The sequence below is a fragment of the Streptomyces sp. NPDC088553 genome (assembly GCF_044752965.1).
Lineage (GTDB): Bacteria > Actinomycetota > Actinomycetes > Streptomycetales > Streptomycetaceae > Streptomyces.
Genome location: NZ_JBIVMG010000004.1, coordinates 616439 through 674109, shown reverse-complemented (window position 1 = coordinate 674109; position 57671 = coordinate 616439). Strand labels below are relative to the sequence as shown.

General features: G+C 72.1%; 46 protein-coding genes, 1 tRNA gene and 2 pseudogenes (1 of these 49 cut by a window edge). 34 read left to right on the top strand and 15 right to left on the bottom strand.

What is annotated here, in order from left to right; translation table 11 throughout:
- Nucleotides 1-24: 24 nt before the first annotated feature.
- From ACIP8Z_RS16065 to ACIP8Z_RS16050, 4 genes and pseudogenes are all read left to right on the top strand, one after another.
- Nucleotides 25-825 (top strand): ABC transporter permease, encoded by an 801-nt coding sequence (locus tag ACIP8Z_RS16065; protein WP_402083870.1) that lies wholly within the window; start codon nt 25-27, stop codon nt 823-825.
- Between the two features lie 148 nt (nt 826-973).
- Nucleotides 974-1750: an ABC transporter permease gene (locus ACIP8Z_RS16060; protein ID WP_402083868.1), complete on the top strand. Its 777-nt coding sequence runs from the start codon at nt 974-976 to the stop codon at nt 1748-1750.
- A 9-nt stretch (nt 1751-1759) separates the two neighbouring features.
- Entirely contained in the window at nt 1760-2782 is a 1023-nt protein-coding gene (locus tag ACIP8Z_RS16055) for an ATP-binding cassette domain-containing protein (RefSeq protein ID WP_402083609.1), read from the top strand.
- Between the two features lie 12 nt (nt 2783-2794).
- A pseudogene (locus ACIP8Z_RS16050) lies at nt 2795-4063 on the top strand (DUF445 domain-containing protein); the annotation flags it as partial.
- Nucleotides 4064-4219: 156 nt separating this feature from the next.
- Here ACIP8Z_RS16050 and ACIP8Z_RS16045 read toward each other — a convergent pair.
- The 6 genes from ACIP8Z_RS16045 to ACIP8Z_RS16020 form a co-directional block, all read right to left on the bottom strand.
- A complete protein-coding gene (locus ACIP8Z_RS16045; protein ID WP_402083606.1) occupies nt 4220-4522 on the bottom strand; it encodes a hypothetical protein in 303 nt (100 codons plus the stop codon).
- 142 nt (nt 4523-4664) lie between these two features.
- Nucleotides 4665-6524, bottom strand: coding sequence for a DrmB family protein (drmB, locus tag ACIP8Z_RS16040; RefSeq protein ID WP_402083604.1), 1860 nt, complete (start codon nt 6522-6524; stop codon nt 4665-4667).
- Nucleotides 6521-9778 (bottom strand): helicase-related protein, encoded by a 3258-nt coding sequence (locus ACIP8Z_RS16035; protein ID WP_402083601.1) that lies wholly within the window; start codon nt 9776-9778, stop codon nt 6521-6523. The genes drmB and ACIP8Z_RS16035 overlap by 4 nt, the downstream gene beginning before the upstream one ends.
- Complete coding sequence (locus tag ACIP8Z_RS16030) at nt 9775-11679, bottom strand: UvrD-helicase domain-containing protein (protein WP_402083599.1); 1905 nt, start codon at nt 11677-11679, stop codon at nt 9775-9777. Before ACIP8Z_RS16030 ends, ACIP8Z_RS16035 begins: the two co-directional genes overlap by 4 nt.
- Nucleotides 11676-16433 carry a DEAD/DEAH box helicase gene (locus ACIP8Z_RS16025; RefSeq protein WP_402083596.1) on the bottom strand — a complete coding sequence of 1586 codons (4758 nt, stop codon included), beginning with the start codon at nt 16431-16433 and terminating at the stop codon, nt 11676-11678. Before ACIP8Z_RS16025 ends, ACIP8Z_RS16030 begins: the two co-directional genes overlap by 4 nt.
- Nucleotides 16434-16559: 126 nt before the next feature.
- Nucleotides 16560-16781 (bottom strand): hypothetical protein, encoded by a 222-nt coding sequence (locus ACIP8Z_RS16020; RefSeq protein WP_402083593.1) that lies wholly within the window; start codon nt 16779-16781, stop codon nt 16560-16562.
- Nucleotides 16782-17352: 571 nt separating this feature from the next.
- Between ACIP8Z_RS16020 and ACIP8Z_RS16015 the strand changes: the two genes are divergently transcribed.
- The 3 genes from ACIP8Z_RS16015 to ACIP8Z_RS16005 are packed head-to-tail and all read left to right on the top strand — an operon-like array spanning nt 17353 to nt 21359.
- Nucleotides 17353-19500: a helix-turn-helix domain-containing protein gene (locus ACIP8Z_RS16015; RefSeq protein ID WP_402083590.1), complete on the top strand. Its 2148-nt coding sequence runs from the start codon at nt 17353-17355 to the stop codon at nt 19498-19500.
- 3 nt (nt 19501-19503) lie between these two features.
- Nucleotides 19504-20499 carry a hypothetical protein gene (locus ACIP8Z_RS16010; protein ID WP_402083588.1) on the top strand — a complete coding sequence of 332 codons (996 nt, stop codon included), beginning with the start codon at nt 19504-19506 and terminating at the stop codon, nt 20497-20499.
- A complete protein-coding gene (locus ACIP8Z_RS16005; RefSeq protein WP_402083585.1) occupies nt 20496-21359 on the top strand; it encodes a DUF6339 family protein in 864 nt (287 codons plus the stop codon). The genes ACIP8Z_RS16010 and ACIP8Z_RS16005 overlap by 4 nt, the downstream gene beginning before the upstream one ends.
- 9 nt (nt 21360-21368) lie before the next feature.
- Here the strand turns inward: ACIP8Z_RS16005 and ACIP8Z_RS16000 are convergent, their stop codons facing one another.
- The 4 genes from ACIP8Z_RS16000 to ACIP8Z_RS15985 form a co-directional block, all read right to left on the bottom strand.
- Nucleotides 21369-22937: a DNA cytosine methyltransferase gene (locus ACIP8Z_RS16000; RefSeq protein WP_402083582.1), complete on the bottom strand. Its 1569-nt coding sequence runs from the start codon at nt 22935-22937 to the stop codon at nt 21369-21371.
- 46 nt (nt 22938-22983) lie between these two features.
- Complete coding sequence (locus ACIP8Z_RS15995) at nt 22984-23970, bottom strand: DNA cytosine methyltransferase (RefSeq protein WP_402083579.1); 987 nt, start codon at nt 23968-23970, stop codon at nt 22984-22986.
- A complete protein-coding gene (locus ACIP8Z_RS15990; protein ID WP_402083865.1) occupies nt 23970-24383 on the bottom strand; it encodes a very short patch repair endonuclease in 414 nt (137 codons plus the stop codon). Before ACIP8Z_RS15990 ends, ACIP8Z_RS15995 begins: the two co-directional genes overlap by 1 nt.
- A 69-nt stretch (nt 24384-24452) precedes the next feature.
- On the bottom strand, nt 24453-25448 hold the full coding sequence (locus ACIP8Z_RS15985) for a hypothetical protein (RefSeq protein WP_402083577.1): 996 nt from the start codon (nt 25446-25448) through the stop codon (nt 24453-24455).
- Nucleotides 25449-25511: 63 nt separating this feature from the next.
- On the opposite strand from ACIP8Z_RS15985, the gene ACIP8Z_RS15980 reads away from it, so the two are divergent.
- The 3 genes from ACIP8Z_RS15980 to ACIP8Z_RS15970 are packed head-to-tail and all read left to right on the top strand — an operon-like array spanning nt 25512 to nt 28005.
- Nucleotides 25512-26336 (top strand): class E sortase, encoded by an 825-nt coding sequence (locus tag ACIP8Z_RS15980; protein ID WP_402083576.1) that lies wholly within the window; start codon nt 25512-25514, stop codon nt 26334-26336.
- Nucleotides 26333-26500, top strand: coding sequence for a hypothetical protein (locus tag ACIP8Z_RS15975; RefSeq protein WP_266966298.1), 168 nt, complete (start codon nt 26333-26335; stop codon nt 26498-26500). Before ACIP8Z_RS15980 ends, ACIP8Z_RS15975 begins: the two co-directional genes overlap by 4 nt.
- A gap of 38 nt (nt 26501-26538) precedes the next feature.
- Entirely contained in the window at nt 26539-28005 is a 1467-nt protein-coding gene (locus tag ACIP8Z_RS15970) for a sodium:solute symporter (protein ID WP_402083863.1), read from the top strand.
- Here ACIP8Z_RS15970 and ACIP8Z_RS15965 read toward each other — a convergent pair.
- The gene (locus ACIP8Z_RS15965) at nt 27971-29395 is read right to left on the bottom strand and encodes an MFS transporter (protein WP_402083571.1); all 1425 of its coding nucleotides are present in this window, start codon (nt 29393-29395) and stop codon (nt 27971-27973) included. The genes ACIP8Z_RS15970 and ACIP8Z_RS15965 overlap by 35 nt on opposite strands.
- Before the next feature lie 96 nt (nt 29396-29491).
- Between ACIP8Z_RS15965 and ACIP8Z_RS15960 the strand changes: the two genes are divergently transcribed.
- The 5 genes and pseudogenes from ACIP8Z_RS15960 (at nt 29492) to ACIP8Z_RS15940 (ending at nt 34087) form a co-directional block, all read left to right on the top strand.
- The gene (locus ACIP8Z_RS15960) at nt 29492-30031 is read left to right on the top strand and encodes a winged helix-turn-helix transcriptional regulator (RefSeq protein WP_389026031.1); all 540 of its coding nucleotides are present in this window, start codon (nt 29492-29494) and stop codon (nt 30029-30031) included.
- Nucleotides 30032-30139: 108 nt separating this feature from the next.
- Nucleotides 30140-30436: a DUF6412 domain-containing protein gene (locus ACIP8Z_RS15955; protein ID WP_030324864.1), complete on the top strand. Its 297-nt coding sequence runs from the start codon at nt 30140-30142 to the stop codon at nt 30434-30436.
- A gap of 92 nt (nt 30437-30528) precedes the next feature.
- Nucleotides 30529-31239: pseudogene (locus ACIP8Z_RS15950) on the top strand (YidC/Oxa1 family membrane protein insertase); the annotation flags it as partial.
- Nucleotides 31240-31584: 345 nt separating this feature from the next.
- Nucleotides 31585-32442 carry a fumarylacetoacetate hydrolase family protein gene (locus ACIP8Z_RS15945; protein ID WP_030324860.1) on the top strand — a complete coding sequence of 286 codons (858 nt, stop codon included), beginning with the start codon at nt 31585-31587 and terminating at the stop codon, nt 32440-32442.
- 88 nt (nt 32443-32530) lie between these two features.
- The gene (locus tag ACIP8Z_RS15940) at nt 32531-34087 is read left to right on the top strand and encodes a choice-of-anchor A family protein (RefSeq protein WP_402083567.1); all 1557 of its coding nucleotides are present in this window, start codon (nt 32531-32533) and stop codon (nt 34085-34087) included.
- On the opposite strand, the gene ACIP8Z_RS15935 is transcribed toward ACIP8Z_RS15940, so the two are convergent.
- Both ACIP8Z_RS15935 and ACIP8Z_RS15930 read right to left on the bottom strand, forming a co-directional pair.
- On the bottom strand, nt 34059-34541 hold the full coding sequence (locus tag ACIP8Z_RS15935; RefSeq protein ID WP_402083564.1) for a heme-degrading domain-containing protein: 483 nt from the start codon (nt 34539-34541) through the stop codon (nt 34059-34061). The genes ACIP8Z_RS15940 and ACIP8Z_RS15935 overlap by 29 nt on opposite strands.
- Nucleotides 34538-35626: a Gfo/Idh/MocA family oxidoreductase gene (locus ACIP8Z_RS15930; RefSeq protein ID WP_402083562.1), complete on the bottom strand. Its 1089-nt coding sequence runs from the start codon at nt 35624-35626 to the stop codon at nt 34538-34540. The genes ACIP8Z_RS15935 and ACIP8Z_RS15930 overlap by 4 nt, the downstream gene beginning before the upstream one ends.
- An 85-nt stretch (nt 35627-35711) precedes the next feature.
- Between ACIP8Z_RS15930 and ACIP8Z_RS15925 the strand changes: the two genes are divergently transcribed.
- The 13 genes from ACIP8Z_RS15925 to ACIP8Z_RS15865 all read left to right on the top strand — a co-directional run bounded on the left by ACIP8Z_RS15925 (nt 35712) and on the right by ACIP8Z_RS15865 (nt 48724).
- Nucleotides 35712-36788, top strand: a complete 1077-nt coding sequence (locus ACIP8Z_RS15925; protein ID WP_402083559.1) for an ROK family protein — start codon at nt 35712-35714, stop codon at nt 36786-36788.
- Nucleotides 36789-36952: 164 nt separating this feature from the next.
- Entirely contained in the window at nt 36953-37972 is a 1020-nt protein-coding gene (locus ACIP8Z_RS15920; RefSeq protein ID WP_402083556.1) for a hypothetical protein, read from the top strand.
- A gap of 50 nt (nt 37973-38022) precedes the next feature.
- Complete coding sequence (locus ACIP8Z_RS15915) at nt 38023-38790, top strand: GntR family transcriptional regulator (RefSeq protein WP_402083553.1); 768 nt, start codon at nt 38023-38025, stop codon at nt 38788-38790.
- Between the two features lie 160 nt (nt 38791-38950).
- Nucleotides 38951-40072: a TIGR03364 family FAD-dependent oxidoreductase gene (locus ACIP8Z_RS15910; RefSeq protein ID WP_402083551.1), complete on the top strand. Its 1122-nt coding sequence runs from the start codon at nt 38951-38953 to the stop codon at nt 40070-40072.
- 5 nt (nt 40073-40077) lie between these two features.
- Nucleotides 40078-40782, top strand: a complete 705-nt coding sequence (locus ACIP8Z_RS15905; RefSeq protein WP_402083548.1) for a phosphonatase-like hydrolase — start codon at nt 40078-40080, stop codon at nt 40780-40782.
- The gene (locus ACIP8Z_RS15900) at nt 40779-41831 is read left to right on the top strand and encodes an ABC transporter ATP-binding protein (RefSeq protein WP_402083546.1); all 1053 of its coding nucleotides are present in this window, start codon (nt 40779-40781) and stop codon (nt 41829-41831) included. The genes ACIP8Z_RS15905 and ACIP8Z_RS15900 overlap by 4 nt, the downstream gene beginning before the upstream one ends.
- The gene (locus tag ACIP8Z_RS15895; protein ID WP_402083544.1) at nt 41824-42747 is read left to right on the top strand and encodes a 2-aminoethylphosphonate ABC transporter permease subunit; all 924 of its coding nucleotides are present in this window, start codon (nt 41824-41826) and stop codon (nt 42745-42747) included. Before ACIP8Z_RS15900 ends, ACIP8Z_RS15895 begins: the two co-directional genes overlap by 8 nt.
- Nucleotides 42734-43531, top strand: a complete 798-nt coding sequence (locus ACIP8Z_RS15890; protein ID WP_402083541.1) for an ABC transporter permease — start codon at nt 42734-42736, stop codon at nt 43529-43531. Before ACIP8Z_RS15895 ends, ACIP8Z_RS15890 begins: the two co-directional genes overlap by 14 nt.
- Nucleotides 43532-43648: 117 nt before the next feature.
- The gene (locus ACIP8Z_RS15885; protein WP_402083538.1) at nt 43649-44707 is read left to right on the top strand and encodes a 2-aminoethylphosphonate ABC transporter substrate-binding protein; all 1059 of its coding nucleotides are present in this window, start codon (nt 43649-43651) and stop codon (nt 44705-44707) included.
- A 161-nt stretch (nt 44708-44868) separates the two neighbouring features.
- A complete protein-coding gene (locus ACIP8Z_RS15880) occupies nt 44869-46407 on the top strand; it encodes an alkaline phosphatase family protein (RefSeq protein ID WP_402083535.1) in 1539 nt (512 codons plus the stop codon).
- Nucleotides 46408-46512: 105 nt separating this feature from the next.
- A complete protein-coding gene (locus ACIP8Z_RS15875; RefSeq protein WP_318209977.1) occupies nt 46513-47292 on the top strand; it encodes an HAD-IIA family hydrolase in 780 nt (259 codons plus the stop codon).
- A 74-nt stretch (nt 47293-47366) separates the two neighbouring features.
- Nucleotides 47367-48053: a PT domain-containing protein gene (locus ACIP8Z_RS15870; RefSeq protein ID WP_402083533.1), complete on the top strand. Its 687-nt coding sequence runs from the start codon at nt 47367-47369 to the stop codon at nt 48051-48053.
- A complete protein-coding gene (locus tag ACIP8Z_RS15865; RefSeq protein ID WP_402083530.1) occupies nt 48050-48724 on the top strand; it encodes a class F sortase in 675 nt (224 codons plus the stop codon). Before ACIP8Z_RS15870 ends, ACIP8Z_RS15865 begins: the two co-directional genes overlap by 4 nt.
- 928 nt (nt 48725-49652) lie before the next feature.
- Here the strand turns inward: ACIP8Z_RS15865 and ACIP8Z_RS15860 are convergent.
- A tRNA-Lys gene (locus tag ACIP8Z_RS15860) sits at nt 49653-49726 on the bottom strand.
- 184 nt (nt 49727-49910) lie between these two features.
- On the opposite strand from ACIP8Z_RS15860, the gene ACIP8Z_RS15855 reads away from it, so the two are divergent.
- A complete protein-coding gene (locus ACIP8Z_RS15855; RefSeq protein WP_402083528.1) occupies nt 49911-51320 on the top strand; it encodes a peptidoglycan-binding protein in 1410 nt (469 codons plus the stop codon).
- 552 nt (nt 51321-51872) lie between these two features.
- Here ACIP8Z_RS15855 and ACIP8Z_RS15850 read toward each other — a convergent pair.
- Nucleotides 51873-52235, bottom strand: a complete 363-nt coding sequence (locus ACIP8Z_RS15850; RefSeq protein ID WP_402083525.1) for a hypothetical protein — start codon at nt 52233-52235, stop codon at nt 51873-51875.
- 67 nt (nt 52236-52302) lie between these two features.
- Between ACIP8Z_RS15850 and ACIP8Z_RS15845 the strand changes: the two genes are divergently transcribed.
- From ACIP8Z_RS15845 to ACIP8Z_RS15825, 5 genes are all read left to right on the top strand, one after another.
- Nucleotides 52303-53889, top strand: a complete 1587-nt coding sequence (locus ACIP8Z_RS15845) for an SPFH domain-containing protein (RefSeq protein WP_402083522.1) — start codon at nt 52303-52305, stop codon at nt 53887-53889.
- A 128-nt stretch (nt 53890-54017) separates the two neighbouring features.
- Nucleotides 54018-54611 (top strand): lytic polysaccharide monooxygenase, encoded by a 594-nt coding sequence (locus ACIP8Z_RS15840; protein WP_383870400.1) that lies wholly within the window; start codon nt 54018-54020, stop codon nt 54609-54611.
- A gap of 92 nt (nt 54612-54703) precedes the next feature.
- Nucleotides 54704-56377, top strand: coding sequence for an AMP-binding protein (locus ACIP8Z_RS15835; protein ID WP_402083519.1), 1674 nt, complete (start codon nt 54704-54706; stop codon nt 56375-56377).
- 20 nt (nt 56378-56397) lie between these two features.
- The gene (locus ACIP8Z_RS15830; protein WP_402083516.1) at nt 56398-56910 is read left to right on the top strand and encodes a hypothetical protein; all 513 of its coding nucleotides are present in this window, start codon (nt 56398-56400) and stop codon (nt 56908-56910) included.
- Between the two features lie 174 nt (nt 56911-57084).
- On the top strand, nt 57085-57671 hold the 5' end (the start) of the coding sequence (locus tag ACIP8Z_RS15825; RefSeq protein ID WP_402083513.1) for a sensor histidine kinase. It continues 715 nt past the right edge of the window; only the first 587 of its 1302 coding nucleotides appear in the window; the start codon lies at nt 57085-57087; the stop codon falls past the right edge of the window.

Sequence of the window (57671 nt, the reverse complement as noted above, 5' to 3'; positions counted from 1 at the left end):
GGACTGGAGAGGAGAAGCCGCATGCTGCGGCTGTACGCGACGGTGGCCGCGGGCGGCTTCCGGCGCCATGCGACCTACCGGGTGGCGACGGCGGCGGGGGTGTTCACCAACTCCGTCTTCGGCCTCGTCCTGTCGTACACGTACATCGCCCTCTGGGACGAGCGCCCGCACCTCGGCGGCTACACGATGGACGACGCGCTCGCGTACGTCTGGATCGGGCAGGCGCTGCTCACGGTCTGCGGAATGATGGGCGGCGGCTTCGAGGACGAACTGATCGAGCGGATCAGGACCGGCGACATCGCGGTCGACCTCTACCGCCCGGCCGACCTCCAGACCTGGTGGTTCTCGGCCAACCTGGGCAGGTCCGCCTATCAGTTGCTCGGCCGCGGGATCGCTCCGATGGCGGTCGGCTGGCTGGTCTTCCGCTTCACCCTGCCGGCCGGACCTGGCTCGTGGCTCGCCTTCCTGCTGGCGGTGGCGCTCGGCTCGACGGTCGGTTTCGCGCTCTGGTACGTGGTGGCGATGAGCGCGTTCTGGCTGCTGGACGGCCAGGGCGTGGTCCAGGTGGCCTGGCTGGGCGGCCTGTTCTTCTCGGGGATGCCGCTCCCGCTGAACGTCTTCCCGGGCGCGCTCGGCGAGGTCGCGCGGGCACTGCCGTGGGCGTCGCTGCTCCAGGTGCCGGCCGATGTGTACCTGGGGAAGTACGAGGGCTGGGGCCTGGCGGGGGCGTACGCCTTCCAGGGCGGCTGGGCGCTGGTGCTGCTGGGGATCGGCCGGGCGGCGCAGGCGGCGGCGACGCGGAAGGTGGTGGTGCAGGGTGGCTGAGGTGACGCCTACTCCGGTGCGGTCCGGAGGCGCGTACGGCCGGGGGCCGGGCCAAGGGCGGGGACAGGCGCAGGAGCGGGGGCGGGGACAGGGGCAGGGGCAGGGTCCCGCTCCCGGCCGCCTGGGCGACTCCTGGCGGACGTACCGGATGGTCGCGGGGATGTGGATCCGCTCGACGATGACGTACCGCGCGTCCTTCCTGATCACGCTCTTCACGAACTTCTGCGTCACGTTCTTCGACTTCGTCGTGATCCTGCTGATGTTCGGTCAGGTGAAGGGCCTGGGCGGCTTCACCTTCGCCGAGGTCGCCCTGCTGTACGGGACGGCGGGCACGGCGTTCGGGATCGCGGACCTGACGATGGGCTCGCTCCAACGGATGGGGGCGCGGGTCAGGGACGGCTCGCTCGACACGTTCCTGATGCGCCCGGCGCCGCTGCTCGCGCAGCTCGCCGGGGACAAGTTCGCGCTGAAGCGGTTCGGCCGGGTCACCCAGGGCCTTGTCGTCCTGGTGTGGAGCCTGTGCCTGCTGGACGTGGTGTGGACGCCGCTGAAGGTCCTGCTGCTGCCGGTGGCGGTGGTGTCCGGCGCGGTGATCTTCGGCGCTGTGATGGTGCTGGGGGCGTCGGTGCTGTTCTGGATGCAGGACGCGGCGGAGGTGACGAACTCGTTCACGTACGGCGGGAACACCCTCCTCCAGTACCCGCCGACGATCTTCGCGCAGGACCTGGTGCGGGGCGTGGTGTACGTCGTACCGCTGGCGTTCGTGAACTGGCTGCCGGCGCTGTACGTACTGGACCGGCCGGCCCCGGCGGGGGTGCCGGAGTGGGCGGCGTTCGCGTCGCCGCTGGTGGCGGCGGTGTGCTGCGGGGTGGCCGGGGCGGCGTGGCGGGCCGGGGTCCGCGCGTACCGATCGACGGGAAGCTGAGGGCGGAACATGGCGTCGCACACGACGACCGACACGACGACCGACACGACGACCGAGCCGTTCATCGAACTGGAGAACCTGGAGAAGGTCTTCACGGTCCGCAGAAAGGCGGGCCTCCTCCGCCGCGAGAAGAAGGAAGTACGAGCGGTCGACGGCATCAGCTTCACCGTCGAGCGCGGGGAGATGGTCGGCTACATCGGCCCGAACGGCGCGGGGAAGTCGACGACGATCAAGATGCTGACGGGCATCCTCACCCCCAGCGGCGGCCGGCTGCGGGTCGCGGGCATCGACCCCGCGCGCGAACGCACCCGTCTGGCCCAACGGATCGGGGTGGTCTTCGGCCAGCGGACGACGCTGTGGTGGGACCTGCCGCTGAAGGACTCGTACCGGCTGATGCACCGGATGTACCGCGTCCCCGACGCCCGCTTCCGCGAGAACCTGGACCGGTGCGTGGAGCTCCTGGAACTGGGGGAGCTGCTCGACGTGCCGGTACGTCAGCTGTCGCTGGGGCAGCGGATGCGCGGCGACATCGCGGCCGCTCTCCTCCACGACCCGGAGGTCCTGTACCTGGACGAGCCGACGATCGGCCTGGACGTGGTGTCGAAGGCGAGGGTGAGGGAGTTCCTGAGCCACCTCAACACCACGGAGGGCACGACGGTCCTTCTGACCACCCACGACCTCACGGACATCGAGCAGCTGTGCTCGCGGGTGATGGTGATCGACCACGGGCGGCTGATGTACGACGGGAAGCTGTCGGGCCTGCACGAGGTGGGCGAGAGCGAACGGCTCCTGGTGGTCGACCTGGAACGGGAGCTGCCGCCGATCGACGTCCCGGGCGCCCGCTTCGTACGGTCGGAGGGCCCTCGCCAGTGGCTCGCCTTCCCGGCCACGGCATCGGCGGCCCCACTGGTGGCGGCGGTGGCGGCGACGTATCCCCTGCTGGACCTCTCGGTGCGGGAGCCGGACATCGAGACGGTGATCGCGAAGATGTACGGGGGAACTCGGGACGAGCGCCGGGAGTCCCTGATGTAGGAGGTCAGGCCCATGGTGAGTTTTTCGTACACGGCGGCGGACGAGGAGAAGAGCAGAGGCGTCCGCCGCATGAAGTCGCTGGCGACGGCGCTGCTGCTCGCCGTGGCGGTGATCTACGCCCTGGCGACCTGGGCGGAGAACGAGGGCTGGGGGCCCTGGACGGGCTATGTCGCGGCGGCGGCCGAGGCCGGCATGGTCGGCGCGCTGGCGGACTGGTTCGCGGTGACGGCACTCTTCAGGCGCCCCCTGGGCCTGCCGATCCCGCACACGGCGATCATCCCGACGAAGAAGGACCAGCTGGGAGCGTCGCTGGGCCAGTTCGTGGGAGAGAACTTCCTCTCCGCCGACGTCGTACGGGGCCGGCTGGCGGCCCTCGGCATCGGGAGACGCCTCGGCGGGTGGCTGGCGGACCCGGCGCACGCGGACCGGGTGACGGCGGAGGCGTCCACAGCCCTCCGGGGCGCGCTCACCGTCCTGCGCGACTCGGACGTCCAGGCGGTCGTGGGCGAGGCGATCACCCGGCGGGCGGAGGCGGCGGAGATCGCGCCGGGACTGGGCAAGACGCTGGAGAAGATCGTCTCGGAGGGGGCGCACCACCGGGCGGTGGACCTCGTGTGCACCAGGGCTCACGACTGGCTGGTGACCCACGGCGACTCGGTGATGGACGCGGTGCAGGGCGGCGCCCCGGGTTGGACGCCCCGCTTCGTGGACAAGCGCATCGGCGAGCGCGTCTACAAGGAGCTCCTCCGCTTCGTGACGGAGATGCGGGACATGCCGGCGCACCCGGCGCGCGGCGCGATCGACCGCTTCCTGACCGACTTCGCGGCCGACCTCCAGGCGGACACGGACACCCGGGCCCGCGTCGAACGCCTGAAGTCGGACCTCCTGGCCCGCCCGGAGGTCCAGGACATCATCGCCTCGGCCTGGTCCTCGGTCCGCAACCTGATCATCGCGGCGGCGGAGGACGATCGCAGCCAGCTCCGCCTCCGCGCCCGCGCGTCCCTGATCTCCCTGGGCAACCGCCTGTCGACGGACACCCGCCTCCAGAAGAAGGTGGAGGGCTGGGCGGAGGACGCGGCGGCCTACGTGGTCACGACGTACCGGCACGAGATCACGTCCCTGATCACGGACACGGTGGCCGGCTGGGACGCCACGCAGACCTCGAAGAAGATCGAGGCGAACATCGGCCGCGACCTCCAGTTCATCCGCATCAACGGCACGGTGGTGGGCGCACTGGCGGGCCTGTTGATCTACACGGTGAGCCATGGGGTGGGGGGCTGAGGGGAGGACGGGGGCCGGCGCGCCCAAGGGCCGACGGGCCGGGGACCGCTACTTCCCGAGGGTGACGGCCACCGGCGAGGGCTCAGCCCCGGTCGCGGGTGACGGCCACCGGCGAGGGCTCAGCCCCGGTCGCGGGTGACGGCCACCGGCGAGGGCTCAGCCCCGGTCGCGGGTGACGGCCCAGGAGGCGGCGGCCATGCCCCCGGCGACGGAGAACACGGCGGGCCAGGCGCCGATCTTCTTGGCGAGCGGATGGGACCCGGCGAAGGCGGCGACGTACGCGGTCCCGAGCCCGGCAGCCACCTTGGCCCCGCCGACCTTCTGCCACTCCCGCGCGGCAACCCCACCGGCCACGGCGAGCACCGCACCCCCGAGGGGCCGCTTCTTGGTCCACCGAGCAACGGCGTAACCGCCTACGAGCCCGGCGGCGGCTACGACGGGGGAGGGGATGCGGGGCACGGTGTCACCTCTGGTTCGAATCGATGTCTTTCCGCATGAGCCTAACGAGGACTCCCATCAGGTGACGGCGGGCCCTGTGGAGGGACACCGCGCCCTGTCGAGAGCGGCGCCGACTGCCACGGGCGCCGCTCTCGATCGAAGGTCAGGCCAGCAGGTCCGCGAAGAATCCGATCCGAGAGTCCTCCGGGGTGCCCACGAGCAGCGCTCGGTCGAGAAGGAGGTTGTTGTGCTCGCAGCTCGTCTCCGGGAGCATCACGCAGGCGTGACAGGCGGCGAGGTTGGCGCCACCGGTACCGGACGCCTCGGACTCGACGCAGAGCGGGTCGGAGGAACACCACTCCGCACGGTGCACGGCACCGCGGATCGTATCGGCGAGGCGGTCCGGTTCGCCCTGGGCCACGAGCCCCCCGAGGCTCCCCGCAGAGTCGCTCGTGGCCGTGTAGACGAGGATTCCCGCCATGTCGTCGTCGGCGTAGAGACGCTCGCGAAGCGCGCCGGCGGGGTAGCCGGCGTCGAGACTCCATTCGTTGATGAGGACATGAGCCAGGGTGTGGAGCAGGACCATGCGCGGGGTGGCAGGGGAGTCCGGGACTCGGGTCGGGTCGGCGGCGCGCTGCGCGATGAGCCTCTCGTGCGCGGTGCGCATCCGTTCGGCCCGCGCGGCCACGGCGGTCGAGCGCCCCCACTCCGCGAGGCGGGTGCCGTCGAGGCGGAGGAAGACGCCCTCGCCGCGGACCTCCATGGCGGGCAGCCAGGTCAGTTCCGATGTCGACAGCGCGGCTTCCCTCCCCTCGGTCGCCGCGTCGAGGTCGGCGAGACGGGTGAACGCCTTGAGAGCGCGGACCTCGCGGAGCTTCTTCACCAGCATGGGGCCCGTCACCCCGAGCGGATGCAGGCCCGCCGGGCTCCCGAGAGGGGTCTCGCAGATGAACTGCTCGTCGCGGGACCGCTCGCGTTCGTCGTTCCCGGCCCGGAGGCGCTCGTACTCCTTGTGTCGCAGGGCTCGGTACCGGTGGTCGAACGCCGGCGTCCCCTCGCCGTCGGGGTCCTCCTCCCGTTCGGCGTCCAGGAGAGCCATGACCTCGTCGACGGGCACCGGGATCTCTCCCTTGAAGACGAACTTGAGGCACATCTCGACCTCTTCGCGCCCGTTCAGCTTGCGCAGTTCCTCCCAGTGCTCGGCGAGCGGGTCGGCGCGACCGTCGCTCCAAGGCGGGATGGAGAGCGCCGACTTCAGCACCGGTTGCCACACGGCGGACGAACCGCGCTGGAGAGTACGGGCGGTGAAGTCGCAGGGCTGCGCGGGCGCGGACGTACCGAGCCATGGGCGGGCGCTGCGGCAGCGGAGCCCGAGGTCCTTCAGGGCGTTCCTGCGGAAGGAGCCCTCCATCGAGACCTCCGGAACCCCGCAGGTGCACGAGACGACGATGGAACGGAGGGACGAACTACGCCCCGACGAGCGCAGCTTGAGGGTCCCCCCGCACTGGCCCGCAGTGATCGCGCCGCCGCCTGCGGCACGGTGGACCCAGTGCCAGTAGGGGAATTCGTCGAGATGCCCCGCCTCGCAGGCGATCACGAAACGCGAGGGGACCAGATCGGCCTCGCAGGTGCCGCAGACGCTCCTGCCGGGGGGAGGGTTGAAATCACGGTGCCGACGCAACTCGTCGCATTCGGGGCAGGACTGCATCACGGGGAAGCGGCGGACCCGGACTCCGTCCTTGCTGGCCTCGTCGGATGCGGGAGGCAGTCGGAAGTGCTGGACGCCCAGGAGGCGGGCGAGGCGACGCTCGTAGATCCTGGGCGATTCGTCCGAACCCCAGTGAGAATCGGCTCCGTCCAGGCCGGAGACGATGAAGGACTCGTGGTCGACGGCGACCAGCGACCCGACTCCGTACGTGGTGATCATCTGGGAGCGGCGGACGGCGCCCCGTCGGAGCAGGTTGTTGGCGGGAGCGCGGCCGTCCGTGTCGGTGCGGCGACGACGTGCGGGGGGCGGGGTCATCGGGATGCCTCCATGAACAGGGCGGACTCGGCGTCGACGTCGCGCAGGCTCCACAGGGTGGACCATGCCTCCACGTCCGCGGACTCGTCGTCGTACGACTTCAGGAGCGACGGCGTACGGTCGCCCCTCTTCGGCTCGAAGAGCAGGGCGCCGTGCACGTCGGCCTCGGCGCACCACCAGTCGACGAACTCGTCGAATGCGCGGGAGACGGCCTCGGTCTCCTCGGGGACGACGCGGGCGACGCGTTCGAGGAGGATGCCCTTGATGTCCTCGCGGAGCCGGTGCTCGTAGGACTCCACCCGCCCGGCAGCGTCGTTGGCGCGGGCCTCCGGGAGCAGGATGCGGGCGAGAGCGACGACGACCGCGTGCAGGCCTCGTTCCCGTGCGCGGGAGGAGAAGGGGGTGACGGACGTGGACTCCACCTCGCGGTACAGGGCGGAGTGGAAGTGCAGGAAGTTCTCGTAGTGCGAGCGGTCGCGGGAGCGGGTCGCGTTGAGCATGACGGCGACCAGGCCGGGGTGGGCACGGCCGACGCGGCTGGTGGCCTGGATGTATTCGGCCGTGGTCTGCGGCTGGCCCATCACAGCCATCAGACCGAGTCGGTCCACGTCGACACCCACCGCGATCATGTTGGTGGCGAGAAGGACGTCCACGGCGTCCGCGTCCGGGAGTCTCCTCTCGATGCCCTTGAGACGGGTGGGGATGTCGCTGGCGTCGACCCGGCTCGTCAACTCCGAGTAGTTGGTGGAGGACCGGACCTCCACTCCTTCCCGCTCGGCGAGCAGCTCCAGATAGGCCACGACGTCGTCGTGGACCTGGAGCTCGGCGGCGGAGAGCAGCCGGAGGCTGTTGAAGTATCCGACGAGGCTCCAGTACGCGTCCCGGACATCGTCCTCGGTCCGAGCCTGCTTCGCGCGGTGCATCAGGGTGGCGTACGTACGGATGAGAAGGGTGGACTGACTGGTGCCGGGGGCCAGGAGACCGACGTAGCGTCGGCTCGCCTTCTCCTCGCGTGGCGTCTCCACCGCGAACCACGAGTCGCGGGAGTCCAGACCGGCGGGCGGGAACTGGCGAACGTCACGATCGAAGAGGCTGCGTCCCTGGGCGGCGGCTCGACGGATGGTCGCGGTCGAGGCGATCACCTTGGGGCGTGCCGCGAGGGCGTCCACGGCGGTCTCGTAGAGACCGGTGAGGGTCCCGAGCGGGCCCGAGATCAGATGGAGCTCGTCCTGGACGATCAGCTCGGGGGGCGGGGTGTGGCCGGCCGGGTCGTCGCGGTTGAAGAGGGCCGCGGTGGCCGGACGCCATGGCATCGAGGCGAACTTGTCGACAGTGGCGATCACCAGGGTCGGCCGGGCGTCGTAGACGGCCTCGTCGATGAGGTGGACCGGCAGGCCGTCGGAGAAGTCGCAGTCGGCACCGGGGCAGCGGACGTACATCCGCTTCTCGTCCGGCTCGACCTCGTAGTCGCGGGCGTCCAGGCGCGTGCCGCACCACGAGCAGGCATGCAGCTGGACCGGATTCTTGGTGGCCAGACGCTTGTCGAGGTCCTTGCGCAGCTCGGCGAGCTTCGCCTCGGCTTCCTCGAGAGTATTGGGCGTGGCCGAACGGCCCACCCACATCCCGATGGAGAACTCCTCGGCTCCCAGCTCGTCGGGAAGTTCGCGGCGCATCAGCTCCATGGCACACAGCAGGATCGCGGCTCGTTCGAACTGCTGAAGCGTGAGCAGCCGCAGCGTGTAGCGCATGAGCACGGTGACGCCCCCGCCGTCCGCGCCGCGCCGGATGCGACGCAGGAAAGCCGTGAACGCGATCAGCCCGAGGTAGGCCTCGGTCTTGCCACCACCGGTCGGGAACCACAGCAGGTCGGCGATGGCGCGGTCGTCGTGATCCGGGTCGTCGATGCCGGCCAGGCAGAGCAGTACGAACGCTATCTGGAAGGGCCGCCAGCGGCCCGCGGCCGGGTCAGGGACACCGACCCGGCCCGCCTTGACCCAGGCGCTGCGGGCCCGCTGATCGGCCATGGCCCGATTCGCGAGGCGGAAGGCCCGCATCAGGTCCGGCTTGTCGCCGAGGAGCTCGATGCCCTCGCGGACCCTCCCGAGCGCTTCGCGGCATGCCTCGACCTGGGCGAGAGCGGGCTTCTCGTGCGGGGAGCCGGCGAGGGCGGCAGCCTCCGCCGCCTTGCGGTCGATCCAGTCCTCGTAGCCCGTGGCGAGTGTCCTCAGAGCGTTCAGGACGTCGGTGTCCGATCCATTGGCGAGGCCGACCATGGAGAGGGCCGAGCTGTCGATCTCGGGGTTGGAGTCGGTGAGCAGTACGTCGAAGGTGGGCACGAACTCGCTGCGCACCTCGGTCACTGCGGCCGGCCGGGAGTCGGTGATCCCGATCGGTGGCGGTGGCCAGTCCCACGCGGCGGCGCAGCCGTGGCCCACGGCGAAGGTCGGGGCGTGGCGGTGGAGCAGCCGGCTGGTGGCGACCTCGAGGTCGTGCGCGGCAGCCGGCGCGGGACGCTCGACGAAGGCGCTGGAGCCGTCGGCCGCGTGGACGGTGAGTCCGCACTGGAAGAGCGACGAGGCGTCCTGTAGGTCGTACTCGCCGATCCGCCGGGTGTTGACCAGCGTGACCGTGACCGTGACGGTGCCGGTGACCGCGTCGGGGCGGCGGACGTTGACGCGCAGTGCTGCGCCGTGGCCGAGATCGAACCTCAGGGCGGGGTCGGGCGTGGTCACGTCGACCGGGGTCTTCGGCAGCGTGAGCACCTTCCGTCGCCACTGCTCCTGTTGGTCGGATGTGGTGCGGGCCTCGGCACGACGAGGCGGGACAGGGCGACCTTCCGAGTCGGTGGCCTCGTACACCGCGGCCCGAGCTCGGATCACGATCGATCCGCTTATGGCCGGATCGACCGCGAAGGTGAGTCCCATCGACGAGGGGCGGCGGGACCCGGCGGCGCCGATGTCGTCCGCCGTGCCCGACTCATCGACGTTCTCCCGGGAACCCATCGCCACGCGGTCAGGGCCGTCCTGCTCCTGATCGTCCTCGCGGATCCGTTCCTCGGCAGCCGCGTTCGCGGACCTCGGGTAGAGAATGCCCGTGAGGTAGCGGTCGATCGGTGCGTCCTGGACGAGGACCTCGTCCCGGTCGTCCTGCGCGGCATCGGGGGAGGGCCCCAGGAGTTCGCGACGCAGTCCCACCAGGAGTTCTTCGTCTCGGACCCGGTAGTGTTCGGCGTGCCGGCCTGCCACGTGCGTCATGCGCTCATCTCCTCGTTGTCGTCGGCCCGGCGGTACCTGCCCATGCCGGTGATCCGAGGTGCGATCCACACCCCTCGGTCGCCGAGGCCGGCGTTGGCGCCGGCGGCGCCGCTGCCCGTCACGGTCTCCAGGGTGTCGATCCGTATGCCGTGGATCTCGTCCGGCCACCAGGGGTCCCAGGTGCGATTCACCTTCTGCACCTGGAACAGTTCCTCGCGGAAGGTCTCCGAGGCCTCACCGATCTCTCGCCCGTTGTGCACGAGAGCGTAGGGCGGGCTCTGGTGTTCTCCGCCCGGCAGGTCGTGGCGCTTGCGCAGCACCACCTCGTGCCCGGCATCGACCTGTTCCAGAAGGTACGTCTGGGTCGCGAGGGCGTCGTTCTCGTGGCCGGGCGGGGCGTCCTGACAGATGTCGCCCGCCTCGGCGACGATCCCGTACCTGTCGTAGGACCTCCACCCGCCCACGTACCTGCGGCCGCTCCTCCTGCCGCCCGCCCGTCTCAGAACCGGCAGTTGGGGGGGCTGTACATGGTAGAGATCCTGGCGGGCGCGTGTCATCGCCACATAGAGCGCGCGCGCCTCGGCGGGGAGGTCCAGCTCGTCCTTGTGCTGCTTGCGGAGTTCGGCCACGGTCGGTGGGGTCAGGACGATCACGCGATCGAACTCGAGTCCCTTGGCCCGGTGCACGGTGGTGACGACGATCCGCGAGGTCTCCGGGTCGGTCGCCTCGTCGGGGAACCGGCCGTCCGCGACGGAGCGGCGCAGCCGCTCCAGGTCGAGCACGTTGCGCCCGTTCCCGCGTGCGGCGCGCCGCAGTACCGTCCACAGGGCGGTCGCGTTCGGCTCGAACGGCAGGGGGATCTCCGCGAGCAGAGCACGGAAGCGGTCCTCTGTGAGGCCGCTCGCCTCGGTACGGCGCAGCAACTCGGCCACCCAGTAGGGGACCGGCCGCTCTTCGAGGGGGCGTCGCAGCCGGTGAGCGACCCCGTGCTCGTGGAGCAGGCCGGACACCACCAGGGCCTGCCGGTTGTCCCGGGTGAGGATCGCGCAGGTGTCGGAGAGGTTCCGCAGACCGTCCAGGGTCAGGCGGTCGGTGAGGTCGCCCATCCCGTTCGCAGGCTCCAGCAGCAGGTCGCGCAGTTCCTCGTACAATCTCGCCGCCGGGTCCGCCTCGGCGAGCTGCTGCAGCAGCGGGCCGTACCTCAGCGCAGCCCCGGCCTCGGGGGTGGCGGCCCGGAAGTTCCGTGTGAGGTGCAGTTCCACCAGGTCGTCGGGGAACGAACAGCGCAGCCAGTCGAAGAACCGCCCCGTCTCGTCCTTGCGCTCGGCCAGATCTTCGATCTGGAAGCCGTACACGGTCTGGGCGGCGTCACCGACGACGGTGAAACCGCAGCTGTCCTGGTAGCGGTCGAGAAGGGTCTCCACCAGCTCGCGGCGGCCGCCCAGGAGGTCCTGGACCTCGTCGATCACCACATGAGCGGGCGGGACGCCGTCGCCCGCCTCCAGGGCTCCCTTCTCGATCGCCTGCGCCGCGGCCGCGATCCGCCCGTCAAAGCCGACCGAGCCCCACTCGCCGTCCGGATGGGCCTGACGGAGCACCCCGTACGCCCATGCGTCGAAGGTCTGTGCCCGGACCCGGCGGGCCCGGTCCCCGTGCCGGGCGATCCGCTCCCGCAGCTCGCGCGCGGCGGCCCTGGAGAAGGTGAGCACCAGGATCTCGGCCGCTTCCAGAGCCTCCTCCGGGTCCTCGTGGCCGCACAGCGCGTCGAGCCTGCGCACCAAGGTGTGGGTCTTGCCCGCCCCTGCCCCGGCCGTGACCAGCACGCGGGCGTCCCAGGGCTGCTCGACCACGGCCCGCTGCTCCTCGGTGAGCGGGGGGCTGTCGAGGTAGGTGTCGGTCACTTGCGGCTCCAGAGGTGCTCGAACTGGTTGAACGCGAGCTGGGTGTCGAAGTTGGCGATGTTGTCGCTGACGTTGAGGATCAGGCAGGTGTCCTTGCCGCCGTTCAAGGGACCGCGCAGGCCGCGACCGATCATCTGCTGGTAGACGTTGGTGCTGTAGACCGGGCGGGCGACCACCACGACGCGGGTCGCGGGCGCGTCGAATCCCTGTGTGAGGACGCCGTAGTTGGTGAGGACGCGGATGCGGCCCGAACGGAAGTCCTCGATGCGCCGGCGCCTGTCCTGGGCGCTGGTCGTCGAGTCCACCGCGGCAGCAGGCACCCCGCGGTCGTTCAACATGGCCGCCAGGTACTTGGCGTGGTCCACGGAGGTGGCGAAGAGCAGGGTCGGCCAGTCCTTCGGGAGGGCCACCACCTCGTCGACGATGCGACGGCTGCGGGCGTGGTCGTCGGCGAGCCGCTGCTCGGCGGCGCGTGCGAGCGTGGCCATCCGGTCGGTCTGTGCCTTCTCCTCCCGGGTGAGCTCGATCCGGCCGCCTTCCAGGGTGCGGTGCTCGACCTGCGCGAGCATGCCCCATTCCTGGAGGTCCCGGTACGGGTCGCCGGACGGGAAGACGCCCTCGTCGAGGCGCTTGTTGCCGAAGCGCTTGACCAGTCGACCGGTCTCCTCCTCGTTGGTGTTGCGGAACGGGGTGGCGGTCAGGCCCAGCAGGTGGCGCTGCGTCTCGTACTGGGTGAGGCCCAACTGCCCCAGGATCCCCGTGTACCGCTTGGAGACGGCGGTGTGCGCCTCGTCCACGATCACCAGAGCGGCTTGCCGCAGCCAGCCGTACGCCTCGGTGTCCAGGCAGCGTTCCAGCTTGGCGTCCGTCGCGACGACGAGGTGCGGATGGTCGACGACGTCCCCCACCTCGTTGGTGCTCCACAACCGGCTGATGGTGAGCGGTCGTTCCGCACCCACCTTGCTCCAGACGAACTTCCAGCTCTGCACGGCCTGCTCGCACAGCTCTTCGGTCTGCGCGATCCACAGCAGTGGACCTCGCAGGTCGCCGACCTGCTTCACCCACCGGATCACGGCCTCCGCCGTGACCCGGGTCTTACCGGCTCCGGTGGGCAGCGACAACATGGCGCGTTGCGGGGCCAGCCGGTCGAGCAGGGTGCTGATGTTCCGAACCAGGTCCTCCTGGTAGTTGTGGAGTCGGGGGAAGTCGCGGGGGCCGTCCACGGTCTCGAAGGCCGGCGGGGACGGGGTCCTGGAGCCGGCGAAGGTCACCGGGAGTCGCAGGTCCGAGACGAAGGCGATCGACGCCGACGATCCCCCGTAGGCGACCGGTGCGTTGGGGAACCTGCCCTGGATGTCCCGGGCATGCTGCTGGAGCACTCCGTCGCCGTGGGCGTTGAAGGCCATCTGCGCGATCCGATGCCGGGACGGGTCCGTACCGTCGTTCTCCTGCAGTTCGGCCTCCATCAGCCCTTCGGGCAGCCCTGACCGCAGGGCCTCCGCGCCGATCAGGAGCTCGATCTTGGTGACCACGTCCTCGGCGTCGCGTACGGCTCTGAGCACCGCCCTCGTCTCGCTGTCCCGGGCCATGCGCTCCTGGTGCTCCAGGACCGCCTTGCAACCGGCTGCCCCCAGCCCGAGTTCCAGTTCGCGGTCGATCAGACGCAGCATCGGTTCGGGGTCCAGCGGGACGCGGACCTTCACCGTGCCGCCCTGGCGCACCGCGTCCAGTGGACGGGGCCTGGTCCCGTTGGGGGTGCGGGTCACCTCCTCCAGCTCGGTGCACCGTTGCACCAGGCTGTTCCGGTTGGCGCTGGTGAGTCGCTGGCGCAGCGACGGGTACAGCTCGACCAGCGCCACCGGGTCACCGTCCGGGACCTCGCGGGTCTCCTTGCTGATCACGTCGGCGTAACGGAGCATGCCCCACTTCTCGACCATCAGCGCGGCGTCCGCGGCACTCGGCACCAACAGCGCGGGAAGCTGTTCGGCGCGCAGCGCCAGGTACTCGGTCGTGCCGACCGCGACGGTGATCTCTTCGTCGGGACGGCTGCCCCAGGCCTCGCCGATACGGCAGCGCGTCAGCGAGTCCTCGGGGAAGTCCGCGCCGAACCGGGTCAGCATCACGTACGTGGCACCCACGAAGCTGTCGTCCTCGCTGCGGGACACCTCGGTGAGAAGGTTCTCCCAACGGGCGGACGGGACTTCTTCGACCGTGGTCGGCAGCCGCAGCTTCCGGGCCTTCTCCGGCGAGATCTCGGCGACCGGCAGCACGTCGCGGTAGGCAGCCAGCTGCGGCCCGACCGCTTCTCTCAGCTGTTTGATCCCCTGGGAGGTGGCGACTGTCCCGTACTTCCTGAGCAACCAGCGGATCGGCGAGGCCACGGCCTGGCGGGTGCTTGTCTGTGCGCCGATCTGGCGAGTCCAGTTGTCCACGACGGCGTCGTCCGGCAGCGCCTTCAGGAAGGCCGCACGGGATTCCTCCGAAAGCGATCGGAACAGGTGCAGGGGGCCGCCGACGGCGGAGCCCTCCACCTTCATCCGGCCGAGGGAGGGACGAGGGGCGTGGTCGTCGAGGGTGCGCAGATAGGCCGAGTGGACAGCCTCCCGGTACTCCTCGAACCATTCCTCGCCGTCCGGGCGTACCGAGGTCGAGGGCAACTCGCGCAGACCGATCTCCGGGAAGAAGGGGACGTCGTCCGAGTGGAACCCCATGTCGACCGCGATGCTCGGGTCGCGCCGAGGGTCCACGACCGCCCCCGGGAGCATGCAGGCACGTACGGGCCGGAACCTGCCGTCCGCGGTCCGTACGCGCAGCGTCTCGCGGGCGTTCGGGACGCGCTCCAGCACCGTGTGGGCCAGTCGGCGTCCGCCCGCTCGACGGAACAGCTCCCAGAAACGCTCCCACTCCGTGTCGCCGTATCCGTCGAAGCCCTGGTCGAGGACGCTGACGAAGCGCCCCTCGGCGTCCGCCTCCCGGACGCCGAGGACGTCGAGCGCATGGGCGAGCGAGGGGTCGTGCGCGATGTCGCCGACCACGTACACGAGGGACTCCCGCAGCCCTCCTTCGTCGGCGCGCCGGAAGACGCGGCCGGGTACGGGGGCGACGAGACCGTGTTCCTCGGTGAGCACGATCCGTGCCCTGCGGGCCTCCTCGGTGTAGGGGGAGCGGATCTCGATCATCTCGGCGAGGATGCGGATCGCCACCGCCGACGCCTCGGGCGTGCCGCATGCGACGAGCGCCTCCAGCCATGTGCGGACGTCGGTCCGCTTGTGTTCGGCCGCCGCGAGGACGTGTTCCACCTTGCCGGACCGCAGGAGGTCGGCCTCGGCGTTGGGGTGCAGCCAGTCGACAGGCCGACCGGGGCACTCGTGCCACATCCGCAGCCAACCCGTGAGGCGCTTCTGATCCTTGTCGAGACGAGGGTGGACACGCAGCTCGGTGGGTACACGAAGCACGCCGTCCTGGTCGGGCAGCGAGGGCCGGACCGCGGTCCGTTCCCAGATCTCCCGGGTCAGGAGGGCGTCCGCCCAGCTGATGGCTTCCTTCGCGCGGCCCGGCAACAGGGGGAGGTACGCGGCGGGGTCGTCGCCGGGGGCCAGCCGGGGAAGCGAGTCGACGACCAGAGCCGCCGAGACCTTGACCATCTCCTCGTTGAAGGCGGAGGAATCGAGGAGGTTCTGCCGGTCCTCGTTCGTCTTCCACGCGCCGTTGAGGATGCCGCTGAGGGACATCTCGTACTTGGTCGGGAAGAACGACCAGAAGCGTCCTCGACCACGCGACCTCGGGGAGACGTACAGTCCGCTCTCCTCGTCCTTCTCCAGCGCCGGTACGGCCCAGGCGAGGTCGAGCGCGAGACGGTCGTGCAGCTCACCGGCGTCGGCTCGGGCAGCCGGTCCGGGCTCATGGGTCACGGAGAAGACTCGCCACCGGGCGGTCGCGGTGGGCCTCCCGGTCCGCTCCTCGACCACGGTGTGCAGGTCCCCGTCCTGCTCCGCGATCAGCACACGACGGGCGATCGGCCGAGGGCGGCGGTCCTCCAGGACGACCTTCGCCACGTGCGGGGAGAGGAGCTGGAAACCGACCGGGAACTCCTCGCGGGAGGAGCCGGCCCGGGTGCGCCCGCCGTGCATGTCATGGGCCAGCCTGTCGGCGGCACCGGGGAGCAGCGGCAGGCGCACGACGGTGGTGGCCCGGCCGAGCAGCTCGTCGAGGACGGGGTCCTGGGCGCGTTCGGCCGTCATGTCGAGCGGGCGCGCCATGCGCAGCACCGGGGCCTCGAAGGTGTCTCCCAGACGGTCCGTCACGCCCGGTACCGACCGGATGCGCTCGTACGCCCACTCGCGGTCGAATCCGAAGGAGCCCGTGCTGCTGAAGAACTGCGGGGTGTCGGTGACGACGAGCACCGACTTCACGCCGACGCCGAAGCGGCCGATCTGGCCACCGCGCTTGCGGGACATGCTCATCCGCAGAATTGTCTCCGCACCCTCTGGGGTGACGGGAGAACCCTCGTTGGCGCAGTAGAGGTGGGTCTCGGTGAGGACGACGTGGGCGGTTCCGCCGGGCTCGGCGGCGATCTCGTCGGCCGCGTTCTGCACGAGTTCGAAAAGCTGCCGGTCGCCGTATCCTCCCTGGGTGATCCGCCGCTCGCTGTTGGCGTGCTCGGGAATGAGGCCGGGGTCGACCGCATAGGTCTGCAGTACGCGTTCAGACTGTTCGAGGACCGTATCGACGACCGGGGAGTTGGTGGGCGACATCTTGTCTGCGGCTCCTGGAATCGAGGAAGGGTGAGAAGGGACCCCGACGGGCCGGCCTTGTGGGGGCCCCAACGGCCTGGGGCCCCCACAAGGCCGGCCCGTCGCAAGCTGCTGCGCGGGCCCGCGTCAGCGATCGCCGACGGCGGTTCCGTACCGTTCGACGTCGAGGCCGTGGATTTCCCGGAGCTCCTCGAGCGTCGTTCCGGCGTCGGCGATGACCTGCTTCCGTTCCGTGTCGGTGGTCGCACTGCTCCAATCCAGCTGGACGGAGCTTAACTCCCGACCGCTCGAAGGCGTCGAACAATGGTCGAAGCCGTACGACTCCGCCTCTCCCGAGGATTCTTCCATGGGTGCCTCACCGTCTTTCTACGTGGCCCTGAACCGTCGTCGTCGGCCCGGGGAAACTCTTTTTATGCATGGCGCAGTGCCGCCCGGGCGACCGTCTGTGACGGCCGCTCCGAGCGGCGTGCGAAAAACGTTAGCGGAATTCTCACCGGCTGCGCCAGTCCGGTTCGTCGACGTCTCATGGAGTTCGCCGGAGGGGCGTCGAAGAAAGGCGTGGAGAGGAAATGGGTAGAGCTCTCCCCGTCATTACGGAAGAGGGTTTCCGGGTGCGGTTTCCTATTCCGACACATTGGAATGTAGGGGATTCGATCCGCGTCCGCCAGTCCGTTGACGATTTCTCCATGAATGGAATTCGCGATTCCGGGTGAGTGGCCGCCCATAGATCTCCTGTTCGACCGGATGGAGATTCTCCGCATGGAGCAAAACGGGCAATAAGTTAAATTCCAGTACAACTCGGTCGATGGGGTTGGACTTCGGGGGTGACTGAAGATGTCAAGTTCCGATTGACGGGATCTTCCGCGTCAAATTAGCCTGCTCGTGTCCGCAATCGCAGTGGCAGGAGTGGGGTGGTCGCATGGAGACAGGCGAGGAGTTCGGGCCCTGGTTGGCCCGTCAGCTCAGGCTCGCTGGCAAGTCCCAGGCGGAGTTGGCGGAGGAGCTGGGGCTGACCCGGGCCGCGGTCTCGGCGTGGATCACCAAGCGATCGGTCCCGCGCCCGACCGTCATGGTGGAGATCGCCAAGGCCCTCGGGACGGACCTGGGGACGGTGCACACGCGTACCACCGACACCCAGGTCGGACTCCCCGTCACCTGGTACCACCGGCCCGGCTATCACGACGGCGGACGCGACGGCGGCAACGCCGCTGCCTTCGCCTTCGACGCCGACGTCCAGGTGCTCGCTCGGGAGACGTGTCAGAACAGCCTCGACGAGCGGCTGGCCGAGAATGGTCGCCCCGTGCGGGTGCGCTACACCATCCACGAGCTGACCGGCGGGATGCTGGACGCCTTCCGCAAGGCGATCCTCTGGGACGACCTCCATCCCCACTACGCGTCGGTCTCGCAGAGCGCCTCCCACCAGAAGGTCGGACGCGTCGTCGATGCCGGCGTCCGCGACATGTTCGAGAACGGGCGGCTCGTCCTCCTCCGAGTCGACGACTACAACGCCTCCGGACTCACAGGCGACGACTACGACGACGGCAAGTTCGCCGCCGTCGTCCGTCGCCAGCTGGAGAGCCTCAAGTCCGGTCGTGGCGCGGGCGGTTCCTACGGCCTCGGCAAGGCGACGCTCTGGGCGACCAGCGCGCTCGGCATGGTCTTGATCAACTCCACGCTCTCCGTCCCCCACGAGGGTCGGACCGAGCGTCGCGTCATCGGCCGCCTGGAGCTGCCGTGGCGCTTCGTGGAAGGGGAGCCGTACGCGGGTCCCGCATGGCTGGGACGTCCGGATCCGGACAGCCCGGGAGCGCTGGTGGCCCGCTCCTGGTGGGCCGACGAGGAGACGGTCGCGAGCCTCCATCTCACCCGTGACAGCGACGAGCCCGGCACCTCCTTCCTCATCGTCGGCGCCCACGACGTCGCGAGCCTCGACCAGAGCACCGTCGACCTCGACCTCGACGAGGAGGAAGGTGCCGATGACGACGGGACCCGGGACGTCCGAGCCATGCACCGGAGATTGGTCGAGGCGCTGGGACGGGACTTCTGGGCTGCGATGACCGGCGGAGGAAGCCGCCTCCCGCTCCTGGAGACCTCGGTGCGCACCCTCCGTAACGGGGAGGTCGTCGTCGAGGAGGAGAAGGTCGATCCCACCGTCACCCAACCCTCACGCACCCGAGCCCTGCGAGCCTTCTACGAAGGCACGACCGTGGACCGGCTCACGGAGGCCGGTCAGGTCGCCCTGCGCACGGTCCCGTTCAAGCTGCCTCTCGCAGGCGGGCGCCATGGCACGCTCGGCACGCATCAGGCCGTGCTCCTCGTCACGGACGCCGAGGACGCCGACGGTGCTCCCAACCAGGTCCACTCTTTGCGCGGCAACCGGATGACCATCAAGAAGTCCGGGGTCGCGGGGCTGCCCCTCGGCGTCAACGCCTTCCAGGCCGTTCTCCTCACGGGGCACGCGGCGGGGGACTCGGTTCCCTTCGTCGACGAGGCCGAGGATTTCCTGCGCGCGGCCGAGCCGCCGGAGCACGACCGGTGGGGGCAGACGGAGGAACTGACCCTGCGCTGGTCGCACACCGCCCACCACCGCATCAGCAGGCTCACCACCGAGGTCAACTCGGCGGTGAAGGAACTGGTCGCCAAGCCGAAGCGCTCCGCCGGAGAAGGCGGCACGAAGCTGCGGAAGGCGCTCACCGTCCCCCGCAGGACCACCGCGGCGCCACGGCGTGCAGCGGGGCCGTCCCTTCCGGAACTCGACGGTCTGCAGGCCTCGATCGGTGAGGCGGGGGAATGGCAGATCACCGCCGAGGTGAAGCTTCCCCGTGCCGAAGAGCTGCCCACCATGACGCCGACGGTCCTGCTCGACGTGCGCTCGGGCAGCCGTCCCCGACTCGACTGGGCGGAACTCGTCGCCGTGGACGGCTGCGAGGTCGAGAACGGGGTGCTCCGCTTCTCGCCCGGCGCCCGGCGCGCCGTGTTCAGGGGATCCACCGACGTCACCAGCCATCCGGTCCGTACAGCGCTCACCCGGCTCGTGCTCGAACTGCGCGCCGGCAAGGGGGAGTGAGCCATGAAGTTCTATCCGTACAAGCGGCTCAACCGTCCGATCGCCCTCCGCGTGACCTCGGCCACGCTCAGGCTCCCCGACGGCAACCGTGACCATCTGGACACGTCGGCGTACTCCACCCAGCAGCGGACCGTCGCCCTGGGCGTTGCCCAGCACGGGGACTGGGTGTCGGCCCGCATCGGCCTGTCCGCCACCCTGCCGCCCGGTGCCGACTCCGACGACGCACCGTGGACCGGGCTGCGTGTCCTCGCCGTCCTCACCGACGGCGAGACGAACGTACGCACCGCCGTCGACCTCCGGCAGGACGCCCCGGGGAGCAAGGAGTGGTCCGGCACCGTCGAGGTGTCCCGTGAGGACCACGTCGGTCGCGCCACCCTCGCGGCCCTGGCCGTCGCCGAGGTCGACGGGGTGCCGGGCCGGTCGATCGCGGAGACCGACGAGGACTGGACCGTCGACGTCGTCGCGGAGGAACCGCTCGGCGGTCTCCGCCTCGACGTGAAGCAGGTGAGCTTCTCGAAGAGCACACGGGAATGGCTGCGCCCCTATACCGACGTTCCCTGGATCGTGGATGCCTCGGGACGGCTGCCCGCGGTCCTGATCAACACGGACATCGAGGGTTTCTCCGACCTGCTGGGCGCAGAGAGCGGAGGTCTTGAGAGCAAGGTCCACGAGATGCTCGTCGCGCAGATGGCCACCGACGTCTGGACCGCCGTGTTCCACAGTTCCGTGGGCGACCTGGAGCTGGAACCGGACGGCTCGCCGGTCTTTCCCACCGACTGGCAGGGCGAGGTGCTGCGCGAGATGCTCCCCGACGTGGTTCCGGGGGTCCACGTGGAGGAGGCACTCCGCCGGGTGCACCGGCGGCGCACCGGCGACGCGGGTTGGGTGGAGCTCCAGACTCGTATCCACTACGCGGCCGTGCGGCGCGCCGGCGCGAGCAAGGCGCTCACCAACGCCCTGCGCGGACTCCAGCAGCTGAACCGAGGGGACAAGGCATGATCGAGAAACCGCTCCACCTCCCTCTGCGGCTCGGTCTGCTGTCCGCGTCGGCGGCCGACCCGTTCCTGACGGAGGACCTGCTCAAGGGGGTCGAGGGTCACGGAGGAGTGGACCTCGCCAAAGTCGTCGAGCCGTTGCCGGAGGATGATCCCCGCTGGGAGGTCGAACTGCTCAGGGAACTCGTGGAGGACGCGCTGCACGGGTTCCGCGACAATCGGACCCAGGCCGACGCATGGCTGGCGCCCCGGCTGCACGCCACTCTTCGCCTCACGCGGCGGGAGGCGGCGGACCGAAGGCTCTGGAACCATCTCGCCCTGGCCGTCGCTCCGGACTACGTGGCGTGGCGGCACCTCCCCCCGAGCAAATCGAAGATCAATCCGGAACGCTTCAAGGGCGCACTCGATCGGCAGTGCTTCTCGCGGCTGTGGTGGGCGGCGGAGATGTTCCGCAACGGAAACGACTACTCCCCCGTCGAGGCGGCGTGCGCCAACCAGGACCTGATCCACTCCGCCCTGCGGCGTGATCTCATCGACCACCGGCCCACCGCCCAGGCCCTGGTACGGGTCCTGGGACGCGGGATCGCCACCACCGGCCGTGAGATCGAGGGCCTCATGACGGCGATCAACGCCGCCGGAGCGACCCTCGTCTACGACGCGTTGGCTCCGGACGAGCCGCGTGACCCCGAGGTGCTGCGCCGGTGGGTCGCGGAGGCCGAGGCAGCGCCCTCGGTCCCGCGACGTTCCTTGCCGGACGGACCTGACGAGGATCCGGTCCCGGAGACCTCGGTGGTCGCGCTCACCGACCTCTTCGCGGATCTGTTCGAGACAGCTCCGGTCAGAGGCAGGACGGTGCAGGGCTGAGCGGGAGGGTCACCTGCCGGTGAGCGGGTGACCCTTCAGGTCGCGGTGCCCGAGAGGCTTCACCGTCCGCTCGGGCGCCCAGGCCACCAGGTCCTGGACCCCCTGCTCGAGCCTTTCCGCCGCCTCCTTCTTGTCCAGGTCGGGCTCGAGCACGTGTCGCAACACGTGCAGAGCGAGCCTGGGAGGTACGGCATTGCCGATCTGCTGCGACACGTCGTTCCCGTCCCACGGGTACGCGGCGGGGAACGTCTGCAGCACTCCTGCCTCGGCGCTGTTGAAACGGTCGAGCTCGCCGTCCAGGTCCTTGTCGGTGCCTTGGTGGACCACGCGGTTCCGCGACACCTTTCCGGTGATCGTCGCGGATGGGGTGTCGTGGTCACGCCGGCCACGAGCCTCCGGCACCCCGCCGGTCCCGTAGTTGGAGACGACGGTGAACGGGGGACGGGAGCGCACCTTGCCGCCCGAGAACGGCTCGGCGTGCATCAGCGCGGTCTCCATGGAGATCCACTTCTCGGGCCGGGGCCGGTCCTGTTCATCCCCGGTGGTCTCCACAGGAAGCGTCTCGGTCTGGTCCGCCTTCGCCGGCGCGGGACGGGAAGCGCCGCGGTGGTACAGCTCGTGGGTCTCCTTCATCCTCGGAAGAGGGTCACGGACGTCCCCGTCCCGTCGGGCCATCAGCACCGCGCGCCGTCGGGTCTGGGGCACACCGAAGGCCTCGGTGTGCAGGAGCTGCGTCGCGGTCCGGTACTCGAGGGTGCGGAGCACCGCTTCGTACTCCTCCCACACCCGCATCACCGCCGGTACCTGTTCCAGGACGACGGCCTCGTACGCCGTCGAGCCGGGCCGCCTGCTGCGCTCGATGATCCACCACAGGGGCTGCAGGACGAGTCCCGTCCGCTCGTCGCCCAGCTCCTCGAGTCGGACTTTCAGCTTCTCCAGCTCGCCGTCCAGATCGCCGAATTCCTTGAGCAGACGGGTGAGCTCGGCATCGGGGAACGTGAGGGTCCGAGGCGCATTGAGCTCCTTCAAGAGCCGCTTCGCCTCCTCCGTCGAGTTCCCCAGCTCCTCGAGACGATTCCGCATGGCCTTGCGCTTCTCGGTCCTGGACTGCTCCACAGCGCGCTTCTCGGCCTTGAGCGCACGGGCCTCGACCTCCTTGCGCCTGAGCTCCTCGTGGATCTGACGCCAGGCGCGGAAGACCTGTGTCCAGGCTGCCAGCGGGTCGGGGTGATCAGCGGTGTCGCGCACAACCGTGTGCAGGCGGCCGATGTACCGCAGCACATCGTCCAGCGCCCTGCGCCCCGCGCCGTGCCCTGCGACGGTGAAGGTCTGGCACGGCGGTCCACCGGTCAGCACCTGGGCATGGGGGAAGAAGGCGGCACGGTACTCGCGGACGTCGCCCTTGAAGGTGTCCATCCCCGCCTTGGCACGGGTCGCGCATGCTCCGGCATCCCACTCGATACCGGTCACCTCGTGCCCGAGGACATGCGCAGCCACATCGAGCCCACCGGGGCCCGCGAAGAGGTCCAGAATGCGGAACTTCGCCGGTGAGGGGTGTTGCATCTCGACGTGACTCATGGGCGTGAAGTCTAGCCGGCCGGCCGAGGTGCGGTGTACGCCTCGTCTACGGCCTGTGGACAGAGCGGAGCGCGGTCGCTATGGCCGTACCGAGTTCCCTGCCCACGGGTGGGGGTGTGGCGTGACCGATCTGCCGGTACCGGGCGGTCTTCCGCCCCGTGATCCGCCACTCCGGGGGGAACGACTGCAGGAGGGCCGCCTGGTCCACCGTGATCTTCACCATCTGCGAGGGGTCGTCCGAGCGTGGCCACACGTAATCAGCTCCGGGCACCTCGTCCGCCAACGAGCCGGCGTTCACCCCCATGCGCGCCCAGGCCCGCTTCGTTCCGGAGGGACCCAGATCCGCCCCGCCACGATTCTCGGATCCTCCGACCAGCGTCGGGGCCACGGCCGAGGCCTGGGCTGCCCAGGCCTCGGCGTCGCGCCAACCCCGGGCTCTCATGGACGGGAGCAGGACCCGACCGACCGGGACGGGCTCGTCCACGGTCGGGTCGGGAGGGGAGAAGGCGTCGAACCACGGCTCCTTGAGAGCCACGAGAATGCCCTGTCTGCGTTCCTGCGGTACCCCGAAGTCCGCCGCGTTGAGCACGAACCAGCACAGCCGATACCCGAGATGTGTGAGTTCGGCCCGGACGAACTCGCGCACGGCGGAGTACGTGGGGGAGTCGACGAGGGCGGGCAGGTTCTCCAGCAACAGGGCGCGTGGCTGGATCGCGTGGACGAGATAGATCGTGGCGGTGAGAAGTCGCAGCTCCTGGTCGCTGTCCGCGCGCCCCACGGCGGCCGAGGCCTTCACCCGCGGAAGACCGGCCGACAGAAGATCGACGTCCAGGGTCTCCGGGTGCTCGTCCGGCAGGAAGGCGACCAGGTCCTCACGGATCACGTTCCAGTGCGGCCTGTTGGCCAGCAGGGTCTCGCACGCCTGAGGTTTGTCGTCGAGGAGGAGTACCGGCGAGAAGCCCGCGCTCTCCAATCCCGTCGCCAGCCCGCCGGCGCCGGAGCAGACATCCACGAAGCGAAGCCGATCACCCATCATCCGCCTGCACGTCCCCGCGAGGGCCTGGTGCGACCCAGGCGCTCCCGATCCACCGTCGCTTTCACCGTCGCCGCGACCTCGGCCGCCGGCAGGTGCTCCCAGAAGCGCAGGACCACCCAGCCCTGGGCCTCCAGGTGCTCGGTCGTCTCCCTGTCACGCGTCATGTTGCGGTCGAGCTTCTGCCGCCACCACTCGGCATTCGCCTTCGGCTGCGTGGCGTGCTCCGGGCAGCCGTGCCAGAAGCAGCCGTCGATCAGCACGGCCACCTTGACGGAGGTGAAGGCGACGTCGATCCGCCGTCGGGCCATGCCCGGGACCGGGAACTCGACGCGGTAGCGCAGGCCGGCCGCATGGAGAAGACGCCGGACCGCGAGCTCGGCGGCTGTGTTCTTGCTGGCTTGCCTGCTCATGCGGGCCGAGACGGCGGGGGACGACGGTACGGCTTCGGACACACCTGCATTGTGCCGGAGGTCCGCTGATCACTCCGCCCCGTGGCACTCCCCGTACGTAGCCTCCCGGCCGCACCAGCACTCCTCGCCCCGCGCCGGCGGCCAAGCCGTCGCCTTGCCGCGGGCCGCCAGGGTCGTCGCGTACTGCGGCAGCAGGTCCGCGTTCGACGGGTGGGTGGATTCCGAGGCTGCGAAGGCTTCGTACGAGGGGACCGTGGCTCGGACGATGCCCAGGTTCGGGGTGCCCGCCTGGGCGAGTTCTCGGAGGGAGGCCTCGATGTCCGTCAGGTGAGCGCGGTACGTGGGGTACTCGGCCTCCAGTTCCGGGTACGCCGCGAGCAGTTCGTCCAGTTCCGGTTCCGGCCAGTGCAGGACCGCCACCGGGAACGGGCGGGAGAGGGCCGTGCGGTACGTGCCCAGTTCCGAGCGGAGGCGGGCGATCTCCGCCTGGAGTTCCGCCGGGTCCTCCGAGCCGAGTGACCACAGGCGCTTCGGGTCGTGGAGTTCGTCCAGCGGGACGTCCGCCGTGTGCAGGCGGTCCGCCTGGTCGTCCCAGTCGTCGTGTCCCAGCGCCAGCATCCGCCGGATGCGGTGGCGGGTCATGAGGAGCGATTGTGTCGCGTGGGGGAGTTCCGCCGACGTGACCAGCAGCGCCGCCGCTTCCGTCAGCGTCTTCTCCGCCGCCTCCAGTTCGTCGTGCGCCTCCAGCGTCTCCGCCGCGATCTCCCACGGCGCCGCGTCCGTGGGCCGTGCGCTCCGGACGCCTTCGATGATCGCGCGGGCCTCCGCCTCGTGGCCGTACTCCCACAGGTTCGCCGCCTTCAGCGACCTGATCAGGAGCGGGTTCGTGGGGGAGGCGGAGAGCAGCGTGTCGTACAGGGCCGTCGCTGCCTGGCGGTCGCCCGCCAGTTCCAGGTGTGCCGCGGCCTGGAGGTACAGGGGTTCCCGGTCTCCCGGGTACTGCGCTGCCGTGCGCAGCAGGCGCTCGGCTTCGGTGGTGTGGGCGGCAGGCGTGTCGGGGCGCATGCTCTCCACCGTACTGCTGTACGGGCCTGGAGAGTTGGCGCCTCAGCGCTTATCGTGCCCCGCGTGCGGGCCAGGGTGGGGCAGCGGGTGCCGGTCGTCGTCCAGTCGCGGGGGCGGCGCCGTACCGGTGCGCGCGTGCTGTGGGTGTGCGCCGAGACCGTCGTCACCTGTGGTGTTGTCGTCCTGCTTCTCGTGGTCCACCAGCTCTGGTGGACCAACCAGCAGGCCCGTGCCGAGGCCCTCCAGCAGGTGCGTGTGCTCGAGCGGGAGTGGGACATCTCTCCCCCCTCCCCTACCTCCAGTGCCTCCGATGCCGCCAGCCCCGCCGGCCCCGCCAGTGCCAGTGGCCCGTCCAGCTCCTCCAGTACCGGCGCTCCCTCCGGTGGACCCGCCCCGGGTGCGACCCGCACGGCCCCCTCCGCCGCCTTCGCCGTCCTCCGTATCCCCCGTCTCGGACTGACCGTCCCCGTCGCCCACGGCGTCTCCAAGCGGTCCGTCCTCGACAAGGGGTACGTCGGGCACTATCCCGGCACCGCCGCCCCCGGTCGTACCGGGAACTTCGCTCTCGCCGGGCATCGCAACACCCACGGCGAGCCCTTCCGGTACATCAACCGGCTCGCCAGGGGGGATGTCATCTCCGTGCGGACGCGGGGGGCCACGTACACCTATCGCGTCGATCGGATCCTGCCCCGGACCGCTCCCCGTGACGTGGGGGTGGTGCGGGCCGTGCCGCGGTCGGTCGTCTCGCCCTCGTACGGGTACGACGCCCCCGGCGCCTATCTCACCCTCACCACCTGCACCCCCGAGTTCAGCAGTGCCTACCGGCTCGTCGTCTGGGCGAAGCTGGTCTCCTGGGCGAGGGTCTCCTCGTTAGGGTCGGCCGGGTGATCAGACGTCGGCCCCATCTGCTGTGGCTCCTCCTCCCGTACCTCCTGTTCGTCGTCGCGCTGCCGTTCGTGAACCGGGTGCCGTTGTTCGTCCTCTGGCTGTTCGGGGCGACCCTCGTCACCCCCGTCGCCGTCGCCCTCGCCCGGCGGGGGGACCGGTCGTGAGTTCCGCCGCCGTCGCCGTGTCCGTCTTCGCGTTCTTCATGGTGCTCACCGTCGTTCTCGGGCTTCTCGCCGTGCGCCGGCACCAGACCGGTGGGCTGGACGCCTGGTCCGTCGGCGGGCGTTCGCTCGGGCCCGTGTTCATCTGGGTGCTCATGGCGGGGGAGGGCTACACCAGTTTCAGTTACCTCGGCGCCGCCGGCTGGGGCTACAACTACGGCGCCCCCGTGCTCTACGTCGTCGCCTACATGTCCTGCGGCTATGCCGTGGGTTACGTCGTCGGGCCCATGCTCTGGGGGTACGCCCGCAAGCACGGACTCGTCGCCCTCAGCGACATGGCCGCCCACCGGTACCGCCGGCCCTGGCTCGGTGCGGCCGTCGCCGTCCTCGCGACCGTGTTCCTGCTGCCGTACATCCAGCTCCAGATCACCGGGATGGGCGTGGTCGTCTCCACGATCTCGTACGGGACCATCGGCCTCGACCTCGCCTATTTCCTCGCCTTCGCCGTCACGACGGCCTTCGTCGTGGTCAGCGGGCTGCGGGGGAGCGCCTGGGTGTCCGTGCTCAAGGACGCCCTCGTGGTGCTCACCCTGGGGTTCCTGTTCGTGTACGTGCCCCTGCACTACTTCGGTGGGTTCGGGGAGTTCTTCGGACGGCTCGTCGACGAGAAGAGCGAGTGGCTGAGTCTTCCCGGACACGGCGGCGAGGAGAGCGGGTACGGGGTCGGCTGGTTCGCCTCCACGACCGTGCTCAACTCCCTCACCGTCGTCATCTTCCCGACCACCGTCGCCGGCTACCTCGGCGCCCGCGACGCCGACACCCTCCGCCGCAACGCCGTCTGGCTGCCCGCGTACAACGTCCTGCTCTTCGTCCCCATGCTGCTCGGCACCGCCGCCCTCTTCGTCGTCCCCGGGCTCGTCGGCGCGGAGTCGAACCTCGCGCTGTTCAAGCTGGTCACGGACGCGCTGCCGGCTTGGGCCGTCGGGATCGTCGGCGTCGCGGCCGCGCTCTCCTCGATCGTGCCGATGGCCGTGTTCATGCTGGTCATCGGCACCATGTGGGGGCGGAGCGTGCTCAGTCTCGTGCCCCGGCTGCGGGCCCGTGAGAAGGGGCTCTCGCAGAGCGTCGTGGTCGTCGCCGGGGCACTCGCGCTCCTCATGACGTACACCGCGCCGAACACGCTCGTACGGCTCTCCCTCATCTCGTACGAAGGGATGGCCCAGCTCCTGCCCTTGGTGCTGCTAGGGCTCGTGTGGCGGCGGATGACGGTGGTGGGTGGGGTGTGCGGGCTCGTGGTCGGGGTGGTGATCGTCTGCGTGCTCGTCTTCTCCGGGAACGATCCACTGTGGGGCGTCAACGCCGGGCTGCTCGCCCTCGTCGTCAACCTGCTCGTGAGCGTGGTCGTGAGTCGGTACGGGCCGCCCGAGCGCGGTGACCGGCGCGCCGACGAGGACGTCCTCGCCCTGGAGGAGTTCACCGACGCCGCCGTCGTCCGAGCGTCAGCGTGAGCCCCGCGCCCGTCAGGGCCAGGGTCGCCGCCACCAGGATCGCGGTGTCCGGGCCCGCCGTCGCCAGGGCCAGCATCAGGGCCACGCCCGCCGAGGAGCCGATGTAGCGGGCGGTGTTGTTGGCGCCCGAACCCATCGCCGCGCGCTCCGGCGGTACGGAGTCGACCGCGAGGCGTGGCAGGGCGGCGTTCAGGAGGCCGCTGCCCGCGCCCGCCACCAGGAGGCCCGGGAGGAGGCGGGGCCAGGAGCCGGCCGGGCCCTCCAGGCCGCCGAGCATGGCCAGGACCCCCGCCGCCGACAGGACGAAACCCAGGGCCAGTTGGTACGGGGCGGAGAGGCGGCCCGCGAGCCGGCGGGTCTGCAGGGCCACGACGAACGCCGTGCCCGACCAGAGCACGAACAGCCATGCCGCGCCCAGCGGGGACATCCCGGCACCCGCGCCGTTCCCGGTCCCGCCGCCGCTCTGCAGCAGCGCCGGCACCACGCTGAACAGGCCGATCACGGCCAGGCCCGTGAACAGCGCCCCCAGCGTCGACGCCAGGAACGCCGGCCGCCGCAGCAGCGCCAGATCCACCATGGGCGTCCGGCTGCGCTGCTCGACCCGTACGAACAGCGCCGTCAGGGCGACGGAGGCGAGCAGCAGGAGGCCGACCTGGGGGCGCAGCCAGCCGTCCCGGCCGAGGGTGAGCGCGGTGAGCAGGGCCGCCAGGGCCAGGCCGAGGGCCGTCGCGCCCGCGATGTCGGGGCGGGTGCCCGAACCGCCGGGGTTCTTCGCCGCCCCGTCGGCGGGCAGCAGGCGTGCCCCCGCTCCCGCGGTCACCAGTGCCGCCAAACCCAGGACCTCGTAGGCGAGCCGCCAGTCCACCAGGCTCAGCGCGCCCGCGAGGAGCGGGCCCAGGGCGATGCCGGCGCTGACGGACGCGCCCCAGATCCCGGTCGCCCTGATCCGGTCGCGGCCGGCCGGGTAGGCCTGGGCCAGCAGGCCGAGGCTGCCCGCGAGGACCGCCGCGCTCGCCGCGCCCTGGGCGATCCGGGCCGCGGTGAAGGTGGCCGTGGAGCCCGCGAAGGCGCCGAGGGCGGTGGTGAGGCCGAGGGCGAAGGTGCCGAGGAGGAAGACCCGGCGGCGGCCGTGGGCGTCGGCGAGGCTGCCGGCCACCAGGAGGAGGACGGCGAGGCCGAGCGGGGTGCCGTTGAGCAGCCAGGCCCGGGCGGAGGCCGGGGTGCCGAACGCGGCGGCCATGTCGGGGAGGGTGAGCATCGGGGCCGTGTAGTTCATCAGCGCGACCGTGGTGGCCGCGGCGGTGACGGCGAGCGTGGCCCCGGTGCGGGTGCGGGCGGGGAGGCCGTGGGGTGGGGCGGGGGTGTGGGCGGTGGAGGCGAGCTGGGGCATGGCGGGGACCTTTCACCCGTCGGTTCGGTGAATGAACTCTGTGCGGGACGGCCAAGGTACCAGGAAGGTTCATTCAATGAACCTCGATTGGGTAGAATGAATTCCATGGCTCTCGGCAAGGACTACGCCCACCAGCAGTGCTCCATCGCCCGCGCCCTCGAAGTCATCGGGGAGCGCTGGACCCTGCTCGTCGTGCGCGACGCCTTCTACGGCGTCCGCCGCTACAACGACTTCCTCGTGCACCTCGGCGCCCCCCGCGCCGTCCTCGCCGCCCGCCTCCAGGCCCTCGTCGAGGCCGGCGTCCTCGACCGGCGGCGCTACCAGGAGTCGCCCCCGCGCGACGAGTACGTCCTCACCGACCGCGGACTCGCCCTCTGGCCCGTCCTGCGCTCGCTCGGCGCCTGGGGGCGGGCCGAGGTCCCCGGAGCCGTGGCGGTGCGCCACTTCCACCACGCCGACTGCGGCACCGAACTCGGCCCGTACGGTGAGTGCCCGGCCTGCCGCGTCCCCGTACCGCCCGCCGACGTCGAGATGCGGCCCGGTGACGGGCTCGACCGGGACCCCGCCGACCCGGTCAGCCGCGCCCTGCTCGCGCCTCGCCGCCTCCTCGTCGCCCTGGATCACGCGAATCTCTGAACACGGCCCGGGCACGGGAACTCCTGGGCCGCCCCGTACGTCCTCTCGGTGAGATACGGCGTGTACGCCGGAGAAACGGCGCGTACGGAGCAGAGAGGGGGTGGCGGAATGACGACCAGGAGTCTTGTCCTGCGCGTGCTCGCGCCGCTGTTCTTCCTCCTCGCCCTCGCCGATCTGCTGCTCTCCGACGGCGGTGGCGTCTCCGCCGCGGTCGCGCTCGCCGCGACCACCGTCGTCTGCGCCCTGTTCGGAGCCCGTACGGCTCCGGCCGTGCCGCCCACCGCCGTGCGCACCGCCATCCGCGACCGCGAGCGGCGCACCGCCTTCCTGCCCCAGCGCGATCCCGACGCCGCGGGGCGTCGCAGACCCCGCGCTCCCGGCCGCCCCCTTCCGACGGCCGCGTAGGAGCACCCCCACACCGGACACCTCTCACGCGGATCCGTCATGCCGAGACCTGACATCTCCCCGGCACGACGAGACCCCACGGAGGGCTCCCCTTGTCCGTCATCCTTTCCGCCTTCGGCTCCCTGGTCGAGCGGCTCGCCTCCCTGCTCGAACCGCTCTTCGCCACCACCGCCACGGCCGCCGCGATCGTCCTCTTCACGATGCTCGTACGGCTCGCGGTCCACCCGCTGTCCCGGGCCTCCGCCCGGGGGCAGAAGGCCCGCACCCGGATCGCGCCGGAGCTCGCCGCGCTCCGCAAGAAGCACGCCAAGAACCCCGAGCGGCTGCGGAAGGCGGTGACGGAGCTGCACGCGCGGGAGAAGGTCTCGCCGTTCGCCGGGATCCTGCCCAGCCTGCTCCAGGCGCCCGCGTTCCTGCTGATGTACCACCTGTTCGCCGGTGACCGGATGGCCGGGCACACCCTGCTCGCCGCCCCGCTCGGCGACCACTGGGCCGACGCCCTCTCCCACGGAGGCCCCTTCGGCCCGGCCGGCCGGGTCTACCTGGTCCTCTTCGCGCTCGTCGCCGCCGTGGCCACGTACACGTACCGGCGTACGAAGGCGCAGCTCGCCGCCCAGCCCCTGGACCTGGGCCGGCCCACGCCGGGCGCGGGCGCCATCGCCAAGGTGATGCCGCTGCTCTCCTTCGCCACCCTGATCACGGTCGCCGTCGTCCCCCTCGCCGCCGCTCTCTACGTGGTCACGAGCACCACCTGGACGGCCGTCGAACGCACCCTTCTCTTCCGGGAGCGCCCCGATCGGGGCGACGAGGAGGGTGAGACGCAGGGCGAGGCGAAGGGTGAGGCGCAGGGGGAGGCGAAGGGTGAGACGCGCGGCGAGAAGGAGCGCGGGACGAAGGGCCGGGAAAACGGCCGGTCGCAGGGGCAGCCGAAGGGCCGTCGGCAGGGGCAGGCGAAGGGCCGGCAGAAGGGTCGGCAGAAGGGCCCCGCGCCGCTTGCTACTCGCGCGTAAGGGTCCACTGGCTGAACGGGGTCTTGCAGAGTGACCCGTTGTCTTGGAGGATCGACCAATCCTCCGATGGCCGCACTCCATCGGCCGGGGTACCTCAGGGCCCTTTCCCGGGCCCGCCTCGACCACAGGGAGAAGTCCATGAAGCTGCTGCGTGTCGGCCCCCCGGGAGCCGAGCGTCCCGCCCTGCTCGACCAGGACGGGACGCTCCGCGACCTGTCCGCGCTGGTCGACGACATCGACGGCAGTCTGCTCGCCGACGCCTCCGCCCTCGACCGGGTACGGGCCGCCGCGGGTGCCGGTGTGCTGCCCGCGCTCGACGCCACCGGGCTGCGCGTCGGCCCGCCCGTCGGCCGGATCGGCAAGGTCGTGTGCATCGGGCTGAACTACCACGGCCACGCCGCCGAGACGGGCCAGGCCACCCCGGCCGAGCCCGTCGTCTTCCTCAAAGCCGCCGACACGGTCGTCGGCCCGGACGACACCGTGCTCGTACCGCGCGGCTCGGTGAAGACCGACTGGGAGGTGGAGCTCGCGATCGTCATCGGCCGCACCGCCCGCTACCTGGAGACCGACGAGGAGGCCCTCGCGCACGTCGCCGGGTACGCCGTCGCCCACGACGTCTCCGAGCGCGAGTTCCAGATCGAGCGCGGCGGCACCTGGGACAAGGGCAAGAACTGCGAGACGTTCAACCCGCTCGGCCCCTGGCTCGTCACCGCCGACGAGGTGCCGGACCCGCAGGCGCTCGGCCTGCGCCTCTGGGTCAACGGCGAGCTCAAGCAGGACGGCCACACCTCGGACCAGATCTTCCCCGTCGCCGAGGTCGTCCGGTACGTCAGCCGGTTCATGACCCTCTACCCGGGCGACATCATCAACACCGGCACCCCCGCCGGTGTCGCCATGGGGCAGCCGGAGCCCAAGCCGTACCTGCGCCCCGGTGACGTCGTCGAGCTGGAGGTCGACGGCCTGGGCCGGCAGCGGCAGGAGCTCAAGAGCGCCTGATCCCCGATTGCATCCTTCCTCCGGGAAAACGGCGGCGCCCCGCGTGGGGCGTCGCCATTTTCATACTCTTTTTTGCATATTGCCGGATATGGAACATCAGGAATCCCCGGAAGCACCGGAATCCCCGGGCTCACCGAAAGCGCCGGCACCCACCCCCACGCACGAGCGCCGCCGTGACCGGCGCCGTCTCGCCGTCATCGCCGCGTCCACCGCCGCGGCCACCGCCCTCGTCGGCGCGCTCGCCGTCAACGGCTGGGCCGACCCGCTGCCGGGCGGTCTCGGTCCCTGCCTCCCGGGCACCTGCCCGACCGGCACGTACCCCGACATCGGCAGCGGCACCGTCAGGTACCGCGACAACAACATCAACGTCTACGTCGGCGGCGACATGCTCGTCCGCGAGGCCGCCGCCGAGGCCGAGGGCAAGGTCGTCGTCCTGGGCGGCTTCGACATGAGGAAGCGCGCGGGCGCCTCCAGCGTCTACAACGTCGGCGTCGCGGGCGTCGGCTCGCGCGTCCCGCCGGAGAACGGCACCGACTTCCTCACCGTGGGCAAGGACCTGACGGTCGCCACCGGCCAGCGCCTGCTCGCCGAGGAGGGCTCGGTCAGCGGCGTCGTACGGTACGGGGGCACGCTCTCCGGCACGGTCGCCCCGCCCGCTGTGCACACCGCCGGCGCCGCCGCCCCGTACACCGCGCTCCGCGACCGGCTCACCGACGCCAGCCACTGCTACGCGTACGTGAACGGTGCCTCCCGCCCCGCCACCGGCACCGCCGTCAACAACAACAGCGAGACGGTCTTCACGGGTGACGGCACGTCGAAGCTCCAGGTCTTCAACGTCGCGTTCGACCTGGAGACCATGGGCGGCCGCCAGCAGGGCATCCGCTTCGAAAGGATCCCGGCCGGCGCGACCGTCCTCGTCAACATCCTGGGCGCCGACCGCACCGTCGACACGTACATCAACCAGCTCCCGGACGGGCTGCGCGAGCGGGTGCTCTGGAACTTCCCCGACGCCACCACCGTCACGTTCGAGGGCACGGCCCAGTTCGCGGGCAGTGTGCTGATCGGCAACCAGGCCAGCACGACGACGATCACGATGCCGGGCATGAACGGCCGCTTCTTCACCACCGGAAACCTGACGCACGCCTCGGAGACGACCGGCGGCGGTGGCCAGGAGCTCCACGCCTACCCGTTCAACGGCGACCTGCCGTCCTGCGGCGGCAGCACGCCCACGCCCACCCCCACGCCGACGGAGCCGACCCCGACGCCCACGGACCCGACGCCGACCCCGACGGACCCCACCCCCACGCCCACGGACCCGACGCCGACGCCGACGCCGACCGACCCGACCCCGACCCCCACGGACCCGACGCCCACCCCGACCGACCCCACGCCCACCCCCACGCACACCCACACCCATCCCACGACCGGCGGGTCGACGAACGGTGGCGGTGACGGCGGCTACGGCGACAACGGGGGCGACGGCGGGTACGGAGACTCCGGCGGTGGCCACCACGGCCCCGACGGCGAACTCTCCGAGACCGGCGCGGGCACCGGGAAGATCGTCATGGGCGCCACCGCCGTCGGTCTCGCCCTCGGCGGCGGCGCGCTCGTCCTCGTCAGCCGGCGGCGGAGGCGTACGAGCTGAGGAGGCGTTCCAGTGCCTCGACGACCATGGCGTGGTCCTCGGCCTGCGGCAGCCCCGAGACCGTGACCGAGCCGATCACGCCCGCCCCCTCGACCGCGACCGGGAACGCGCCGCCGTGCGCCGCGTACCGGTCGGGGTCGAGCCGCGAGGACGCCTCGAAGGTCGTCCCCTTGGCGCGGAACCGCGCGCCGACCAGGAACGAGCTCACGCCGTACCGCTCGACGACCCGCCGCTTGCGGTCGATCCAGGCGTCGTTGTCCGCGCTCGACCCCGGCAGCGCGCAGTGGAAGAGCTGCTGCGGCCCGCGCCGGATGTCGATCGCCACCGGCGCCCCGCGCTCCCGCGCCATGCCGACGAGCAGGCCGCCGAGCGTCCAGGCGTCCTCGTACGTGAAGCGGGGGAGGACCAGCCGGGCCTCCTGCGCCTCCAGCTCGCTCACGTCCTGGGTGCTCACGGCTTCACCGTGATTCCCTCGCGGGCGGACCGCTTCGCCGCCTCCAGGACGTCGAGCGCGGCCGCGGCCTCGTGGGCCGTCACCGGGTTCTCGCCGGTGCCGCGCAGCGCGGCGGCGACCGCCGCGTAGTACGCCGGGTAGTCGCCCGGCAGGGACTCGACCGGGGTCCCGCCGCCGGTCAGCGGCGACTCGCCGGAGCCGATCCGGCCCCACAGCTCCTCCGGCTCCACGCCCCACGCCGTGCCCGGCACCGGGCGCAGCCCCTCGCGGAGGGCCGCCTCCTGCGGGTCGAGCCCGTACTTCACGAAGCCCGCGCGCTGCCCGAGCACCCGGAAGCGGGGGCCCAGCTGGGCGGTGGTGGCGCTCACGTACAGGTGCGAGCGGACGCCGTTCGCGTGGGTGAGCGCGAGGAAGGTGTCGTCGTCGGCCTCGGCGCCCGGCCGGCGGACGTCCGACTCGGCGTACACGGAGACCACCGGGCCGAACAGGACCAGGGCCTGGTCGACGACATGGCTGCCCAGGTCGTAGAGCAGACCGCCGATCTCCGACGGCGCACCGGACTCGCGCCATCCGCCCTTGGGCAGCGGGCGCCAGCGCTCGAAGCGGGACTCGAAGCGCTGGACCTCGCCGAGCGCCTCCTCGTCGAGGAGCCGGCGGAGGGTCAGGAAGTCGTTGTCCCAGCGGCGGTTCTGGAAGACGGAGAGCAGCAGGCCCCGCTCCTCGGCGAGGGCCGCGAGGGCGCGCGCCTCGGCGGCGGTCCCGGCCAGCGGCTTGTCGACGACGACCGGCAGGCCCGCCTCCAGGGCGGCCGTGGCGATCGCGACGTGCGTCTTGTTGGGGGAGGCGACGACGACCAGGTCGAGCTCGTCCGCCGCCCCGTCCGCCCACAGCTCCTCGGGGGTGGCCACGACCCGGACGCCCGGGTGGGCGGCGCGGGCCTCGGCGGCCCGCTCGGGGTTGCCGGTGGTGACGGCGGCGAGGACGAGGTCCTCGGACGCGGCGATCAGCGGGGCGTGGAAGACGGAGCCCGCGAGGCCGTAGCCGACGAGGCCGACGCGGAGAGGGGTGCGGGGGGTGCCAGTCATGCCCCTCACTTAAGCAACGGTGTTGCCAAAGTGCAAGCGACAGCGACAATGGGCAGGTGAGGACGGACCTGATCGGAGTGATGGAGTGAACGTGCCGGCCCTGCGCAGCCCCAACGCGGCGCTCGTGCTCGACCTGCTGCGCACCGCGGGCGAGACCGGCATCAGCCGCCTCGAACTCGCCGAGCGGACCCGGCTCACCCCGCAGGCCGTCAGCAGGATCACCGCCCGTCTCCGGTCCGAGGGCCTCGCCGCGGAGGCCGGCCACCGCGCCTCGACCGGCGGCAAGCCCCGTACGGTCCTGCGGCTCGTCCCCACCGCCGGGTACGCCGTCGGCGTCCACCTCGACCGCGACGAGCTGACCACGCTCCTCACCGACCTCGCGGGCGCGGTCGTCGCCCGCCGCACGCGCCCGCTGGACCTGGGGGCGGGCGCGGGGCCCGTCCTGGACGCGGTGACGGAGGAGGTGCGGGCCCTGTCGGCCGGCTCCCCCGCCACCGGTCCTGACGCCGCCGCCGAACCCGCTCCCGCCCCCGTCCTCGGCGTCGGGGTCGCCATGCCCGGGCCGCTCGACCACCGCGCGGGGGTCCCGGGCCGCGTGACAGGCTTCCCCGAGTGGGACGGCCACCCCGTGCGCGAGGAGCTGGCCCGGCGCCTCGGGCTGCCCGTCGTCCTCGACAAGGACACCAACGCCGCCGCCCTCGGCCTCGCCGTCCGCCCCGCCGCCCCCGGCTCCTTCGCGTACGTCCACCTCGGTACGGGGCTCGGTGCCGGCCTCGTCCTCGGCGGGGCGCCGCTCCGGGGGGACAGGACGGGTGCCGGCGAACTCGGCCACCAGACCGTCCAGCTCGACGGGCCCCCGTGCGGCTGCGGCGGGCGCGGCTGCCTGGAGGTCCTGTGCCTCGCGGCGGTCGCGCGCGGCGACGACGCCGGGGCCGCGCGCGTCCTCGGCGCGGGCGCGGCCAACGTCGTACGGCTCCTCGACATCGACGAGGTCCTGCTCGGCGGCCGGCTGGTCCTCGCCGCGCCGGAGGTGTTCGCGGGCGGGGTGCGGGAGGTCCTCGCCGGGCTCGGCCTGACGGCCCCGGTGCGTGTGGCGGGGGAGCGGGACGCGGTGGCGGAAGGGGCCGCGTGGCTGGTCCTCGCCCCGGTCTTCGGTAAGTAGGCAGAGCTGTAAAGGCGTAAAGACGTACGTACGACAGTAGGCCGATCGGGCGGATCGGCCGGGCCGTCCGGGGGCGGACGTGGTGTCGCTGGCACGCCCCCGCCCCCGCCGCATGGCAGCGTCGCGGCCGACCCGTACGTCCGCGAGCAGCAAAGGCCCGGCCCATGGCATCCGCCCCCCTGCGACCGCGCAGCCCCCGCGCCCTGACCGCGGCGGCCGCACTGGCGGTCACCGCGACGGCCCACCTGGCCCTGGCGTCCCCCGCCCCGGCCGCACCGGCCCCCTCGGCGCCCCCGACGACGACCCCCGCCCCGGCGCAGGCCGCCCCCGACATCCCCGCCCCCGATCCCCCCGCCCCCGCCTGCGGCACCCCCTCCGGCTCCGCGTTCCCCCTCGACACCCGGATCCACGGCGGCCCGGCGGACTACCCCGCGGGCGGCCCCCTCCAGGAGTGGAAGCTCGATCTCACCAACACCACCGACGCCACCTGCTCGGGCGTCCACCCCGTGCTCGTCCTCACCGACGAGCGGCGGGTGCTGCGGCCCGGGCAGATCCGGTTCGAGTTCTACGACGCCGGGGCCGCGCGCTGGCGGCCGGTGACCTTCGAGGCGACCGAACAGGCCGAGAACATCGGCGTGTTCACCGGCCCCGACGGCTCCGAGGGGTCCGGCACCTCCGAGGGGTCCGGCACCTCCGAGGGGTCCGGCACCTCCGAGGGATCCGACGGCTTCGACGGCTTCATGGTGCCCGCGGGCCGGACCCTCACCATCCCCGTACGGCTCGGCTTCCGCGCCGAGGCCGCCCCCGACGAGGTCGTCGTGAACGCCGCGGTCGTCCAGCGCCGGGGCATCGACGGCGACTGGGTCGGCGAGTCCGGCGACTACCGCCTGACCGTCAGGCCCGCCGACCCGGACCGCTCCACCGGAGCGGACGAGCCCACACCTGACACATCCGGCACGTCCTCCCCGGTCGCCCCCTCGCGGCCCCCCGGGGCCACGCCCCGCCCGCCGAGCCCCACCGCCGAGGATCCGGGCGGGCTCGTGCTCGCCGGTCCGGACCGCGAACTCGCCAGTACGGGAAGGGAGTCGGAGGATCACGCCCTGTTCCTGGCACCCCTCGCGGCCGCCCTCGTCCTCCTCGGCGCCGTCCTCTTCCGGGCCGCCCGCCGCCCCCGGCACCGGTGAGTCATGCCGCGTACACCTTCCCGTTCATCCCCGTCTGCGACCATCCCCCGGTGAACTACCAGAACGCCCCCGGCGCCCCGGGCGCCCCCGTGAACTCCGGCATCCCGGAGCACGGCCGCGTGCCCAAGTACTACGCCGTCAAGGCCAAACTCGCCCTGATGGTCGACGAGTTGGGGGAGGGCGGGCTGCTGCCCACCGAGCGTGACCTCGCCGTCCGGTACGAGGTGTCCCGCGAGACCGTCCGGCAGGCGCTGCGCGAACTCCTCCTGGAGGGGCGGCTGCGGCGCCAGGGCCGGGGCACGGTCGTCGCGGGCCCCAAGCTCGAACAGCCCCTGTCGCTCGCGAGCTACACGGAGGGCGTCCGCCGGCAGGGTCTCCGCCCCGGCCGCAGCCTCATCTCGCTCGACCGGTTCCCCTGCCCGGAGGCGCTCGCCCCCGAGGTCGGCGCCAAACACGGCGAGCCCGTCTGGCACATGGAGCGCGTGCTCCTCGCCGACGACGAGCGGGTCGGCCTGGAGAGCACGTACGTCTCCGAGGCCCGCGCCCCGCACCTGGACACCGAGTTCGACCCGGACTCCTCCTTCTACTCCTACCTCCACGACCGCCTCGGCATCTCCTTCGGCGACGCCGACGAGCGCATCGAGACGGTGCTCGCGACGCCCCGCGAGGCCCTCCTCATCGGCACCCCGCCGGCGCTGCCGATGCTGCTGCTCCACCGCGTCTCCCGGGACACCGCCGGGCGGCCCCTGGAGCGGGTCCGCACCCTCTACCGGGGCGACCGGTTCAGCTTCACCGCCCACCTGGGACAGCGGGGCTGATCGAAGGCCCGAGCGGCAGGCGAAAGCGGAGAACCCTCATGACCCGCCTCCACTCGGATCACGAGAAGATAACGGGTCTGGTCCAAGTTTGTCGGTCCGTTCACCGCCCCGTCGCCCGCCGGCCCCGTCCGGGTCACCCGTTCCCAGGACCGTCGACGGCATGAAGGTGATCGTCGTAGGAGCCGGCGTGGTGGGAACCATGCACGCCTGGCACGCAGTGGAACGCGGCCACGAGGTCGTACACATCGAGCGCGAGGCCGAGGCGCGCGGAGCATCCCTCCGCAACTTCGGCCAGATCTGGGTGAGCGGACGGGCGGGCGGAGAGGAGCTGGACACCGCCCTGCGCGCCCGGGAACTCTGGGAGGGCATCGGCGCCCGGGTCCCCGGCCTGGGCTTTCGAGCCATCGGCTCCCTCACCCCCGTACGGAACGACCTTGAGCTCGCCGTCGCCGAGGCCGCCGTGGCCCGCCCCGACGCCGCCGCCCGCGGCTACAAGCTGCTGACGGCCGACGAGGCCCGCGCGGTCAACCCGGCGCTGCGCGGCGCGTTCGAGGCCGCGCTCTGGTGCGAGCGGGACGCGGCCGTCGAGCCCCGCCTCGCGCAGCTCGCCCTCCGCGAGGCCCTCCTCGCCACCGGGAAGTACACCTTCCTGCCGAACCGCGAGGTCCGTGACGTCGTCGGGGAGAACGCCGTCCGCGACGACCGCGGCGAGGTCCACAGCGGCGACGCCGTCGTCCTGTGCACCGGCGCCTGGCTCTCCGGCCTCGTCCGCGAGGTCGCCGGCGAGATACCCGTCCGCCGCGTCCGGCTCCAGATGATGCAGACCGAGCCCCTCGGCGAGGCGCTCACCACCTCCGTCGCCGACGCCGACTCCTTCCGCTACTACCCGGCCTACGCCTCCGAGGCCCTGGACTCCCTCCAGGCCGCGCAGCCGCAGGACCCGACCGCCGCCGCCCACAAGATGCAGCTCCTCATGGTGCAGCGCCTCGACGGCGGACTGACCATCGGCGACACCCACGAGTACGAGCACCCCTTCGCCTTCGACACCCTCGAAGACCCCTACGAGCACCTCACCCGCGTCGTCGAGTCCTTCCTCGGCCGCCCGCTGCCGAGGATCAAGCGGCGCTGGGCCGGGGTGTACGCGCAGTGCGTCGACACCAGCCGGGTCGTCCACCGCCAGCGGGTCCGCGACGGCGTGTGGCTGGTGACCGGGCCCGGCGGGCGCGGCATGACCTGCTCGCCCGCCATCGCCGAGAAGACCGCCGACGAACTGGGCTGGTGAACCACATGAGCACCCTCGACATCCACAACCACAACCACAGGCACGGTCTCGTCGTCCTCGACATGGCCGGCACCACCGTCGCCGACGGCGGCCTCGTCGAGCAGGCCTTCACCGCCGCCGCCGAGCGCCTCGGCGAAGACCCGGCCACGATGATCGACTACGTCCGCGCCACCATGGGCGAGTCCAAGATCTCCGTCTTCCGCCACCTCTTCGGCGGCGACGAGACCCGCGCCCAGGAGGCCAACCTCGCCTTCGAGGCGGCCTACGGCGAACTCGTCTCCGGCGGCCGGATCGCCCCGGTGCCCGGCGCGGCCGAGGCGATCGCCGAGCTCAGGGCCCAGGGCCGCAGGGTGGTCCTCACCACCGGGTTCGCCCGGGTCACCCAGGACGCCATCCTCGACGCGCTCGGCTGGCAGGACCTGGTCGAGCTGACCCTCTGCCCGGCGGACGCCGGCGGCCGCGGACGCCCGTACCCGGACATGGTCCTCGCGGCCCTCCTCCGTACCGGAGCCGTGGACGACGTCCGGCAGCTCGTGGTCGCGGGCGACACCTCGTACGACATGCTCAGCGGTGTCCGCTCGGGCGCCGGGATCGTCGCGGGCGTCCTGACCGGCGCGCACGACGGGGCGGCGCTCAAGGAGCACGGCGCGACGCACGTCCTCGCCTCGGTCGCCGAACTTCCCACGCTGCTCGGGGAGTCGGAGGCATGACCAGCGGCATCCGCTTCGACGCCGTGTCCGTCGCGTACGGCGGCACCACCGTTCTCGACCGGCTCGACCTGACCGTCGAGCCCGGTGAGGTCATGGCCCTCCTCGGGCCCTCGGGCTCCGGCAAGACCACCGCGCTGCGGGCCGTCGCCGGGTTCGTGCGGCCCGTCTCCGGGCGGGTGCTCATCGGCGACCGCGACGTCACCGGCCTCCCGCCGTACAAGCGGGGGATCGGCATGGTCGTCCAGCAGTACGCCCTCTTCCCGCACCTGCGCGTCGAGGCCAACGTCGCCTTCGGCCTGAAGGCGCGGAAGGTCCCCAGGACCGAGATCCCCGGCCGGGTCGCCGAGGCCCTGGAGATGACCGGCATGGCGACCTACGCCCACCGGTACCCCCGGGAGCTCTCCGGCGGCCAGCAGCAGCGCGTCGCCATCGCCCGCGCGCTCGCCATCCGCCCCAAGGTCCTCCTCCTCGACGAGCCGCTCTCCGCGCTCGACGCGCAGCTGCGCTCCGGGATGCTGGCCGAACTGGCACGCCTCCACCGCGAGTTGCCCGACGTGTCGATCCTGTACGTCACCCACGACCAGGTCGAGGCACTGACCCTCGCGGACCGGATCGCCGTCATGGACAAGGCCCGGCTCCAGGACTGCGGCACGCCGCAGGACCTCTACCGCAGGCCGCGTACGCAGTTCACGGCCTCGTTCGTCGGCGACGCGAACCTGTTGCCGGTGACGGTCGGCGGGGCCGGGGCCGTCTTCGAGGGGACGGAGCTGAAGGTCGCGGCCCCCGGTGCGGCTCCCGGGTCGGCGGCCACGCTCTGCGTACGCCCGCACCTCGTCGGCCTCGGCGACGGCCCGAACCCGCTCCGCGGCCGGATCAGCGAGGTCCAGTGGCGGGGGTCCACGCACCGGCTGTACGTGGAGGTGGGCGGGCACCGGGTGAAGGCGGACGTACGGGAGCTGCGGGAGACGCCGCTGCTCGGAGCCGAGGTCACCGTGCACTTCGCCCCTGAGGACGCGGTGCTGCTGGGCGCGGGGCTGTCCGATGGGTAGCCCCGGGAACGGGCTCAGGGAGCGACACCCGGCAACGGGCGTCGTGCCCACCCCTTCCGTCGCTGGGGCCTCCTCAGGACGGGGTCCGGGGGAGGAACGTGTGCCCACGACGAGGCGCTCCACCCCCACCTGGGTCTGGGCCCTTCCCCCCGTCGCCGTGCTCGCCGTCGTCTTCCTCCATCCGCTCGCGCTCGTCGTCCAGGAGTCCCTGGCGCCCGGTGCGTACGGTGACGTCCTCGCCTCCGCGTCCTTCCGGGAGGCCCTCGTCACCACGGTGTGGCTCGCCGTCGCCTCCACCGTCGGATGTCTCGTCCTCGGCTTCGTGCTCGCGGTCGTGATCGCCTTCGTGCCCTTCCCCGGCGGGAAGGCGGTGTCGAAGTTCATCGACGTCTTCCTCTCCTTCCCGTCCTTCCTGATCACGCTCGCCCTGCTGTTCCTCTACGGCACGGTCGGCATGGCCAACGGCGTCTGGACGGACGTCACCGGCGCCCCCTCGGGCCCCTTCCAGTTCCTGACCACCCCGTGGGGCGTCCTCCTCGCCGAGATCACGTACTTCACCCCGTTCGTGATGCGGCCGCTGCTCGCCGCCTTCTCGCAGATGGAGACGGCCCAGCTGGAGGTCGCGTCCTCGCTCGGCGCCCGGCCGCTGCGGATCGTCCGGCAGGTGATACTGCCGGAGGCGCTGCCCGCGCTCGCCGCCGGCGGCAGCCTCGTCCTCGTCATGTGCCTGAACGAGTTCGGGATCGTCCTCTTCACCGGCGCCAAGGGCGTCACGACCCTCCCGATGCTCGTCTACGGCAAGGCGATCCTCGAATCCGACTACGCGGCCGCCTGCGTCGTCGCCGTCGTCAACATCGCCCTCTCCGTGGGCCTCTACGTCCTCTACCGGGGGGTGAGCCGCCGTGCTGGTGCATAGCCGTACGGGCAGGTGGACGGCCTGGGTCACGTTCGCCGTCCTCTTCGTCCCGCTCTTCGCCCTCCCCCTCCTGGTCATCGTCGCCGCCTCGTTCTCCACGAACTGGTCCGGCGCCTTCCCCTCCGGGCCGACCACCGAGCACTACGCGGCGGCCGTCCGCGGGGAGTCCCTCCAGGCCCTCTCCACCAGCCTGGTCACGGCCCTCACCGCGAGCCTGGTCGCGCTGACCGTCGGCACCTGGGCCGCGCTCGCCGGGGCGGCACTCGGCAGGAGGGGCAAGCGGGTCCTCGACGCGCTGTTCATGCTGCCGGTCGCCGTGCCGTCCGTGGTCGTCGGCCTGGCCGTCCTCGTCGCGTTCTCGCAGCCGCCGGTGCTCCTCAACGGCACACGCTGGATCGTGATCCTCGCGCACACCGTGCTCGTCACGGCGTTCGCCCACCAGTCGGTGTCGGCCGCGATCCAGCGGCTCGACCCGATGTACGAGCAGGCGGCGGCCAGTCTCGGCGCCCGTCCCTCGTACGTCCTGCTCCGGGTGAGGCTGCCGCTCCTGCTGCCGTCCCTGAACGCGGCCGCCGGACTCTGCTTCGCCCTGTCCATGGGCGAGCTGAGCGCCACGATGATGCTCTACCCGCCGGACTGGACGCCGCTCCCGGTGCTCATCTTCACGGCCACCGACCGCGGTTCCCTCTTCACCGGATCGGCGCTGGCCGTGGTCCTCATGGCCACGACCCTGCTGGCCCTGCTCGCCGTCTCCCGCATCCGTACCAAGGCCTCCTTCCGCTAGAGGCCCTTCCCCCGATTCCTTCCCCGGTTCCTTCCCCCGATTCCGTACCGCGGTTCGTACCGCGGTTCCGTGCCCCGCGCTTCCTTCAGCCAGAGATCCTCAGGAGAGAACGACGTCATGCGTACGTACGCCAAGCCGATCGCCGCCGTCACCGGCTCCCTCGTCCTCGCCGCCGGCCTCACCGCCTGCGGTGGTTCCACCGCCGCCTCAGACGAGAAGACCGTCACCGTCTACAGCGCCGACGGCCTCAAGGGCGAGGCGGGCGACGGCTGGTACGACAAGGTCTTCGCCGACTTCGAGAAGAAGACCGGCATCAAGGTCAAGTACGTCGAGGGCGGCTCCGGGGAGATGGTGCAGCGCGCCCTCCGCGAGAGGAGCAACACCCAGGCCGACGTCATCGTGACCCTGCCGCCCTTCATCCAGCAGGCCGGCTCCAAGGGCCTGCTCCAGAAGTACACCCCGCAGGGCGCCGACCAGGTCGGCGGCGGCGACAAGGCGAGCGACGGCACCTGGACCTCGGTCGTCAACAACTACTTCGGCTTCATCCACAACAAGAAGGAGCTCCCCGCGGCCCCCACGTCCTGGGAGGAGCTGCTCGACGCCACGTTCAAGAACAAGCTCCAGTACTCCACCCCCGGCGTCGCGGGCGACGGCACCGCCGTCCTCATCAAGGCCATGCACGACTTCGGCGGCCAGGAGCCGGCCATGGAGTACCTGAAGAAGCTCCAGGCCAACAACGTCGGCCCGTCCTCCTCCACCTCCAAGCTCGCCCCCAAGGTGGACAAGGGCGAGCTCCTCGTCGCCAACGGCGATGTGCAGATGAACTTCGCCCAGTCCAAGTCCATGCCGAACCTCGGCATATGGTTCCCGGCCAAGGGCGCGGGAAAGCCCACCACCTTCGCCCTGCCGTACGCGGCCGGCCTGGTGGACAAGGCCCCGCACACCGAGAACGGCAAGAAGCTCCTCGACTTCATGCTGACCGAGGGCGCCCAGCGCGAGGTCAGCGCGATCGGCGGCGGCTTCCCGGCCCGCAAGGACGTCAAGGCGACCGACGCCAACGCCATCGAACTGGCCGAGCTGATGGAGGGCGTCGAGGTCTTCGAGCCGGACTGGGCCGACATCGACAAGAACCTCAAGACGTACGTCGACGCGTGGAAGTCGGCCACGGGTAGCTGACCTGTCGCCTCCCGCCACCAAGAGTTCACCGCACGACCCTGGAACGCGCCCGTACATCGCGGAAAGATAACGGGTACAGACCGACAGTCAACGCCCCTGAGGAATCAGGGGCGTTGGCGCGTGCCCGTACTCCATCGACCCCGCTCACGGAGGACTCCGACATGCCGATCACCGGCATCTCCCGACGCACCGTGCTCGCCGCCGCCGGCGCCACCGCGGCCGTCGCCGCCACCGGCCTCGCCACCGCCCCCGCCGCCCTGGCCGCCGCCGCGCCCACGCTCCCCGACGGCACCAGCAAGGACAAGGTGCTCGTCGTCGGCATGGACGGCCTGCGCCACGACCGGATCGACGCCGCCAAGGCCCCGAACCTCAAGTCCCTGATGGCGAACGGCACCTTCGGCCGCTCCCTGCTCTACGCCGACCCGATGGCCGCGACCTCCTCCGGCCCCGGCTGGTCCACCATCTCCACCGGCGTCTGGCCCGACAAGCACGGCGTCAAGGACAACACCTTCACCGGCAAGAACTACGGCCAGTACCCCGGCTTCCTCGCCCGCCTGCACCAGGTCCGCCCCGAGCTCTCGCTCTTCGCCGCCGTCGACTGGCCCGAGCTCGACACCCACGGCACCGTCACCCCCGGCGCCGACGCCAAGCTCGTCTACAACAACAACTACGTCGTCAACGACCTCGTGATCACCGACATCACCGAGGACATCCTGCGCAACCAGAACCCCGACGTCCTCTTCGTCTACTTCGGCGAGATCGACGAGATCGGCCACAACCACGGCGCCGCCAGCCCCAAGTACACCGACGCCATCGACGTCCAGGACGGCTACCTCGGCCGGCTGCTCACCGCGATCAAGGCCCGCCCGGCCTACGCCACCGAGCGCTGGACGGTCATCGTCACGACCGACCACGGCCACACCGACGGCGGCGGCCACGGCGGCTCCTCCATCGAGGAGCGGCGCACCTTCGTCCTCGCCCAGGGCCCCGGCATCGCCGCCGGCGCCCGCCCCATCGACACCCGGCTCGTCGACGTCGCCGCCACCGTCTTCCGCCAGCTCGGCATCACCCCCGCCGCGTCCTGGGGCCTCGACGGCAAGCCGGTCCAGGAGCGCTCCACCGACCCGTTCGACAGCCTCTACGGTTCGCTGACCGGCCGCGTCGACGAGACCGGCATCCCCGCCGGGATCCTCGGCTTCACCCACACCGCGCCCAGCGGCTGGTCCGTCATCAACAACGCCATGGGCACCGGCGGCATGACCGAATGGCGCGGCTGGTCCTTCGCCACCGACGAGTTCTGGTCCCGTTCCCAGCGCGACCAGTCCCGCGAGCTGAACGTGCGCGCCCGGGGCGTCTTCGCCGTCGCGGACTCCGACGAGTGGGCCGACAAGGCGTTCTCGGGGACGTACGACTCGACGCTGGTCACCCCGGCGTACGGCGTCTCGGGCGCGACCCGCGTCACCCTGGACTTCACGACCTTCTACCGCCAGGAGGGCGGCCAGACCGCGCAGGTCCAGGCCGTCTTCAACGGCGGCACCCCGGCCGTCGTGAAGAACTACACCGCCGACGTGATCTCCCAGCCCCAGTCCCTCACCGTCGCCGTCCCGGCCGGCGCGTCCAGCGTGAGCTTCCGCTTCCGCTACACCGGTTCCAACAACTGGTACTGGGTGATCGACGGGGTCAAGGTGACGGCTTCCTGACCCGGCCCGCGCGGGCCGGCAGGGCCTAGGCTGGGGGGCGTCGCCACAGTGCTGTCGCGGCGCCCCCAGCACACCGCACGTTCGTACGGCAGGAGTCCCGCACCCATGGCAGAGCGCAAGCCGATCGAATCCTGGCTGACCGACATGGACGGCGTCCTCATCCACGAGGGCGTGCCGATCCCCGGCGCCGACGCGTTCATCAGGAAGCTGCGGGAGACCGGGAAGCCGTTCCTGGTCCTCACCAACAACTCGATCTACACGGCTCGTGACCTGCACGCCCGCCTCGCCCGGATGGGCCTGGAGGTCCCCGTCGAGAACATCTGGACCTCGGCCCTCGCCACCGCCAAGTTCCTCGACGACCAGCGCCCCGGCGGCACCGCGTACGTCATCGGCGAGGCCGGTCTGACCACCGCGCTGCACGACATCGGCTACGTCCTCACCGACCACGACCCGGACTACGTGGTGCTCGGCGAGACCCGTACGTACTCCTTCGAGGCGATGACCAAGGCCGTACGGCTCATCAACGCCGGCGCCCGCTTCATCTGCACCAACCCCGACGAGACCGGCCCCTCCCTCGAAGGACCGCTGCCGGCCACCGGCTCCGTCGCCGCGCTCATCACGAAGGCCACCGGCAAGGAGCCGTACTTCGCCGGCAAGCCGAACCCCCTCATGATGCGCACCGGCCTGAACGCCATCGGCGCCCACTCCGAGACGAGCGCCATGATCGGCGACCGGATGGACACCGACATCCTGGCCGGCCTGGAGGCGGGCATGCAGACCTTCCTGGTCCTCACGGGTCTGACCAGCGAGGCCGAGATCGACCGCTTCCCGTTCCGCCCGTCCAAGATCGTGAAGTCGATCGCGGACATCGTCGACCGGGTGTAGCGGCCGTTCGCCGGCGCCCCTGCGGATGCGGAAAGCCCCGATCCGGGTGACCCTGCCAGTATCAGGAGGTCACGATGCGTTCAGGTCCCATTGCTCTCCGTGCCGCAGGGGCGGCCCTCGTCCTCGTACTGGCGCCCACGGCCGGTGGCGCGTACGCCCACGACGGGGTGAGGGTCACCGTCACCCCGTCCACCGCCTCGCCCGGCGCCGACGTCGACGTCCGCGTCCAGGGCTGCAAGGGCACGACGGGTGCCGCGAAGTCCCCGGCGTTCGTCGCCGACGCCGATCTCACCGGGCGGGACGGCGGTGGAGCGCCGCTGTTCGGCGACACCACGATCAAGACCCGGCTCGAGAACGGCACGTACAAGGTCAGCGTGACCTGCGACGGCCACGATCACCCGGATGTCGGCACCGTGCGCGTCGAGCGCCACAAGCCCACGCACGAGCCGACCCACAAGCCCACCCACGAGCCGACCCGTAAGCCCACGCACGAGCCGACTCATGAGCCCACCCACAAGCCCACCCACGTGCCGACCCACCACGCGAGCCCGGTCGCCCCGGTCCGCGCGGGCGGTGGCGGCACCGCGGCCTTCGCCGCCCCGGCCGCCCCCGGCGTCGCCCAGACCACCAGCGAGAGCGGCCTCGGCACCCCGTACACCCTGCTCGGCCTCGGTCTCGCGGCCGTCGCCGCCGTGGCGGTCGCCTTCCGCAGCTCCCGCCGACGCGGTACGGGTACGGGCACGGGGTCGGGTACGGAGTGACGGCGCCGTCCGGCTCCCGCCCGGCGGGCACCGGGCGACTCGTCACCGGCGTGGCCTGGGCGCTGATCCTGCTCGGGCTCTGGCTCTGGGGCCGTGAGGTCACCGAGGGCCCCGGGGGCAGCTCCGCGCCGACCACCGGGGACATCGCCGCCGTCGGCCGGCCGCTCGGCGTCGCCCTGCCCCCGGCGCGGGACCCGCTCGCGCCCGTCGCGCCCCGGCGGGTCGAGGTCCCGTCCCTCGGCATCGACGCGCCCGTCGTGGCGCGCGGCCTGGACGGCACGGGGGCGATCGATCCGCCGCCGTACGAGATGCCGCACACGGTCGGCTGGTTCGGCGCGGGCACCCGGCCGGGCGCCGCGGGCCCGGCCCTCCTCGTCGGCCACGTCGACACCGAGACCCGGCCGGCGGTCTTCTACGGCCTGAGCGCGGCCCGCCCCGGCGCGAAGGTCCGCATCACCCGGACGGACGGATCGGTCGCCGAGTTCACGGTGGACGACGTCCAGGTCTATCCGCGGGAGTCCTTCGACGCGAGCAAGGTCTACGGGGCGCGGGATCCGGGCCGGGCGGAACTGCGGCTGATCACGTGCGGCGGCACGTTCGACCGCGGCGCGAACACGTACACGGCGAACGTGGTGGTCTCGGCCTACCTGACGGCGGCAACGCCCTCCTGATCCCACAACCCCGAGCCCCGCAGGTGCGGCACCCACCCGCCGGGTCCGCGCCCCGGCCGCCTGCGTTGCGGCCCGTCGCTCCGCCGGGGCTGAGCCCGGCCGCCTGCGTTGCGGCCCGTCGCTCCGCCGGGGCTGAGCCCGGCCGCCCGCGTTGCGGCCCGTCGCACCGCCGGCCCCCTGCCCACCCGCCCAGGCCCCGGCCGCCCGCGTTGTGGCCGTTCGCTACCGCTGGGGCGGTACCCACCCCCCAGGGGCGGTGCCCGCCCGTCACACGCGTTGTGGGCATTCGTTCCGCTGGGGCGTGGGGGTCCCACCGGACGGAGTCCGGGGGAGGGTGGGCACAACGGAACGGCGCCCTTTGCCGGGCCCAGGCTTCCGGCGTCATGGCCCGCACCCCGTGTGCACCGAGCTAGGGGTGCGCGTCCAGGCAGAAGGGGCGGGGGCGCCGCCGAGGGCGCCGTCCCGTGTCGCGGGCGCGGCCCGCATGGCGGGTGGTGAGGCGTCCGGGGCGCTGCCGCTCGGCGGGGCCCCGGCGGGCGCGCCGCGGCCCCGGTCCCGGTCGGCGGCGCGCGTCCCGCGGTCGCCGCCGGCCGGGCGGGTCCTCCACCGCAGGGCTCACGGACGCGGGAGGAGCCCGGTGCCACCGCGGGAGGTCGAGGTTCCGGACACTGTAGGGGCCCGGAACCCCCCGGCCCAGAGGGCCACCCGCACCCGCCGGCCTCCACACAGGCGCGCCGAGCCAGGGCCACGCTCCGGCAGACCCCGGCCTCGCCGGTCGGTCCTACGGTGCCGCCCCAGCCACCCGCCGCGCGGCGCCCCCTCCTGAACCCCCAGGAACTGGCCCGCAACGCCCCGTAGTTCGTGGAGCGGGCAGGGCCGAGAACGACCAAGACCCCCTCACCATCGGTGAGGGGGTCTTGACTCTGCGTGCGCCGCCAGGGACTCGAACCCCGGACCCGCTGATTAAGAGTCAGCTGCTCTAACCAACTGAGCTAGCGGCGCCTGCTGACAGAGAGAACTCTACCCGACGTCCGGGTGTGCTCCTGACCAATAACGGTCACCTCCGGCCTGTCGGATGGTCGTATCAGGCCTTCGATCCGTCAAAATGCGATTTGTCCAGACAGTTGAGACACTGACGCCCGAAACCAAGGGTCAAAAGATCTTGACGAGTGTGGAGGGGAATCGCATGAGCGTGCCGGTCTTCGAGGAGTTCGAACCCGCGGCCGACTGCGGCTGCCCGGGGTGTGCCCGGCAGCGGCGCGACCTCGCGCTTGGCCTGCCGGTCCGGGCGGGCGGGCATCCGGCGGCGCACGGCGCGCGCCGCGCCCTGGTCCTGGTGACGGCCGCGGGCGTGGTCCTCGGCGGTGGCGGGGCCGCCGTGGCGACGGCCCTCCCGTCGCCCTCGGCCCCGTTCACCCCGGCGGACCTCACGGAGCCGGCCGCCGCCGACACCGCCGACACCGCCGGGCGCGTCGCCGACCCCGCCGACCCCGCCTTCCCCGAGCCCGACACCCCGCAGGGCGGCCGCGGGCCGCTGCACGGAGCGCCGGGTCCCGGCGGGCAGCCCTCCCCGAACGCGACTCCGACGACCAGTCAGATCTCGACCGGCACCCTGCGGAAGTCGACCCGGGCCGAGATCATCAACCGCGCCAAGCTGTGGGTGGCCGCCCAGGTCCCGTACTCCATGGAGAAGTACTGGTCGGACGGCTACCGCCAGGACTGCTCCGGCTACATCTCGATGGCCTGGAACCTCCGCAGCAACGAGTGGACCGGCAGCCTCGACCGCTTCGCCGAGCGCGTCGACCGCACCGAGCTCCAGCCCGGCGACATCCTGCTCTTCCACAACCCGGCCGACCCGACGCGCGGCTCGCACGTCACGATCTTCGGCGGCTGGACCGACTACACCCACACCTCCTACGTCGCGTACGAGCAGACCAAGCCGCGTACGCGGAAGCAGGCGACGCCGATGGCGTACTGGGAGAACTCCGACCGGTACGTGGCCTACCGCTACAAGGGCGTCGTCAGCGGTGGTGACACCGGCGGCACCGGCGGGGCGGCCTCGACGGCGACGGCGTACCCCGGTACGGCGATGTTCGGCCCCGGCGCCGACAACGCGTACGTCACCCAGCTCGGGCGGCTCCTCGCCGACCGCGGCGGCAAGCGGTACTACAGCAAGGGGCCCGGCCCGAAGTGGGGCGAGGCGGACCGGCGCGCGACCCAGGCCTTCCAGCTGGCGCAGGGCTGGAAGGGCAAGGCGGCGGACGGCCTGCCCGGCCCGGCGACCTGGAAGCTCCTCGTGGCCGGCGGGGGCAAGAACATCGGCGGTTCGAGTGGTTCCAGCGGGTCGAGTTCGAATGCGACGGGATTTCCCGGGCGTGGCTCCTTCCGTCCGGGCCAATCCAACGCATATGTGGAGAAGCTGGGCAAACAACTGGTGAAGCGGGGCTTCGGCAAGCACTACCTGTCGGGACCCGGTCCGCGCTGGACGGAGGCGGACCGCCGCAACGTCGAGGCGTTCCAGCGGGCACAGGGCTGGCGCGGCGCAGCGGCCGACGGCTACCCGGGCCCGGAGACCTGGCGGCGCTTGTTCCGATGACCCCGAGAGCATGAGGTGGACCCGAATGACGGCATCGACCCCGAACCCCGCGGATTCCGGCGCGGCGGCCTCACGTGACGCGGCCCGCACGGCCCGCCGCCTGACGGACGGCACCCTCCCGCGTACGTCCCCTCCCCAGGGCGCACCCCCGGGCAACCCGCCGACCCGACGGGACACGTCGGCCGGGATGGGGGAGCCGGCGGAGCGGACGGAGCCGGCGGAGTCGGGGAAGCCGGGGGAGCGTGCACCGGTGGCCGGCGCGCCGACGTCGGACGGTGCCGCGTCGGCATCAGCTGCCCCGGACCTCGCGCCTGTGCCCGCGGGCGCCACGCCGGCCGGGACGCCGGACGGAACGCCCGGTGGGCCGGCTCCCGCGCCGGAACCCGGCGCGGCGGCCGAACCGGCGCCGTCGGCCCCGGCCGCCGCCGGGGAGCCGGGGGCCTCGCGGGGCAGGGTCCCGGTGTGGCCCGAGCCGGGCGCGAGAGGCGGCGCCGCGGCGGAGGAGGCGGCGAGGCCGGACGCCCCGATCGGCCCGTTCGCCACGCCACCCGGTCACGCGACGGCGCCGGCCGGCACGCGGCCGGGTGCCGACGGCAGGCCTTCCAGCACATTGCCGGTCCGCCCGCTGGGGTCCACGGCTCCCGGTGGGTCGACGGCCTCGGTCGGGTCCACGGCCCCGCTGGGGTCCACCGCTTCCGGCGGGTCCACGGCCCCGCTGGGGTCGACGGCTTCCGGCGGGTCCACGGCCCCGCTGGGGTCCACCGCTTCCGGCGGGTCCACGGCCCCGCTGGGGACCACCGCTCCCAGCGGGTCCACGGCCCCGCTCGGGTCCACCGCCCCCGGCAGGGCCAATCCCCCCGGCGTGTCCGCGCCCCCGGCCGGCTCCGCGCCCCCCGGCACGTCCGCTTCCGGCATCTCCGCTTCCGGCACCTCCGCTTCCGGTACGGCGACAGGGGCGTCGGCCGCCCCGGGAAGCGCCCCGGTGGTCACCCGGGTCCAGCCCGTCCCGCCCGCCTACCCCGGCACCACGCCCCCCGGCGCGGGCAAGCACGCCCGCCCCACCTCGCCCTCCCCCCTGAAGGCCGCCGTCACCGTGCGGTCCGGTGGCCCTTCGCCGGTCCCCGCAGCGGTCGCCGCCGCGCCGACCACCGCGGTCGCCGCGCCGACCGTCGCCACCCCCGACTTCGGGCGGATCGCCGGGGCCGGTGTCGGCGCCGTCGCCGTGCCCGTCGCCGCCGTCGTACGGGTCGCGCGGCGGAAGAACGTGATCGGGGCCGAGACCACCGGCTCGATCCCGGTGCACCTCCTCTTCCGCGACCAGCCGGAGAACGCCGTGCCCTTCACGGCCGGCGAGGACGACGGCGGTCCCGACACCGTCGCCATGGCCGCGCCCACCCTGTCCGGGACGGGCACGGGTCCCGCCATCCCGGGCCCGTCGAAGGTCCAGGGCCAGGATGAGGAGCAGCCCCAGGCGGACTCCGCCGGGACCAGGGCCGCCAGCCGGGCCGGGGCCGAGCAGAGGGCGAAGCCGAAGTCCCCGTCGAACGCGCGGCTCGACGCGCGACGCGACGCACCGCCCAAGGCTCAGCCCAAGGCCCGGGCCCCCAAGGCCCCCGCTCAGGCCACCGGCCAGGCCTCCGCCTCCCGCCCCGCCCCCACCGCCGACCCCGCTCTCGTCGAGCGCCCCGGGCCGGTGCTGCCCGGGTGGGTCGGGGTGGTCGGCGGGGCGCTCGCGCTCGCCGCGTGCGCGGCGGTCGTGTGGTGGGCCGGGGCCGTGCCCGAGGAGGCGTCCCGGATGCTGCGGCTGCCGGAACGCCCGTACCACGGCATCCATCTCGGCCAGTGGGCGCTCCTCGCGCTCGGCGTCGTCCTCGCCCTGTTCGCGCTCGGCGGGCTCGGCCGGGGCCGGGTCGGCTACGCCTGGGTGCTGACCCTGTTCGGCGACTACCGCGGCACGGTCCGCCGTACCGGTCTGGTCTGGGTCAGCCCGCTCCTGCTGCGGCGCCGCGTCGACGTACGGCTCCGGCACTGGCGCAGTGAGCCGCTGTCGGCGGTGGACGCCAAGGGCACCGCGCTCGATGTCACCGTGCTCGTGGTGTGGCGGGTGCGGGACACCGTCCGGGCGGCGCTCGGCGTCGACGGGCACGAGGACTATCTGCGGGAGCAGGTGGAGGCGGCCATGGCCCGGGTGCTGTCGCAGCTTCCGGCGGACGCCTTCCACGAGGACGCTCCCACGCTCCGGGACGCGGAGGCCGTCGGCGAGGCGCTGACGCGGATGCTGTCGGCGGAGTGCGCTCCGGTCGGTGTGGACGTGTTCTCGGCGCAGCCGACGCGGATCGAGTACGCGCCGGACGTGGCGGCGGCGATGCGCCGGCGGCGCATCGCGGCGATCGACGCGAAGCACCGGGACAGCGTGCTCACCTCGGTGGTGGACGCGGTGGACGACGTGGTCCACCGGCTGACCAGTCGTGGTCTGGTGGAGCTCGACGACTACGAGCGCAAGGCGCTGGTCAAGGACCTGACGGTGGCGTTCTACACGGGTCGGACGGGTCCTGTAGAGGGGGCGTGAAGGGATGGACATGTTCAACTTCCGTCCATACCTTGGTACTTGGTCCAGACCAAAATCGGTACGACGTACCACCGCACGCGTGCGCGCACGGCCCAACGGAACTCCCCCACGTTCTCCTGGAGCGAAGCATGCGCAAAAAGTCAGTCGGGGCGGCGGTGGTGGCGCTCGGCGTCGCCGGCGTCACCCTCTTCGCCACCGGTAGTGCCGGCAGTCACGGCTACACCGACTCGCCGATCAGCCGCCAGAAGCTCTGCGCCAACGGCACCGTGACCAACTGCGGCTCCATACAGTGGGAGCCGCAGTCGGTCGAGGGCCCCAAGGGCTTCCCCGCCGCCGGTCCCGCCGACGGCAAGATCTGTTCCGCCGGGCTCACGCAGTTCGCCCAGCTGGACGACCCCCGGGGCGGTGCGTGGCCCACGACGCAGCTCACGTCGGGGCAGAGCTACAGCTTCCGCTGGCAGTTCACGGCCCGGCACGCCACCACCGACTTCAAGTACTACATCACCAAGAACGGCTGGAACGGGACCCAGAAGCTCACCCGGGCCATGCTGGACCCCCAGCCGTTCCTGACCGTCCCCTACAACAACCAGCAGCCGCCGGCGACCCTCTCGCACTCCGGGACGATCCCGGCGGGCAAGACGGGCCGTCATCTGATCCTGGCGGTGTGGACGATCGCGGACACGGCGAACGCGTTCTACGCGTGCTCGGACGTCAGGTTCTGACGCCGGGGCCGCTCGGCGGCCGTTCCTGACGGTCGCCGAGCGGTCGTTCCCGCCCGTTCATTTCTGATGGATCGTCAGTTACAGTCCGGCCCATGAGGGGTGCGGACACCGTCGCGGAACTCGTACGGCGCCAATGGGGCGACCACCGGATCGGGCTGAGGGACGAGCACCACGCCCTCACCCACCACCAGGTCGCCGCCGGCGCCGCCGCGCGGGCCGCACTGCTCGTGGACCTGATGCCACCCCTGCCGGGGGGCGAGCCGCACCTCGGCATCCTGCTCGACAACACGCCGGAGTACCCGCTCTGGCTCAGCGCGGCGGCCCTCGCGGGGGCCGCCGTCGCCGGGATCAACCCCACCCGGCGCGGCGCCGAACTCGCCCGGGACATCCGGCACACCGCGTGCCGGGTCCTGGTCACCCAGCGCGCCCACCTGCCGCTCCTCGACGGCCTCCCGCTGCCCGGGGTGCGGATCCTGGTCACGGACACCGACGCGTACCGGGAACTCCTCGCGCCGTACGGGTCCGCCCGCCCGGGCGACGCGCGCCTCGGCCCCGTACGCCCCGACAGTCGCTTCCTGCTCTCCTTCACGTCAGGTTCGACGGGCGCGCCGAAGGCGGCGCTCTGCAGCCAGGGCCGGCTCGCGGCGGCCGGCGCCTCGCTCGCGGCGCACTTCTCCGTCGGCCGGGACGACGTCCACTACGTCTGCATGCCGATGTTCCACGGGAACGCGGTGATCGCGGACTGGGCGCCGGCGCTGGCCGCCGGGGCGGGGGTGGCGCTGCGGGCCCGCTTCTCGGCCTCCCGCTTCCTCTCGGACGTACGGGACTTCGACGCGACCTACTTCACCTACGTCGGCCGGGCGGTGCAGTACCTCCTGGCGACCCCGCCCACCCCCGAGGACCGCGCGCACCGGCTCCGCCTCGGCTTCGGCACGGAGGCGGGGGCGGTGGACGCGGCGCGCTTCCGGGAGCGCTTCGGGGTGCCCCTCGTGGAGGGGTACGGCTCCTCGGAGGGAGGCGCGTCGATCCAGCGGACGCCGGACACCCCGGCGGGCGCGGTGGGCCGGGCGGCGCCGGGCGACGACCTGGCGGTGGTGGACGCGGAGACGGGCCGGGAGTGCGAGGCGGCCCGTTTCTCCCCCACGGGCCGGCTGCTCAACGCCGCCGAGGCGGTCGGAGAACTCGTCAACCGGGGCCGCAGCACCTTCGAGGGCTACTGGCGCCACCCGGAGGCGGAGGCGGCGCGGCTGCGTGACGGCTGGTACTGGACGGGCGACCTCTTCTACCGGGACGCGGACGGCTACCTCTACTTCGCGGGCCGTACGGACGACCGGCTGCGGGTCGACAGCGAGAACCTGGCGGCGGCGATGATCGAGCACATCCTGGCCCGCTGGGACCGGGCCGCGGGGGTCGCGGTCTACGCGATACCGGACCCGGTGGCGGGGGACCAGGTGATGGCGGCGCTGGCGCTGCGGGAGGGGGCGGTCTTCGATCCGGCGGAGTTCGCGGGTTTCCTCGCGGAGCAGCGGGACCTGGGCACGAAGATGCCGCCCCGCTTCGTCCGGGTGGTGCCCGAACTCCCCCTCACCGCCACGAACAAGATCCACCGGGTGGCCCTCCGCCGCGAGTCCTTCCTCTGTGGGGACCCGGTCTGGTGGCGCCCGACGCCGGGCGCCCCGTACGAGCCCCTGGCTCCCGAGGTCGTCGCCACGCTCCGGGCGGAGTACGCCCGCCATGGCCGGAAATCAAAGTTTACAGACCGCTGATTGGAAACTAAAGTTGTCGCATGACCTCCTCTGAGATCACCCCCGAAGAACAGGCCGAGCTCGACAAGGCCCTCTACGACGCCCTCGACCCCCTCGCGTCGGCCCTGCGACAGCGCGCGTCCGGACTGCCGGAGGACCGCATGTGGGCGGCGGACCCGGTCGACGCGGCGCTGTCCGTACTGGCCGCCTGGAAGGTGGTGGACGCGGAGGTCAAGCGGCTGACGGCCATCGCGGCGGGAACCGCCGGATCCTACGGCGCGAGCTACGAACAACTGGGTGCCGTGTGGGGCATCACCCGGCAGGGCGCCCGCAAGAAGTGGCCCGACGCCGTCACCCGCCCGACGGGCGTCGCGCTCGCACTGTGGGGCGGAACGGCCGAACTGACGCCCTCGCCCGAGGGCTGGGGCTGGACCGGCAAGGGCGCCGACGGAACCGGCGGGCCGGCGGACGGCGACGAGCGGTACGCGACGAGGGAAGAGGCGGCGGCCCACGCGGGGGCCTTCCTCAAGGAACACGCCCTCGACCAGCCCTAGGTGGTGGCCCCCCGGCGGCGACCGCAGGGGCGAGTCGCCGTCGCGGGTGCGGGTGCGGGGCGCCCGGCGCCGGACCGAAGCGCCGACCGTCGCGGGGGTAGGCCCAGCCACACCCCCGCCCCACCCCTCAGCCCCATCGCCCCGCCCCGGCCGGCGGGCCTAACGTGGGGCCGCATGGACCCCCGTACCCCCTGGCAGGCGCTCACCCGGCCCCGGTTCCCCCTCGGGCCCTGGCCCTGGCGAGCCGTCGCCTACCTGGCGACCGGCGCGCTCCTCGGGGCCGCCGTCTGCGCCGTGTTCGTGCTGCTCGGGCTGTTCTCCGTCCTGCTCGTCGGGCTGCCCCCGCTGCTCCTCTCCGGGCTCGCCCTCGGCGGCGTCGAGCGCCGCCGCCTCCGCCTCGTCGACCTCGACCCCGCCCCCGACCCGCACCGCGTCCCCACCGTCCCCGGCCTGGCCGCCTGGCTCCGGCTCCGGGCGGGGGAGCAGGCGACCTGGCGGGAGTTCGCGTACGCCCTGCTCCTCGCCACCGTGCTGTGGCCGCTCGACCTCCTCGCCGTCGCCGTCGGCGTCGGTCTGCCCGTGCTGCTCCTCGGCGCGCCGGTCCAGCTGGCGGTGGACGGCCAGGAGGCCAAGGTCGTCAAGGCGTACCTGGTGACCTCCTACCCGGAGGCCTTCGCCGCCGCCCTCCTCGGCGCCCTGCTCCTCGTCGCCCTCGCCTACCCGCTCGCCGCCGTCGCCGGCGTCCGCGCCGCCCTCGTCCG

Bases quoted from the DNA above. Each gene is read 5' to 3' on its own strand.
- ACIP8Z_RS15920 (WP_402083556.1), top strand. From the start codon at position 36,953: ATGGCATCCGCCCCCCTGCGACCGCGCAGCCCCCGCGCCCTGACCGCG.
- ACIP8Z_RS15930 (WP_402083562.1), bottom strand. From the start codon at position 35,626: ATGACTGGCACCCCCCGCACCCCTCTCCGCGTCGGCCTCGTCGGCTAC.
- ACIP8Z_RS15905 (WP_402083548.1), top strand. From the start codon at position 40,078: ATGAGCACCCTCGACATCCACAACCACAACCACAGGCACGGTCTCGTC.
- ACIP8Z_RS16005 (WP_402083585.1), top strand. From the start codon at position 20,496: ATGATCGAGAAACCGCTCCACCTCCCTCTGCGGCTCGGTCTGCTGTCC.
- ACIP8Z_RS15985 (WP_402083577.1), bottom strand. From the start codon at position 25,448: ATGCGCCCCGACACGCCTGCCGCCCACACCACCGAAGCCGAGCGCCTG.
- ACIP8Z_RS15955 (WP_030324864.1), top strand. From the start codon at position 30,140: ATGACGACCAGGAGTCTTGTCCTGCGCGTGCTCGCGCCGCTGTTCTTC.
- ACIP8Z_RS15870 (WP_402083533.1), top strand. From the start codon at position 47,367: ATGCGTTCAGGTCCCATTGCTCTCCGTGCCGCAGGGGCGGCCCTCGTC.
- ACIP8Z_RS15995 (WP_402083579.1), bottom strand. From the start codon at position 23,970: ATGGGTGATCGGCTTCGCTTCGTGGATGTCTGCTCCGGCGCCGGCGGG.
- ACIP8Z_RS16025 (WP_402083596.1), bottom strand. From the start codon at position 16,433: ATGTCGCCCACCAACTCCCCGGTCGTCGATACGGTCCTCGAACAGTCT.
- ACIP8Z_RS15960 (WP_389026031.1), top strand. From the start codon at position 29,492: ATGAATTCCATGGCTCTCGGCAAGGACTACGCCCACCAGCAGTGCTCC.
- ACIP8Z_RS15970 (WP_402083863.1), top strand. From the start codon at position 26,539: ATGGTGCTCACCGTCGTTCTCGGGCTTCTCGCCGTGCGCCGGCACCAG.
- ACIP8Z_RS15885 (WP_402083538.1), top strand. From the start codon at position 43,649: ATGCGTACGTACGCCAAGCCGATCGCCGCCGTCACCGGCTCCCTCGTC.
- ACIP8Z_RS15835 (WP_402083519.1), top strand. From the start codon at position 54,704: ATGAGGGGTGCGGACACCGTCGCGGAACTCGTACGGCGCCAATGGGGC.
- ACIP8Z_RS16035 (WP_402083601.1), bottom strand. From the start codon at position 9,778: ATGACGCACGTGGCAGGCCGGCACGCCGAACACTACCGGGTCCGAGAC.
- ACIP8Z_RS16060 (WP_402083868.1), top strand. From the start codon at position 974: ATGGTCGCGGGGATGTGGATCCGCTCGACGATGACGTACCGCGCGTCC.
- ACIP8Z_RS16020 (WP_402083593.1), bottom strand. From the start codon at position 16,781: ATGGAAGAATCCTCGGGAGAGGCGGAGTCGTACGGCTTCGACCATTGT.
- ACIP8Z_RS16010 (WP_402083588.1), top strand. From the start codon at position 19,504: ATGAAGTTCTATCCGTACAAGCGGCTCAACCGTCCGATCGCCCTCCGC.
- ACIP8Z_RS15990 (WP_402083865.1), bottom strand. From the start codon at position 24,383: ATGAGCAGGCAAGCCAGCAAGAACACAGCCGCCGAGCTCGCGGTCCGG.
- ACIP8Z_RS15875 (WP_318209977.1), top strand. From the start codon at position 46,513: ATGGCAGAGCGCAAGCCGATCGAATCCTGGCTGACCGACATGGACGGC.
- ACIP8Z_RS16000 (WP_402083582.1), bottom strand. From the start codon at position 22,937: ATGAGTCACGTCGAGATGCAACACCCCTCACCGGCGAAGTTCCGCATT.
- ACIP8Z_RS15940 (WP_402083567.1), top strand. From the start codon at position 32,531: ATGGAACATCAGGAATCCCCGGAAGCACCGGAATCCCCGGGCTCACCG.
- drmB (WP_402083604.1), bottom strand. From the start codon at position 6,524: ATGACCCCGCCCCCCGCACGTCGTCGCCGCACCGACACGGACGGCCGC.
- ACIP8Z_RS15830 (WP_402083516.1), top strand. From the start codon at position 56,398: ATGACCTCCTCTGAGATCACCCCCGAAGAACAGGCCGAGCTCGACAAG.
- ACIP8Z_RS15880 (WP_402083535.1), top strand. From the start codon at position 44,869: ATGCCGATCACCGGCATCTCCCGACGCACCGTGCTCGCCGCCGCCGGC.
- ACIP8Z_RS16055 (WP_402083609.1), top strand. From the start codon at position 1,760: ATGGCGTCGCACACGACGACCGACACGACGACCGACACGACGACCGAG.
- ACIP8Z_RS15900 (WP_402083546.1), top strand. From the start codon at position 40,779: ATGACCAGCGGCATCCGCTTCGACGCCGTGTCCGTCGCGTACGGCGGC.
- ACIP8Z_RS15855 (WP_402083528.1), top strand. From the start codon at position 49,911: ATGAGCGTGCCGGTCTTCGAGGAGTTCGAACCCGCGGCCGACTGCGGC.
- ACIP8Z_RS15850 (WP_402083525.1), bottom strand. From the start codon at position 52,235: ATGCCGGAAGCGGACGTGCCGGGGGGCGCGGAGCCGGCCGGGGGCGCG.
- ACIP8Z_RS15945 (WP_030324860.1), top strand. From the start codon at position 31,585: ATGAAGCTGCTGCGTGTCGGCCCCCCGGGAGCCGAGCGTCCCGCCCTG.
- ACIP8Z_RS15840 (WP_383870400.1), top strand. From the start codon at position 54,018: ATGCGCAAAAAGTCAGTCGGGGCGGCGGTGGTGGCGCTCGGCGTCGCC.
- ACIP8Z_RS15895 (WP_402083544.1), top strand. From the start codon at position 41,824: ATGGGTAGCCCCGGGAACGGGCTCAGGGAGCGACACCCGGCAACGGGC.
- ACIP8Z_RS15965 (WP_402083571.1), bottom strand. From the start codon at position 29,395: ATGCCCCAGCTCGCCTCCACCGCCCACACCCCCGCCCCACCCCACGGC.
- ACIP8Z_RS16015 (WP_402083590.1), top strand. From the start codon at position 17,353: ATGGAGACAGGCGAGGAGTTCGGGCCCTGGTTGGCCCGTCAGCTCAGG.
- ACIP8Z_RS15910 (WP_402083551.1), top strand. From the start codon at position 38,951: ATGAAGGTGATCGTCGTAGGAGCCGGCGTGGTGGGAACCATGCACGCC.